Source organism: Vibrio sp. MA40-2 (assembly GCF_047302445.1).
Classification (GTDB): Bacteria; Pseudomonadota; Gammaproteobacteria; order Enterobacterales; family Vibrionaceae; genus Vibrio.
Window position 1 is genome coordinate 2,190,994 of record NZ_CP178628.1, and the last position, 57,671, is coordinate 2,248,664.

Below are 57,671 nucleotides of genomic sequence, written 5' to 3' on the forward strand. Positions count from 1 at the left end.
TACCGGTATACCCACAATCTTCATGCCTTCAAAGATACTGAAATCGATAGTTGAATATTGTGTTTCAGCGGAGATGGTTTTCTCACCAGCAGGATCCCAAATAACAATATCGGCATCTGAACCTACCGCAATTGCACCTTTCCTCGGATAAAGATTGAATATTTTCGCTGCATTAGTAGAGGTAATTGAAACGAATTCATTGGCAGTTATTTTGCCTTGATTCACCCCTTTGTCCCACAGAACCATCATGCGTTCTTCTACACCAGCAGTGCCGTTAGGGATCATGGTGAAATCGTCTTTACCCATGGCTTTTTGCTCAGCACAGAAAGCACAGTGGTCGGTAGCGGTTGTTTGAATAGCGTTACTTTGTAACCCTTTCCATAACGCATCTTGATGTTTTTTCGGTCTAAACGGTGGGCTCATGACATGTGCTGCAGCTTTACCCCAGTCACTATCTTGATACACACTATCGTCAACCACTAAATGACCGGCTAAACATTCACCAAAAACAATTTGTCCGTTCTGTTTAGCGTATTGAATTGCATCTACCGCTTCTTCTGTTGAAACGTGAACGAGATAAATCGGCGCTCCTAATGTTCCAGCGATATTGATTGCACGGCTTGCTGCTTCACCTTCAACAATCGGTGGGCGTGAAAGTGGATGAGCCTCTGGCCCAGTTATACCTTTTGCTAATAATTTTTGTTGTAGGTGATAAACCAATTCACCATTTTCAGCGTGGACAGTTGGCACAGCACCAAGTTCTAAACAACGGCTGAAACTTGAAACAAGAATATCATCGGTCGCCATGATGGCATTTTTGTAAGCCATAAAGTGCTTGAAGCTGTTAACACCGTGCTCGTCTACTAGCGTTTTCATATCTTGTTTAACACTTTCATCCCACCAGGTAATGGCAACATGAAAACTATAGTTACACTGGGATTGTGATCCCCAATCTTTCCATTGATGGTAGGCTTCTATTAGCGACTGCTGTGGCGACGGAATAACGAAGTCGATAACAGTGGTTGTGCCGCCAGCTAATGCTGCTGCGGTGCCTGATGCAAAATCATCTGATGCCACGGTTCCCATGAACGGTAGTTGCATGTGCGTATGTGGGTCGATACCTCCAGGCATAACAAGTTTGCCGGACGCATCAACAATTTCGGTATCGTCTGAAACGGAGAGGTTAGAACCGACTGCTTGTATTTTTCCATCGACACAATACACGTCAGCAGTGATAGTTCTCTCATGAGTGACAACATCGCCACCCTTAATCAATAGATTCATAAATTATCCTTTTCATGATGGTTAATGACGATAGCGACCTACCGCCATTAACTTATTAGCCTAGCGTTTTATTACGCCTTTTCTGGAGAGCGAGTGATTACTGGTTGTGCCATCATTGTTGATGTTAAGTAATACAATACCGCGCCAGATAACGCGCCAGTAAACCAGCCGTAGTTATAAAACCAAGTCATTACATTGAAGGTTACCGCCACGATAGTGAATATAACCGGCACGAAAAACGCAATGAAACCAGCGTAGTTAATAGAAGGGTAAAGATCTTTATCCGAGTATAGTGCTGGAATATCTAATGTTTGTTTTTTGATTAAGAAGTAGTCCACAATCATGATCCCTGCAATAGGGCCAAGAAGACTTGAGTAACCTAATAACCAATTTGAGTACATGGCTTCAACACTGACATCTGAGTCGATTAGATTGAGTTTTTTAAGCAGCTCCCAACTCATCAGAATTATCCCAACAAAACCAGTGAGCAATACACCACGGGTGTGGTTAATTTGTTTTGGAGCAATGTTTTGGAAATCGTTAGTTGGGGATACTACGTTAGCAGCAGTATTGGTAGAAAGTGTTGCAATGATAATAAGAATCATAGCGACAATAACCCAGAACGGACTTTCTACTTTACCAATCAGAGTAATTGGGTCAGAAATGGTTTCGCCAAATAGAGATTGTGACGCTGCAGTTAATACTACGCCTAGAGCCGCAAAGAAAAACATAGTAAGCGGTAAACCAATAATCTGGCCAACAATTTGGTCTTTCTGAGATTTTGCGTAACGGCTGAAATCAGGAATATTGAGTGACAGCGTTGCCCAGAAGCCAACCATTGCGGTTAAACCAGCAAAGAAATAACTTGCTACGCCATCTTCAGCAGGACGATTGGCTGGTGTCATTAATATTTCTGTAAACGATACTTTATCGCTTGCCCAAAACATTAAACCAAACCCTACCGCCAGTAATAGCGGAGCCGAAAGAGTTTCAAGCCACTTAATCGACTCAGATCCCTTAATTACCACGCCAATGTTAAGTGTCCAGAAAATGAAGAAACCAATTACCTCACCAATGCTACCGAGGCTTGCCCAGCCAGTTGATATTTCTGACAGCAGTAAATGTATCGCTAAACCACCAAACATGGTTTGGATACCGAACCACCCACAGGCAACCAGTCCTCGAATTAAACAAGGGACGTTCGAGCCGAAGATACCAAAAGATGAACGTAATAGAATAGGGAAAGGAATACCATATTTGGTGCCTGGAAACGCATTCAAAGTAAGAGGAAGTAGCACCACAATGTTAGCTAAAAATATGGTGAACAGCGCTTCAACCACTGACAAGCCAAAATAAGCGGTCAGTACTCCGCCAAGGGTATATGTAGGGACACAAATTGACATACCAACCCATAATGCGGCGATGTTCATTTTGTCCCAGGTACGCTCTGTTACTTTTGTTGGAGCAAGATCTTCATTAAAGTATTTACTGTCAGACAAATCTTTCTCAACATCCAGTTCGTAAAAATTACCAACCTTTTTAAGTGTAGATTTCATTATATTTTCCTCATCCAATTGAGATTAATGTAGTGACCAGTTTGTGGTTAATAGCGTTAACTATTAACTAACTGTTTCACTTAGCGTCGCTGCCGTTTCCTTGGCAATACGTGCGCTAGCTTCTAGCATGGTGTGTAACAGAACATTTGCGCCTGCTTCACATTCATGTGGTGCGGTGTTTTCTATTTCATTGTGACTAATTCCGTTTTCGCATGGCGTAAAAATCATGCCAGTTGGTACTAAGTCGGCCATATAACAAGCGTCATGTCCTGCGCCAGCGTAGATATCCATATGTGAATATCCCAACGCTTCTGCTGCTGATTTAACGTCATCCGATGCATTAAATTCGACAGGTGCGAAATACCAGAAAGGATCGACTTCTATGCTGATTTGGCGCTCTTCTGCTACTTTGGCGCAAAAATCGGTAAACTCTTTGTCCATTTGAGCCAAAACATCCGCATTAGGATTTCGTAAGTCAGCACTAAAGGTAATTTGGCCCGGAATAACGTTACGAGAATTTGGGAATACCTGCATAAAGCCGACGGTACCGAGTCCATTGTCATATCGGTTGGCTATTTCTTCGATTTCAGTAATGATCTTTGAACTAGCGACCATCGCATCATTTCTCAGGTACATTGGCGTTGTTCCTGAATGGGATTCACGACCAGTAATACTAACGTTATACCAGCGAATACCTTGGCCTAAGCGAACGACACCAATGGTTTTTTCTTGATCTTCTAGGATTGGGCCTTGCTCGATATGAGTTTCGAAGAATGCGCCGATGTGACGACTGCCTGGTTTTTCGTCACCGAGATAACCAATTTTTTCTAATTCGTCCTTGAGGCGAATTCCATCAACGTCGGTTTTGTTTAGTTCTGTTTCTAGATCAAAGCGACCTACATAAACACCAGAACCTTGCATCGCAGGTTGGAAGCGCGAACCTTCTTCGTTGGTCCAAACTGAAAACTCCATCGGAGTAGGAGTAACAATATTGTTTTCATGCAGAGTTCTTAATACTTCAACGCCTGCAAGAACACCAAATACACCGTCAAATTTACCTCCGGTAGGTTGAGTGTCTAAGTGACTGCCTGTTGCAACCGCAGGAAGTGAATTATCCGCTCCTTCACGGCGAGCAAAAACGTTGCCCATCTGATCGACACTGATGGTACAGCCACAAGCTTTACACCACTCAACGAAAAGATCGCGTGCTTTGCCGTCTAATTCCGTCGCTGCCAATCGTTTACAGCCCCCTTTTTCGGTTAAACCGAATTGCGCCATCTCCATTAAACTGTCCCAGAGACGGTCGCCGTTCACTCGTAAATCTTGCATACAAAATCCTTTTAAGTTGTTCTGGTCTGTCTATTTAATGATTTCAAATGTGTTTCGCTTGTTACAACAAACACATTCAATATCAAATAACATTCTCGTTTCGCTTTCCGTGCGATTTACCAAATGGTAAAAACAATAACTAAAATTTTGCAGGCGCTTAATTGGTAACCCGTTTTAATGGGCTTTAAGTCAGCCTGCTAATTGTTTCCTTGCCACTTAATCTACTGTAGCTCGGGTGTCGCTCATTTTATTTTTTGTAAACTTGACTATAAATTTGGTTATAAAGTTGGGAATGAAAATAGGGTCCCATCTTTTATTCCACCTGAAGGCCAACGCTGAGTAATTGCTTTTCGTCGTGTGTAAAAACGAACAGAGTCAGGGCCATAAGCATGTAAATCACCAAATAGTGAACGCTTCCATCCACCGAAGCTGTGGTAAGACACTGGAACAGGAAGAGGGACATTCACACCGACCATTCCAACCATAACCTTGTCTGAAAAATAACGACTTGCTTCACCATCTCTAGTGAATATGCATGTTCCGTTCCCATATTCATGATCGTTAATGAGCTCAACCGCCTCTTCTAGGGTTTTAACTCTTACTACTACTAGCACTGGGCCGAATACTTCTTGTTGATAAATTGTCATTTCTGGTGTGACTTTATCGAATAAAGTACCACCAAAAAAGTAACCTGACTCATGATCGGGCACCATGATGGTGCGTCCATCTACAACTAACTCTGCACCTTGTTCGACTGCTTCGCTAACAAAATTGGTGACTTTATCTTTTTGCGCAGCAGTAATAAGTGGACCCATTTCATTGCTATTGTCTGTACCTGGACCGACTTTTAACGTGCTGACTTTTGGAGCTAACTTCTCCACTAATGCATCGGCAATGGTGTCGCCAACGGTTACCGCAACCGAAATAGCCATACAACGTTGTCCACATGAACCAAATGCCGCGCCCATTAATGCATTAGTGACGTTTTCTAAATCGGCATCTGGCATGATGACCGCATGGTTTTTAGCACCACCCAGTGCTTGACAGCGTTTGCCATTATTAGCCGAACGTTGATAAATCGCTTCAGCAATAGGTGTCGAGCCAACAAAGCTGACCGCTTCAATTGCTGGCGAATCGATCAGTTGATTTACAACGTCAGCACCACCGTTAACCACATTCAGTATGCCCGGTGGTAAACCTGCTTCAAGAGCCAGTTGAGCCATGTATAAAACGCTACTTGGATCGCGTTCTGACGGTTTTAAGATAAAGGCATTTCCGCACATTACTGCACTTGGCCACATCCATAGCGGAACCATGGCCGGGAAGTTAAATGGGGTGATACCTGCAACAACACCAAGTGGTTGAAATTCACTCCAAGCATCAATATTTCGGCCAACATTTCGGCTGTGTTCACCTTTTAAAAGCTCCGGTATGCCGCAAGCAAACTCAACATTTTCTATTCCTCGTGCTAATTCGCCTTTTGCATCGCTAAGCACTTTTCCGTGTTCTTTTGTGATCAGTTCACAAATGGTGTCCGAATTGTCTTCTAATAACTGTTTAAACTTAAACATAACCTGTGCTCTAGCAGCAGGTGGGGTGTTGCGCCATTGTGGATACGCTTCTTTTGCTGATGCAATTGCTTGTTCAACGGTGGCCGCAGACGCCATGGCAAGCTCACCACATTGGCCGCCTGTGGCGGGGTTAAATACCGCTTGTGTTTCGCTACTGTCGTTATGAATTTCGCCGTGGATCAGGTGGCCGATTTGTTGTGACATGGTTGTTTCCTTAATTAATTTATTCTGTTGCGTTGATGGCTTCGCCCATCGCGTTAATTAGTCGGTCTATCTCGTGTTCTTCGGTGATAAATGGTAAACCTAATTGAATAGTGTCGCCGCCATATCGCACGTAAAAGCCTTTTTCCCATAGTGTTTTACCGATTTCATAAGGGCGGATAGCAGCATCGCCATCTCTTGCTTCTATTGTTAAACCGGCAGCAAAGCCAAAGTTACGGATGTCGGTGACGTGCTTACATCCGGCTAAGCTATGTATTGATTTTTCAAACATTGGCGCCATTTCTGCCACACGAGGAATTAATTGGTCTTTTTCCAGTAAATCCAATGTTGCTAGTGCTGCTGCACAAGATACTGGATGACCAGAATAGGTATAACCGTGAGGAAGTTCAATGTTGTGTTCTGCACCTCCTGCTTGCATAAAGGCATCGTAAATCCAGCCTTTACCTAATACCGCTCCCATTGGGATTGCGCCATTAGTGATCTGTTTGGCGACACAAAGTAAATCTGGAGTGACACCAAATGCTTGTGAGCCAAAATATTGGCCACAACGACCGAAACCAGTAATAACCTCATCAAATATTAATAAAATATCGTGTTGATCGCAGATCGCTCGAAGTCGTTGCAAATATCCTTCTGGTGGCACAATAACCCCCGCCGAACCAGAAAATGGTTCAACTATAACTGCGGCAATATTAGAGGCGTCATGGAGCGCGATTTTGTCCAGCAGCTCGTCGGCCATTTCTGCGCCTGTTTGCGCCATGCCACGGGTGAACTCTTTTCCTGCTTGCATCGTATGAGATAAATGGTCGGCTTCTACTGCCTGTCCCCATAATTTACGGTTTGCGCCAATACCCCCAAAACTAATGCCACCCCAGCTGGCTCCGTGATAGCCTTTTGCTCGGCCAATAATACGAGTTTTGGTTGCCTGTCCTTTTTGACGCCAGTATGCACGCGCAATTTTAGTTGCGGTGTCGGCGGCTTCAGACCCTGAGTTGACGAAAAAGACTTTATTAATATCGTCTGGAGCAAGATCTGAAATTCTTTCTGCCAGTTCAAAAGCTTTACTGTGGCCATATTGAAACGCTGGCGCGTAATCAAGTTCGGTTAACTGTTTTGCAACCGCCTGAGCAATTTCTGGTCGATTATGGCCTGCACCACAGGTCCATAATCCTGACAATCCATCGAATATCTTTCGTCCTTTATCATCAATGTAGTAAGCACCTTCCGCTCCAGCTACCATTCTCGGATCGGCTTTAAATTTACGATTTGATGTGTAAGGCATCCAATAAGCATCCATGGATTCTTTGTTCGATTGCATTCCCATTGCTGTTGTCTCCTGCTAAGCGGCTCCCATACGGTTTGGGATGCCAAGTGTATTTTTACTTTAAAGAGCAAAGTTAGTTTGATAAATTACAAGTTATCGAACTAAAGGTTCAGGTTTATGAAACAATGAAAGCATTATTAGGACAACTGTCCGATTTAGATATACGCTTACTGCGTGTATTTATGGCGGTAGTAGAAAGTGGCGGGTTAAGCGCTGCTGAAATGGAGTTGAATATTGGTCGTTCAACCATTAGCCGACACTTGAAAGATCTAGAAATAAGATTGGGTTTGGTATTGTGTCATCGAGGTCGAGCAGGGTTCTCTTTAACCAGCGAAGGCGAACATATTTATGAGTCGGCGCAGCGTTTAATATTATCTTTAGAAGATTTTCGTCATGAAGTGAACGATCTACATCATAGTTTAAAAGGCCATTTAGTCGTTGCGATGTTCGATACCACTGTGACTAATCCTGAGTGTCGAGTTCATCAAGCGATTGCCGATTTTATTGCTAAGGCTCCGGATGTTGCACTGGATATTCATGTCGTGCCGGTGAACGATATTGAAAAAGGTGTATTAGAGGGTCAATATCATGTGGGCGTGATCCCTCCACATCGGCGTTCTGCCAGTTTAGAATACCGACCACTTTTCGGTGAGCAAATGTACATGTATTGCGGAAAAGGGCATGCGTTTTTTAACCGGCGCACGACAGGTTACTCCGTCGTTGTGACCGATGAAGATATTATGGCTCAGAAGTATGCAGGATTAAGTTTTAGTAGCCCCAATATGGAAACGGGACGAGAACTTAATTTGCATAGAAGTGCCGCGGCAACCAACCAGGAAGGCATTTCTACCTTGATACAATCCGGTCAGTATATTGGATTTTTGCCTGAACATTTTGCCAAAATCATGTTGGCAGGCGGTTCTATGAAGCAAATTGACAACGATAAGTACTCTTATCATTGCGAATTTGCCGCAATTCACCGAAAATCACCTAAGCCGACACGATTAGTCACCGAGTTTTTAGACGCATTAGAGCGAACAAAAGTAATATAAACAAAATAACAAGGTTAAATACCATGAGTAGTGTATCGTCGGATATTGTTCTACGAGCGAAAAAAAATGCCATCCCTTCCTCTGCTCGCTTAGCAATGGAATCAAAAATTTTGCGAGGAGCAGAAATTGTTTTCGCTGAATTTGGTTATAAAGGCTCAACCATGGATCGTATTGCTAAGCAATGTGGTCTGTCAAAACAAAACTTGCTGTATTATTTCCCTTCAAAAGAATTGCTTTACCGAACTGCATTGCAAGACATTGTTGATATTTGGCTAGAAAAAATGGTGTTTGCAGAAGATCGTAATGCCTCCCCAGAAGATGTTATCGAAACCTATATTCGTGGCAAGCTTCAGCTTTCACATGATTTTCCAGAAGCTTCGAAAGTGTTTGCCCAAGAAGTGATTTCAGGCGCTCCGATTATTGGTGAATACCTTAAAAACCACTTAAAACCATTGTTTGATAGAGATGTTGCATTGGTAAGAAGTTGGGTTGATCAAGGACGATTGCGCGATATTGAACCAGAACATCTATTCTTCTCCATTTGGGCGATGACGCAAACTTACGCAGATTTTGCTGCACAAATAGAAGTGGTGTTAGATCAGAAAAAACTACAACAAGCCGATTTTGAACGTGCCACTCAATTTCTCACTCAAATGGTTATTCACGGTATTGTTAAACCAAAGCCTGCTACCGCCAAATTAGGTGAAGAACATCGAGTAACTGTAAAATAAGTTGCGCCACAACAGGGCAATTTAAATAATTTATCGGGGGATTTCTCCCCCTTGACCCTTCAAGTTTCTGTGTTATTTCCTGCTAGCTTTAATCAATTTTGTTGGTTAATTCACCCGTGTATTTTTTCAACAAGTCCTTATAAAAACTCATTTTTTATTGATTAGTTACTTATCGTCTTATCGGATTTTATTGTCGGAGATAAGTTGGTAACTCACTGATAAATTCACCAATTTAGGCCCTATTTGCACCAAAAAAAACATGCACATAATTACTTTACCATTTGGTAAAAACTGTGTTAATTCTAGATTATACCAAATGGTAAAACTATTAATTATTGCCACGGATTAGGCGATAAAACGATAAATCAGGGAGTTGATATGCTTAGTCAAGATGCTGCAAGACAAATGGGAAATGCTTCAGGAACTTTGCTTCAATCATTATGCCAACAAGCAAGTAATACACGAGATCGGTATTGGGGTAGTGAAGTAACCTATTCGCGTAAAGTGTTTATTCCTTTAACCAATATGTGTCGAGATAGTTGCAGTTATTGTACGTTTGTTAAAACACCAGAATCTGGTGAAGCACAACTGATGACACCCAACCAAGTTCTGACCGTTGCATTAAAAGGGCAGAATATGGGCTGTAAAGAAGCCTTATTTAGCTTGGGTGAACGCCCAGAAAAGCGCTACAAGTTTGCTAGAGAGAAGTTAGCCAGACAAGGTCATACGACGACGGTAGGTTATCTACGCGATATGGCAGAACTAGTTTTACAGAAAACCATGCTTGTTCCACATATTAACGCCGGGGCTTTATCACGAGAAGAGTTAGAACTTCTCAAGCCAGTCGCCGGTTCAATGGGAATGATGCTCGAAAGCACCAGCCCAATCTTAACCAAAAAGGGACAGGCACATTATGCTTGCCCTGATAAAATTCCAGAACGTCGTTTAGATACACTGGTTTGCGCGGGTGAATTAGGTATTCCTTTTACCACTGGTTTACTGATTGGGATTGGTGAATCATGGCAAGATCGTATTGATAGTTTGGTTGCGATTAACGAAATTCATCAGCGCTATGGGCATATTCAAGAAGTTATTATTCAGAACTTTCGTGCTAAACAAGGCACCAACATGGCTGGGTTCACCGAGCCAAGTAAAGATGACATGTTGCGTACCTTAGCTATCTCTCGTTTGATACTCGATCCAAGTATTAGCATTCAAGCTCCACCCAATCTCGAACAAGATTACAAAGATTACTTAAGCGCCGGAATTAATGATTGGGGTGGAATATCACCAGTAACAAAAGACTTTATTAACCCAGAAAGAGCATGGCCACAAATTGAAACCTTATCAGACCGATGCCGTGAAATGGGTTATCGATTAAGAGAACGATTAACGGTTTATCCTACTTTTTTAGAACAATCAAAAACAATTCAGCAGCCAGATCAACCACCCGTTGCATTAGCTGTTAGCCGCATACACTCGCTAGCGTCTACCGATGGACTGGCGTTAGAGCAGTGCCTTTAAGGCGAATTTAAGGAGAAGCATTATGTTGTCAAGGACAGACACCAATCAAAATAGACCAATTTCATTGAATCGCCTCAACCCAGAAGTGAAACAGGCATTGAAACAAGCTCTAGACGGCAAAGAAATATCAACTAAACAAGCGATATCTTTATTCGCTGCAGAAGGTAATGAATACCAAGCGCTATTAAATGTAGCCGACAAAGTAAGGCAAAACCTGTGTGGCGATACCGGTAGCTTTGTTATTACTCGTAATATTAATTTTACCAATGTTTGTTATATGGGTTGTAAGTTCTGTAATTTTGCTAAACCGGTAAAACATGAAGAAGCGGAGTTCCTTTCCCTTGATGAAATCGCCAATCGAGCACAACAAGCATGGGATAGAGGCGCAACTGAAGTCTGTATTCAAGGTGGATTACATCCGCAGATGAGCGCCGATTTCTACCGAAATATTTTACTTACTATTAAATCGCGCTTACCTAAAATGCACATTCATGCCTTTTCACCGTTCGAAATATGGTATGGATCTCGTAAAGCGAAAATGGAACCAAAAGAGTTTCTACGCGATTTGAAACTGTGTGGACTTGATTCTATGCCGGGGACTGCAGCCGAAATTTTGGATGTAGAGATCCGTGAACAATTAACTAAAAATAAACTTAGTACTGAAGATTGGGTCACGATAATCAAAGCCGCGCATGAAGTGGGTATTAGGACAACTTCGACTATTATGTATGGTCATATTGATCAACCATACCATTGGGCAAATCATCTAGAAACCTTAAGAAACATTCAAAAAGAAACCGGTGGTTTTACTGAATTTGTGCCATTAGGTTTCGTACATTACAAAACCAAACTATATAACGATAATCCTACGTTTGTTCGTCCTGGACCAACTCGAGGAGAGCATTTCAAAATGCATGCTGTTGCCCGATTAATGCTGCAAGGACAGATCAATAATATTCAAGCTTCATGGGTGAAAATGGGCTCGGATGTTGCGTCGCAAATGTTAAGGTCGGGTGCCAATGATTTAGGCGGCACGCTAATGAATGAAAGTATTTCTAGAGCCGCTGGTGGTGAACATGGCCAAGAGATTGAGCCTCAAGATATGGTTAATTTTATTCATGATGCAGGATTAAATGCGGTTCAACGTTCTACACTTTATTCTGAATTAAAAGCCTATCCGCTCCAAAATGAAGACGCAAAACATTTGGTACTTCCATCTCAAGAAATCGCCCGTTTCGGAGCGACAGCATGAGCAAAATCAATATAATTTTATTGGCAGGTGGAGTGGGTGGAGCAAAGGCTGCATTAGGGCTTTCGCTGAGTGAGTATGCTGAAGGGTTAAAGATTATTGGTAATATTGGCGACGATCAAGCGTTTCATGGCTTATGGATTTCACCCGATATAGACACGTTAGTTTATACCCTTTCTGGGCGCATTAATCGTCAACAAGGGTGGGGCTTACAAGGTGACGATCAAAAGGTGTTGAAAGGTTTGTCTGATCTTGGAGTTGATACATGGATGCAGCTTGGCGACATGGATTTTGCCACCCATATTTATAGAACGGAACGCCGACGATTAGGCCACAGAGCACAAGTTATCGCCCAAGATATAGCCAAGGCGAATGGGGTAGAAGTGCCCATTTTGCTACCAACGAATGATGTTATTCAAACCAAATTAAAATCAGGTAAAAGGTGGTTAAATTTTCAAGATTATTTTGTTCGTTTGAAGTGCCAACCTGTAATTGACGAAATTGAATACATCGATAGTAACAAAGCAACCGCCACTCCAGAGGCGATTAATGCCCTTCGAGAAGCTGATATGGTTGTGATTGCTCCGAGTAACCCGTTACTTAGTATTGGCGCAATCCTGTCTGTTGAGCAAATTCGAGCTAAGTTAACTAAAGTGACCGCACCTGTGGTGGCCATTTCACCGCTTATTGGTGGCGAGGCAATTAAAGGGCCTGCGGTGCAATTAATGCAAAGCTTAGGGCACTCTGCCAATGTGTTCGGGATTGCTCAATACTATCAAGGGTTAATTGATGTCTTAGTGATTGATCCGGTTGATGCCGAATTTACTGCGCAAATTGAAGCATTGGGTATTCAGGTACTAATCCAGAATATTTGGATGCGTGACGATGAAGAGAAGCAAGCGGTAATGAGTTCGGTAGTAAAATCCTGCGCCAACTTGCCATTACAGGACAAAACTTTGAGGGAGGCAAGCTAATGAGCAACAACCTTAATATCGTTATACCTATGAAATCACCGGTGCGATCTAAACAAAGGCTGATGAGTGTATTAACTTTGGCGCAACGAGAAACATTGGCAACCACTTTGTTTCGAAAGACGTTAGCTTTTTTTGCCGAACATTACTCTCAGGTTAACCGCTTGGTGGTTACCGATTCCGATCAGATAGCAAGAATCGCCAAAATATATGGTGCACAAGTATTAATAGAACAACAAAGCAAAGGGTTAAACAGTGCGCTTGAGTCGGCAACCAATTGGAGTGTAGCTAACGGATTTGACCAACAAATGGTCATTCCGGCTGATATTGCTCATTTAGAGATTGAAGAAATAGAGCCGATATTGGAAGCAGCTAAAAACAATGCGGTTGTGATTGCCCGAGCGAAAGACAACGGCACCAATGCGTTGTTGACTACACCGCCTAATGCGATTGAATTTTGTTATGGAAACCAATCTTCTTTAGCGCATGTGCAAGAAGCGCATAAAAAAAAGCTGACGGTAGAAATTTTGAACCTAGCTAATTTAAGCCAAGATATTGATGTGCCCGATGATCTTTTTCTCGTTTCGCCGAGTTATCAAGCGGAGCTTTCTGCGAAAGGAGTGTTGTTATGAATCATATGACAAAAATAGCCACGACGGCAGAATCAAAAGTAGACGAAGTCACTTTGACGGACAGCGAAAGCCAAGCGGTTAATTTTGATTCTATGCAGATGTTGACGGTGGGCGGGTTACCAGATTTTAAACCAGGAATGAATTTAGCGAATTGCTTAATTGATGCGTTAAAACTGCAAGGTGAAACGCTACAGCAAGGTGATATTTTAGTGGTTGCTCATAAAGTGGTCTCTAAATGTGAAGGTGCAGTTGTCAATATTGAAGAGGTTACCGCAAGCGAAGAGGCGATTACACTAGCAAAAACTGTCAATAAAGATCCGAGAAAAGTACAAGTTGTATTAGATCAGTCGGAAAAAATTGTTCGTAGCGTAAAACGGCCAGAACAAGAAGAGGGCGTGCTGATTGCCCAGCATAAATTAGGCTTTATCTGTGCCAATGCCGCGGTAGATGAATCGAATGCCGATCAACCTGGACAGTTAATTACCTTACCAGATGACCCAGATAAAAGTGCGAATCAATTGTGTACTGAATTAGAAGAGCATTTTTCTTGCCAATTAGGTGTCGTGATCAGTGACACGTTCGGTAGACCGTGGCGTCTTGGGCAGACTAACGTAGCGATAGGTTTAGCTCGAGTTCCTGCAATTCAACAGATGTTAGGTGAAGACGATGCTTGGGGGCGAGAGCTCAAAGTGACGGCTCCTGCTTTTGCTGATGAACTCGCGGCAGCATCGGGGCTATTGATGAGCAAGAGTGGAAAATTCCCAGTGATTATTTTTAGAGGGCTGGCGTGGACAGCCAGCTCTAGTAAAGCAAGCGATATTTTAAGACCAATTAGAGAGGATCTATTCCGATGAGTAACGTAAACAAAGTGGCTATTTTAGGCGGTACAGGCCCTCAAGGCCGTGGCGTAGCACTGAGGCTTGCTATGGCGGGTGTCCCTGTAGTGATCGGGTCACGCGATGGCGAAAGAGCAGCACAAAGTGCCAAAGAAATGAGTGCGTTATTACCGGCAGGAAGCGCAGTTATTGAAGGTATGGATAACGTCAGTGCTAGCGAATCTGCGGCTGAAATGGTCATTCTTTCGGTACCTTATTCTGCTCATAATGCGACCTTAACTGAGTTGAAGCCGATATTAGCCGACAAAATACTAATCGATATTGTGGTTCCACTTGCGCCTAAAAACCCGAAAGCGGTGGTTATGCCGGAAGAAGGCTCCGCTACAGAAGAAGCTCAAGCGCTGCTGGGCGAAGATATTGCAGTAGTGGGGGCGTTACATAACGTTTCTGCCATTACTTTGAATAACCTCGAGCAAGCGATTAACTGTGATGTATTAGTTTGCGGCAATCAATTGGCGGCAAAAAAGAAAGTTATGTCTTTGATCGAAAAAATGGGCGTGAAAGCATATAACGCCGGCCTGGCAGAAAGTGCTCGTTGTATTGAAGCTCTTACGCCAATTTTAATTAGATTAAATATTTCTAAAGACGTCCCATTTAGTCATGCAGGGGTGGTTATCGCACCTCCTGCTCACTAGTTTAAACAGAAAAGTTGAATATAAAAGGAAAATAGAAATGGAATTTGGTATTACGTTTAAAGGGTTTGTTAGCCCTAATCGAGCAAGAAATTTAGTTCGCCAAGCAGAAGAAGCGGGATTCTCTTATTGTTGGTTCTACGATTCTCATATCTTATGGCGTGAATCATTTGTCGCGATGGCAATGTGTATGGAACATACCACTAACATGCGTTTTGGCCCTTGTGTAACCAACCCTAATATTCGTGATTGGTCTCTAGCGGCGAGTTTGTACGGTAGCCTTGCCGCGCAGAGTGAAGGTCGTATTGATATTGGTTTAGGGCGTGGTGATTCGTCTATGCGTGTTATGGGTAAAAAACCCGCACCTTTAGCGAGAGTTGCTGAGTTTACCCAAAAAGTTAAAGCGATGGTTAAAGGGGAAGAAGTGATATATGGAGAATGTGAAAATCCGGTTAAATTCCCTTGGGCTGATGGCTATGATTTACCAGTATGGATTGCAGCATATGGGCCCAAAGCATTGGCGACAGCAGGCGAGCACGGTGATGGGCTAATATTACAAATCGCTGAGCCTCAATTAGTAAAATGGTTTGCTGACCAAGCATTAATAGCTGGTGAGAAAGCCGGCAAAGATATGAGCAACTTTAAGATTCAAGCCGCTGCTCCAGCCTATTTCGGTTCTAAAGAAGAGTGTTTAGAAAAAACGCGTTGGTTCCCAGCTATGGTGGGTAATCATGTGGCTGATATTGTTGAAAAATATGGTACTGATTCTGGCCTTGTTCCAAAAAGTTTAACTGATTATATTGAACAAAGAAAAGGTTATGATTATTCAAAACATGGTCAAAGTGATAACCCATATTTAGATTTCATTTCTGATGATATTATTGAAAGCTTTTCTGTATTAGGTACACCAGATGAACATATTGCCAAGATTAAGCAATTAGAAGAAGCTGGAGTTACTCAATTCAATATCTATTTAGATAATGGCGACGAAGAAAATATCATCGCTAAATATGGCGAGTTTATTATCCCTACTTTTAAAGAGGATGAATAAACGAGTTGTAAGTTTTCATTTTTTAACCGTTTATTAAATATTCAAGCTAACAAATTATTTAACCTTGCTAATTATATGTGAATTTAAAGGTATGATTAGTAGGGTTATTATTAAATTGATATCAGTTGTTTTTACTTTTTCTACGATAACTATTTTATTCTTGTAGCTATAGCATTTGTTACGCTATGGCATTTTATTCGCTCTAACATCTCTTTAACTCTAACAGTTTTATTGCTATATCACTTCTATCGTTATACTGGTTTTGGAATGGTGTATTGTCGTTCAACGTATTCTCCCCTTAGGACAATGGCGCAATTAGCTTGGGATAACAGCTATTATTCATTTGCGATTTTTTTGTTAATTTTGTGATACTGCTAATATACAAGAGAGCTTATTAAGTTCAGGGTTTTATTAAAATTACCAGCATATAAGGATTAATACCGAGTCAATTTCTACTTTTTAGTAATAAACAGTTAATAAATGAACATTTGCTTGCTATAGTATTCTGGACCGCACTTAAAAAGAAAAATTATAATCAGCTTGAATTTATAAAAATAAAAATTTGCTGAAAATTACGCAGTTATATCTAAATCATTTCGAGATGCAGGTAGGCGGCAAGCGTAAAAAACTCTGGATATAGATGTACTTGTAATGAGGTTTGAAATAGCACTAACACTGTATCTTCAAGTGGAAAAGTTATAGAACAACCTCTAAAAACGACTACTTTATTAGTTGGTGAGTAATGAGATTTTTATTAACATTAATTTTTATATGTTATTTTTCAACGGTTAACGCAAAAACAAATAACTTGCCTACTTCAGTGGATATCGGTGAGGAGCTCTCCTATGTAGAGCTTTTAAATAAAAGTAAAAACTTAAGCGATTTAGATAGAATAACCAGTCTCAAGTTAGCTGAACAAGCGTTGGCGTTATCGGTAAAAAATAACCAGTATAGTGACATGGCTGAAGCGAATGTTTTGCTTGGCGATTTGGCGCTAAAATCAAATGATATTGTCCAATCAATGGAATATTATTCTAGTGCTTCTATTATCTACCATCAATTGAACGACGATCGTTCTGTCGAGATAGACAAAACAATAGATGAATTACTTCCTCTAGCGATACAACTTAATAAAACCTCCGAGGTTGCCTCTGTACTACTGGCCGTATCAGAACATAAATACCAACAAAAACGTTACGATGTTGCGATTGTTTTTTATCTTCATTCCGTTAATTACCTGATCAACGCTGATGAAAGCGCGCAAAAAAAGCTGGGTAGAACTTATACTGGCCTTGCTCAATCGTATAAACGTTTAAATGATAAAGAAAAGACCGTTTGGTATTATCAGAAAGCACTGGCTGTTTTTAAGCAATTACAAAATAAAAAATACATTGCTCGTACACTGAATACGCTTGCAGAAGCTGAGCGTAAGTTAGAAGATTATTTATCTTCGCTTGACCATTCTGTTGAATCAATGGAGTTACACAAACAAATAAATGATCCTGTTGGGCATGCGAAGGCGTTAACTGGCGCGGGTATTATTTACCGGTACATTGAGCGTTATGAAAAATCGCTACATTATATGTACGAAGCGCATCAGTTTTATAAAAAAGCCAATATGCTTAGTGATGTTGGTAAAACATCTAACCAAATGGGGCTGATATATACCCGCCTGAAAGAATTTGAACAAGCTCGTTCGTTTTATCAGTTAACTATTGATTTACCAGAAGAAAAGGTTGATCCTTCAACACTTGCGTCTGCATTAAGAGAAATGGCTGTTATAGAAACTAAAGCGCGCAACTTTCAAGTAGCGAATGAATTGGCGCTTAAAGCCTCTAAGATTTATCAAGATACGGATGACAGAAAGAATCAAGCCCTTATTGCACGCATAATTGGCAATATTTACCGTGATAAAGTTATGTATCCTCAAGCAATTGAGCATTATCGTGAATCTTTATCTATAGCAACGGAAATCGGCAATAAATTATACCAAGCGAAAGCGCAAACTCCTTTGGCGGCAATGCTATTTAGCACTGATATAGATGAATCTATGCGGTTGTTACAAAAAGCCGTTATGTTAGCAACCGAAATTAACGATAATGCCCAGAAGTTATACGCCTATCGCGAATTGAGGAAAGCTGAAAAGTTACGCGGAAATTATGCCGAATCTTTACGTTATGCTGAACTAGAAATTATTTACACTGGAATTCTACAAAAAGAGAGAGAAAATAAACAACTTGATAAATTGAAGGCAACGCTTTATTCACAGAAAATTGAAATGGAGTTGGAATCATTAAAAGAGAAAACTGAGCGTGATAGCCTTGAACTTGCAAAGCAAAATAGCGAAATGGAATTAGTAAAACAAGCTAAGACAATAGCGGAGCTAGAATTGGAGAACAACAAATATTCTAGCATGGCGTTGAGTTTACTATTGGTCGCTTCATTAATGCTGATCGTTATGGTTTGTTTTAAGTTTATTGCTTCTAAAAAACGTAACTTAGAATTAGGTTACTTAGCCGCCAGAGACCCTTTAACCAACTGTTATAACCGACGTACTTTACTCAGCCATATGGAAATGGATTTCGCAAGATTAGAAGAAATAGGAGAGTATAGTATTCTTATGGCAGATATCGACCACTTTAAAAAGGTCAATGATACTTATGGGCACATTGCTGGCGATAAAGTGCTTTGCAGAGTAGTTGAAACCTTACAAAATTGTGTGCGTGCAGAAGATATTGTTGCTCGCTTTGGTGGAGAAGAGTTCTGTATTGTTTTACAAGGACTCGATGAGACGAAAGCCGTACAGATTGCCGAACAAATGCGTAACAATATTGAGCATACCAGCTATGAAGGTATATCCGTTACTTGTAGCTTTGGAGTGACTTCGGTCCGGTTTAACGCCAATGATCCGAATGAGCTTATTGCACAAGCCGATTCTGCTTTGTATAAAGCTAAGTCTTTAGGCCGAAATAGTGTGGCACTGTGGAGTGAATAGGTGGTCGATTAGATTTAATTATAGCCACAAAATATAGCAATCAATTTAGTTGCGACCACCAACCTAACACTAGAGTAGTTTATGTATCAATATTCATTTTGTTCAGATACAAAAAACGCGACCTATTGAGTAATAGGTCGCGCTCGGTTTAATCTATTTAACTTTAACTTTAACTTTAACTGGTAGCGAGATAAACCAATTGATTAACAGTTAAATAGAGGAAAGCTCTTGCTTGAGAATGTCCTTGTTTACCTGATTTTTATCGTTCTGCAAAAGCGGCATAAATTTCTTATGTACCACTTTACTAGGGATCATATACGAGGCTAAGTGTTTGTTTAGTTCGAACAGTATTTCAGTTTCGCTAATAGGCGTAGCTGAGGTGTACACTAAAACAATCTCTTCTTCGATCAGTTCGTTTTCTAGGCCAAACACCGCGCAACGCTCTATACTAGGAAAGGCTTTTTCAACAACAGACTCAACTTCATAAGGTGAAACACGGTAACCGCGTGTTTTAATCATATCGTCATTACGCGAGACGAAGTAAAAATACCCTTCTTCATCTTTGTAGACATAATCTCCGGTTGCCACAACTATTTCATCGACCAGTTGACCTTCTAAGTCGATGACATCTTTTAAAATAGAGACCGACTTAAAACGCTCAGCGGTTTCTTCAGGCGCATTCCAGTAGCCTTTATAAATGTAGCCACCGCGATGGATAAGTTCACCCACTTCTCGTGGCGCACATTCTTTGCCGTCTTCATTTATGACATAAAGTTCCACATCCGGTATCGCTTTTCCTATAGAGTTTGGTCGTATTTGAACTTGCGACGGGTCTAAATAGGTAGAACGAAAAGCTTCTGTTAAACCATGCATCGAGTAAAAATCTGCCTTGCGAAAGGTTCGTTTACAATCGTCTATCATTCTAGCGGTTACATTTCCTCCAGAAGAGGTAATGGTTTTAACGCGATCAAACAGGTCAGCACTTGGAATACGTGACGTTTCTTGATCGAACATTTGTGTAATATAAACAGGCATTACTGGCAGTACTGTTACTTTATCGTCGATTAGATGATTGAAGAAATCTTCTGGAAGAATAAAGCGATGCATCGCTAATGTTGCTTTTTTATATAGAGTACAAAATAGTTGATTGAGACCGTAATCGAGGTTGAAAAACAACACACCAGAAATAACATCATCTGTGTCCAGTTTCAGGTACTGAGAGACCACTCGTGCCGAATCAATCAAGTTTCGGTGAGAAATCACGATGCCTTTAGGGGTACCGGATAAACCAAAAGAGTAGGTGATTAATGCGGAATCATGGCCACTTATGTCACATTCATAAGGTTTGTTATAGTATTTATAAATCTCTTCAAATGAGGCGATATCTTTGCTTGCGGTATCATAAGAAATAATATGCCCATCAAAATCGATCTCTTCTATATTCTCAAGTTTTAAATTATCGGTAATGATGCATTTGATATCACAATCTTTGATAATGTACTTTATCTGATCCGGCTTAAGCATTTTGCTCATTGGTACCAGAATACAGTCGGTTGAAAGTACCGCTAGGTCGGCTACCATTTGCTCAATACGTTTGTTTGAATAGATACCAATACGTGTATTTTTAGGTAAGCCTAACTCTTTGATATATAAAGCCACTTGATTGACTTTTTTAAATAAATCGGCGTAGGTTAGTTTGTCTTCGTCTAATACAATTGCAGTTTTGTCTGCGTGTGTATCAACAGCATTTTCTAGTAGACTTCGAATACAGTTTATTGACATTCTAATTTTCCTTTTGCCCCTAGCGTCCAAATATCATAGTTGTTGTCGAGGATAGTGACGGGATTATGATCAGACGTCATGATTTTTTTATAAAAGAAAGCGACGATGTCTTCCACTTCCTCTTTCGAGAGTACCTTTGTTATTCCGCCAGTAATAACGATCGAGTTAATGGCCAATAACTTTAGATTAATATACGCTTTGCGGTAGTGTGATATTTTGCACAAGACTAAGAAGATTGATAATTGCATTAAGATTTTTGTCGCTTTTTCACTTTGTTCTTCAAAGATGTTTTCGGTGACTTTTAAATGCATTAATAATTCGTAGACGAATTCATTATTCTTTGCGGCAAAAATTAAAGACTGCTTCGATTTATATACGCCGAGCTTTTTGAATACCAAACGATCATATTCATTTTCCGTCACGATGTTGCCATCAAACACCAGATCTTTGGAGTAATGAATATCGGTTGTTGCACCACCAATATCAAGTAAAATAAACGGGTCGACCACGGAGTAACTGGCATCCACATAAGGTAATGCTTGATTGACAACATAAGGCGTTGAGAAAATCTGGTTAGAGGTTATGGCATAAAGACTTTTTATATCTTCTTTACCTTCAATATCAAGTTGATACAGATTAGTGAGATATTCTTTTAGCGGATCTTCAACAATGTGTAAGCGACCATCAATAATGTTAGGCAAACTAACTAGGTTAGTGATTTCTTGGGCTAACGAGTCTCCATCTGGTTTATTGCCTACATAAACAATATTCGAATAGTTTAGTTGATTTAAGTAGTTAAGTAGCGGTTGGCCAAACATTTTACTATTGCTATCAATCCCACCTACCACAATAACCACATCGACCAAATCACTTGGTATCGAATATTCGGCAATATTTTGGTATAGGATAGTATCGATAATATTAATACCGGAATTGAAGGCAATATTGGTAGCGTATTTTAGAGAGAACGATTTGGTGGCACCGATGATTAAAGTGCTTAATCCGCCATTAGCAGAAGAACAAATATGAATGTCTTCCTTTTTATATTGGCTAACTTTTGAACCGCATTTGTGCATTAAATCATCCAGAATATCTTTATTAAAGTCTCTGAAATGTTGTTCGATATGCTCTAAATCGGACACTTTAAAATAGGTACTTCCGATGTCGATGAACAAGGGTTTTTTATCTGATGGCTCTGTTATATTCTGGCTCATTGCATAATACCTATATCGTGAATTATGTCGTTAACTATGCTCGTTGTGTCCTTATTGAGATCACATTGTGACCGCTCAAATTCAAAACAGCGATCAGGAATAGGCACGCCGCCTCGGTCAATTATGCGGATATTTTTATTGGCATCACGAATCGTAATCATCTTGTTGTGGTTAATGATATGAGGTGAGAATGGCACATCAATAATGCCGCACTTAATGCAATTAAACACTTTGCGCCAAAGTGTGTCAGCTGGGTCATTGAATACCGCTTCCATAATAGCCATCACTTCAGCGGTTAAAATTTCTTCTTCTTGTTCATCAACAATATTGGGTAAGCCATTAAGAATACGCAGTGTGTACTGAGTATCGGCGACTGTTTTAGCATTTGCTTCTTTGGTTGGAATACCTGCGGCTTCTTCGCGTGTTTTAGTGATGATTTTGTCTGCGCCAACCATAGAGGCGATAACGGTCGACATATTAATCAATTGTTCTGCATAGCTTTTGTTGGTCGGGAAGGCTCCCATCCATTGATGGTAAACAAGATGGATACTTGCATCACCACAACCTATCGCATTGGCATAATGTTTGGCTAATTTTTTAATTACCGCTCCGGTAACGATATCTTGATTCATTGAACCTTGTTGAGAAAATGATACCGAGAACGACTTAACGCCTTCTTCTAATGAAAGCAGCATTTCAAGTAGCTGGATAACAATAGTGATTGAAGGTGGAACCAGTGTTGCGGTAAGTGGACCAAATGACTCGCGGTTAATAGGTTCGTTCAACTGGGAATAATTGGCACACACTCGCTCAACGTACTTCCAATACATGAAGGCTTTATCTAATGGGAAATTTTTAGAGTAAGGAAGTAGGTAAGTAATAGGGCCGCCTTCTATTTCAAAAATGCCTGAGGCGATAGCGGTTTCGATAAGTAAACGTGCATCTGGTGTACCATGTCGCAAGCTAACTGGCTTATTGAAATGGGTGATCATTTTGCGTGTGGTTCGGTAGCCATGATTAACCAATGGATAACCGTTTAACATATCCACATCGTTCTCTTCACTAAGGCGTAGCATTTTCTTCGCCGTACCATAGTCGTTTAAGCGGGTATTCGAGTCGATGGTGAGCGGTAATACGTCAACGTTAGCGTTAACAAAAAATTCGTTTAAGGCGAATTGCTTTTTATAAGTAGGGAAGCCGCCGCGAGGTTGCACCAACATCTTGTCTTTTTTGTTAAAATGATGAGAAATGAACAGTTCTTTACTGGCGTTGGTTACAAATTCTTTTACTTCATCAAAATCAAAAGTATCAACATATTCGTTACTAAGAATTATTTCTCGTTCTTCTTGAAGTAGGCTCATGCAAGACCTCTCTCTTGTATTAATTCATCTAAAAGGTCGAGGCCTGTATTTAAATCGACTTGATGACAAACGATGTCAAAACCATATTTTTTATATTTTTTAACGATTTCGTCTGCATCACCGCTACCTACCACTAAATTGCCGCCTATCATCATTATTACTTCATCCAGTCCTTTATATTGCGACTTAAGAGCTCTAACTTCACGGCTCCAACCTTCTGCTTCACCATTGAGTGAAGAGATAAGTAGTACTTCGGCACCGGTTTCCACTACCGCGTCGAAAAATTCTTCTAAGTGTGTGTTCACACCCAAGTTAAAAACTTCATACCCTCTGGCATTGAGGGAGAGTTCGATGAGCCTATTGGCTACAACGTGGATATCGTTGCCAACTACTCCAGTCACTACTTTCATATAATTATATTTACCTAATATCCCTATTTAGGGTTTTTTGTCTGTCTAAACGGTAGTTGGTTTACTCGAACGGTGAGTACGCCATCTATTATTGTTGTTTTTCGTGTGTGTCTGTTTATTTTTAATATTGCTGTGTTTAGCTGCCTGTCACTGTTAACTTCATCACAGATTAGATTACTGAAATTTAGGCGTCCAGACATCTTTTTTATCTCGTTTCTTGCAGCATACCACAACAAAAAAAGATGTAAAAAGCGCTAATTGGAGTGCTAGAATGAGAAATCAGTTATAAAGCCTAAAACAAATAGCAAACAAGGATGATGTATGGAATTTTTTACCGCAGATATCTGTGATGAGTACCCAGAAAAAGTAACCGTTCTCGGCGCAGGGTTTCAAAATTTTGGCGGCTCAGATAAATGCCAAGGCGAAGTAGTGACGATTAAGTTGGATAAAAATAACGCCGACCTTATTACTTTGCTGAGAGACGAAGACGGTTCAGGTAAAGTGGTGGTGGTAGATGTTGACCAAGATTATTTCGCGGTGGTAGGTGAGAACTTAATGAAGTTTGCACACAATAATAATTACGCCGGTATTATTGTTAATGGTTATATTCGTGATACTTTCCAAATTAAAGATATTCCAGTGGTACTGTATGCGCTGGGTACTTGCCCGAGAAAATCGATCCCAGTGACTCAAGGACAAAGAGATGTATCATTGTCTTTTGCCGGTATCGAAGTGAAAAGTGGTGATTATCTTTATGCTGATACCGATGGTGTTATTGTTACCGCTGAAAAAATAGTGTAATTGTCTGATTTATGTAAGTAAATACATTTTTATGCAACAGATGTTACTTATAGAAAAACGTTATTTCACTGCGATTTGGTTATCCTTATTTAATTTTTAAGGATAACCGCGCTTTACCTATAGGCAATGATCACCTACTTAACAATAATTATTATCTAGTCATATTCACTTTCTAGCCATACTCAATACCTTACGATAATCCTATATCTGTTAATAATCCGTATTACGACCAGTTTACTGGTTCTAGTTTAGCAATATTTGAATGGGTTACTTTGATTCTGTAGCGTTCAATTTTATTGTTATTGAGGCGAAAAATAAGATTTATATCATGCAGCATTGAGAATTTATTTTTAATCAGTTTTCCCTGCTCATAACTAGTGTGTCTTAAGGTCGTGTCGGGCAGTAAGCCTAATAACGAATGCAAATTGATGTCCATGGTGTCTCTAACTTGAGTGAAACCATTCATGAACTTGTCATTCATTTCATATTTCTTTTTGTAATATATTACCGCTTCTCCCGCTTCTTTCTTGGTATATTTACCTTTACCTCGAACAGCAATTATCTCTTCATCGGGGACTTTAAATTCCGCTAAATCATAGCATTGGCCAACCGCTTTATCATGAATGTCATAAAGAATCGTTTTTATGCGATATTTACCTTTGCTTAGTTTTTTGGCGATATAAGTTCTAAATAGTTCTTTAAATCTATCCTTAAATATATAGCTAAAACAGATGGTCATTAATAACGCTAACGACAGTGTTCCGTAACCTAATTGGACGTAAAACACCACTAAAGTGGTTAATAGCATGGATAAAAAAGCGCTTATACTAAAAGCAATTTGTTGTCTAACTAAGCCTAGCGTGTTGTTTTTTTGGTTGATATTGATCGATTTACAGAAGTAGTTTTCTTTTCTACGGATATACTGCGCTTCTTTTGAACGCAAACCGTAGTGCTCTCGTCTATATTCCCGTTCTGCACAGGCAAATTTAATTAATTCATCGTAAATGGCAGTGTTTTGGTTGCCTTTTTTAACCGAATGACAGTAAGCCAGAGTGATTTGTTCCGCATAATAGGCACAAATTTCATCGGCACTTTTAAAGTCTTTTATGGTTTCCTCGGTAGTGGGGGTATTACGTAAATCATTTAATAGTGAGCGTGCGACTTTTAAATAGTCTGATAAATCGGTTTTGTTTTTTCTTACCTCTTGAAGCAGTCGTGATAGTTTTAATTTAAATGTTTTTAGAAAAATAGGGAAATCGATTGTACTGTCAGAACGTGTTTTGGTCTGCTTTAGGAGTGGGAACTTGGCTTTAGAGATCGAGTAATGATAACGCGATGCTTTTAAATCCAGTAAAATATTTGCATTAATGTCACGCTCGAGAATGCCCATGTCATTGGGTAAAAACATGTACATTTCTAGAATCGAAACCTTATTTTTATTGACAGTTGTCCTTATTTCCATTGAGGTATCAAGGACTTCAAGATCGATCTTCACGTAGTAAATACCTAAAAAATTGTTGCTGTGTACATCATTGTTATGCGGTTTTAACGGTGTTTTTGAGTTGTAAAAGTTGCTTAGTAAATTGAGCGAATCCATAGCCACCTGGTTCGGTCATTAGAATCGAAGGATGGGCGATTAATTGATTCCAATAGTGACTTAGATTGGCTACGCCTACGCTGTTTGGTAGCGTTGAGAACATCTGTTGATCGTTGAGTGAATCACCCACATAACAACATTGTGTCAGTATTTCTGATTCGCTTAGTCCTTTTTGCTGTAAGAAGCGAAGTGACGTAATCTTTTTGGAGTGCTCACCATACCAAGCATTGATATGGATTGAACTTGCCGTTGCATTGGCACCCAGTTTTTTAATTTTACTTAAAATGGCTTCAACGATAGAACGGTCAACTTGCGGACAGTTTTGGCCAATATCAATTGACACTTCGCACAATCGGTAAGATTGATCTAAGGTTAAATTTAACTGTGGGTAATCTTGTAAAATATCCAGCACTTGGGCTTTAAGCCGTGCTTGTTGTTGCTTCAATTGCTGTCGATCTACATCGGCTTGTAGAGTCAATTGGCCTTGTTTTTTTTCTAGGATAAATGCGCCATTTTCTCCGATCACGGCATCTACAGGCCAAAGTTGAGCAATATGGTCGCACCAACCGGCGCAAGCACCGGTAACCGCGACTACTTTAATACCTGCCGATTGTAAGTGACTCAAGGCAATTAACGTTTCCGGGGGAAGTTTACCTTCCCATGTCAGTGTATCGTCGACATCGGTTAGAACCCAGCCGATGTCTTGCCAATTTTTATCCAGTTGATTAGGTACCAAATGCATAGTCTATTCCTCAGTTAATTACAGTAAGTTAGGCAAAAACATCACTAAACTTTCTGAGTAAGTGAGAATCATGAGTACCGTTAATAATGCGATGAGTAATGGTGTAATTTCACGGACAAAATCAACCACTCGAACTTTAAGAATGGAACATACTGTAAACATCATCGATCCAAATGGTGGTGTTACGCCTCCAATCATAATATTAACGATAACGATGATACCAAAATGGACTGGATTGACTCCAAGATTGAGCACTGCAGGCAGCAATAAAGGCGTTAAAATAATCATTGCCGCGCCACCTTCGATAAACATACCAACAACAAGTAACAGTAAATTTATCAGTAGTAACAGTATCAATTTATTATCGGTAAGTTGAATTAGAGCTGAAGCCACATTTTGTGGTATTTGCTCTAATGTCATGTAATAGCCAAACACCATGGCACCAATGATAATAAACATGACACTACTTGTGCCTTGAATGGTTTCTTTAAGGATCACGGGAATATGTTTAGGTTTTAGCTCTCGGTAAATGGCCGCGCCAATAATTACGCAGAGTAAAACAGCAATTGCACCCGCTTCTGTTGGGGTGAATAAACCAAATCGCATACCAAGAATAATGCCAAATGGAATTAATAATGCAGGGACAGCTTTAGAAAAGAAACTGAAACGTTCTTTAGCCGACGCAGGTTGCGAGCGAGAAGGCTTGTAGTTTCTTTTCTTTGAAATAATGGCGATAGTAAAAATCAGTGAACCAGCCATCATTAGAGCAGGGACGTAACCTGCGATAAACATGGAATGGACTGAAACATTGGCCAGTAAAGCGAAAATAATCAGGTTAATACCTGGTGGAATAACCGGTGCAATACTTGAAGACGCAGCAGTAACGGCAGCAGTAAAAGGGAGATCGTAGCCACGCTTGGTCATTTCAGGGGCCAAGATTTTAGATTGCATTGCTGCATCAGCATTCGCTGAGCCTGAGATCCCACCCATCAGGGTACTCAGTAGTACGTTTACGTGCGCTAAGCCACCCACTTTATGGCCAATTAGTGAATCAGCAAAAGCTAATAGACTTCGGCTGATACCGGCATAATTCATTACCGAACCGACCATAATAAAAAATGGAATGGCTAATAATGGAAATGATGATGCAGACGAAATAAATCGTTGCATGACCAGACTGACAGGAATAGATGTGTTGATAAAAAGAAAGTACACCAAAGAAGACGCAATTAACGAGAACGCGATAGGTATATTCAGCAAGAACAGGACAAAAAGTAAAATGATTGGTAAATAGATATCCACTTAGACCACCTAGTGCGTATGTGATGATGAGTTATCGCCAGAATTGGTCAAATCATCTTTAATAAACTTGAGCGTATGAATTGCCATCAAAGAAAAGCAGACCACAAGTACGCTATTAATCGTAAAGTAAGACATCCCCATTACTGGTGTTACTTTGGTTGATAACATGGTGTAGTCATAACTAAGGTAAGCAAGGATCACATTGAGTATTAATAAAAACGTTGAAATCATTAGACGAAAGGCTTTCTTGGCGCTGTCAGGTAGAATTGCCAAGATAACGTCAACCCCCATGTGCAGCCTGTGCTTGTAACATGAGCTAATTCCGAAATACACAGCCCAGATAAAACAGATAACCGATAACTCTTCACTCCACGGTATGACAAATCCTAAGCCATAGCGCAGGAAAACGTTAATGATTACCATCAATACGGTGATTGAAATGGCTATTGAAGCGAAAATCTCTTCAAAATTAGTTATAAAACGCATTTTTACTCCAGATCGTTAAGCAAACGAATAATAAATGGCGTCTTATTTGGGGAGTAAATAAGACGCCAGCTTCGTTTAATTAATTATTTATTTGCGCGGATTTTCTCTAATTCACCATTAATTGTCGCATGTACATCTTTGCTCCAAGTTGGGAATTGGTTATAGACTTCAGCAGTTAGTCTACCGAACTCTGCATTGTCAACTTCATTGAAAGTAACGCCTAAGTCTTTCAGTTTCTGCATATATTCAGCGTCCAATTTAACCAGCTCATTGGTATTTGAAACGGCACCTGCTTCTAACTCTTCCATTACGATAGCTTGTTGTTCTGCATTTAATTTATCCCATACTTTTGGTGAGATGTATAAACCAACAGTGCCCAAGAAGTGCTTAGTGAAAGACATGTTTTTTGCTACTTCATAAATTTTGGTCGAGTACATGGTTAAGATTGAACCTTCTAAACCATCAACCACGCCTTGTTGAACACCAGCATAAGTTTCAGGGAAAGGTAGAGAGGCTGGTGATGCACCCATTGCGCTTAGTGTGCTAATAAATAGTTGGCTACCCGGTACGCGAATACGCATGCCTTTCATGTCAGCTGAATTTTTGATCTCTTTATTAGTGATCATATGGCGGAAGCCAAACATATAGTCAGCAGTTAGAATTTTGATGCCTTTTTTCTCAACTTGAGCCGTCAGGTCAGCAACAAAATCAGTTTTCATCATGGCCAGATACTCATCATAAGAGTTGTATAGACCAGGACCTGCTAATGCAGCAAAATCAGGTACGAAATCACCGAGGTAACTTAAATCTTCTACTGCTATCCAATCCGCGCCATTAACCACTTGCTCTAGGTTATCTTTATAGACTGGTAACTGGCCACCAGGGAAAACTTTAATGTTTACTCCGCCATCAGTACGGGTGCGAATTTTGTCAGTTACTTTAATGAGTTCTTGTGTCAGCAATTCATTTTGCGTAAACACTAAGCTCATATTAATGTTCACTGGTTTCTGCGAAGCAGCCATGGCAGTTTCACTTCCAGCTAATCCATATCCAAATAGTGTGGCTGCTGTTAATACTGTTCCCAGTAGTAGCTTTTTCATCGTTGTTACCCTCAGTAGTTAAGTAAGGTGTTACTCTTGTTCACGTTTGTTTTGTCTTTGTTAGGGTTCGTAACATATAATATTCATATGAAAATTCATATCGTCTTATTGATATTCATATGAACATTGTGATCGTGTTATCAAAATGTTGCGATATGTTACTTATTCTGTGTTGTGAAGTTGAATTTAGCCAATGAATTTGTAACAGTACGATTCGTCGTTAACAAATTCATATGAACATTCGGAGAAGGTAAATGATTGTTGGTCATCGTGGTGCAGCGGCACTGGCTCCAGAAAATACACTCGCTGGAATGAAGAAAGCGTCCGAAGTAGGTATTCATTGGGTAGAAATAGATACTCAGTTAACCGCAGATGGTGTTCCGGTTGTATTTCATGATGAAACTTTACAGCGTTGTACTAATGGGACCGGTAAGTTAGCAGGCCATACATACGATGAAATTAAAACGTTAGATGCAGGCAGTTGGTTTGGAGATGAGTTTGTTGCAGAATCTATTCCTTCACTGGAAGAGGCGTTGCAAACTTGTTTGGAGGAAAACTTATCGATTAACCTTGAGATAAAAGTGCACCATGATGAGCAAGCTTTTCCCCTAGTTAAAAATGTCGCTGCGGTCATTCATGCATCCGGTTTTCCTATTGAAAAATTATTGCTTTCGAGTTTCTGCATAAAAGCAGTAGAAGCCTGCATGCTTCATATGCCTGAAATACGCAGAGGTTATATTACCGAGCAAAAGTCTAGCGATTATTTGCCAGAATTAGAACATCTTGGCTTGTTTAGTATTCATGTCAATCAAGAAGTGTTAACCAGTGAAATGGCCAAATCTATTACTGATAAAGGTTATACCCTTAATATCTGGACACTAAATGAGCCAAATAAAGTTGATGATTTTACCCAAATGAAGGTGACGAATATTATCACTGATAATCCGCTGCTGTTTTCGTAGGAGTAAATGAATATGGAGCTGACCGATAGACAAGCGGAAATTCTTAGTTATTTAAAACAGCACAATGACGTTCAAATAGATGAATTGTCGGTGATGTTTTCAGTAACGACGCAAACTATCCGTCGGGATGTTAATGTGTTGTGCGAGCAAGGATTGGCTCGAAGGGTTCATGGTGGATTAAGTTTACCGGCCAATTTGACTAACACTACCTATCAATTTCGACGAGAGGTTGAGTCGGATATAAAAGCAGCCATTGCTCGACAAGTCGCGCAACAAATTCCGGAAGGCTCCACGATTATTATGGGTATCGGTACTTCTGTAACCTATGTTGCTGAGTTTTTGATCAATGTTAAAGCATTGCGCGTGATCACCAATAATTTACAAGTTGCTCGAATTTTTGAGAAAAACCCCAATGTAGAAGTCTATTTGTGTGGTGGTTTAATGCGCTGTGAACATCAAGATGTGGTGGGGCATAGTGTCTTGAAATTTTTTGGTGATTTTGAGGCCGATATTGGTATTGTTGGCTGTGGTTCGATCACACCCGATTTTTTCGCCATGGAACATGAACCGCAAGAAGCGGACATTACTAAGGCCATCTTGGCTAATTCACGTCAGAGTTGGTTATTAGCTGATGCCAGTAAATGGGGGCGCTTTGCTTCTGTCAAAGTTGCCGATTTAACGAGCTTTTCGCGAATTTATACCAATAAGGTTGGGTTGCCTGCCGAGCTTTCTGTCTATTCTGTACAGGCAAATGATTATGAGAGAGAAGTTAATATTTAATTGACGGATATTTGAATCGACTAGTGGCTTAACTGGCTAGTATTCTCACTGATTAATATCCTACCTAACTAGTCTCCTAATGAACTAAAGTTTAAATGGGTTCTTTAAGTACGACCCAAATACATTGATCAATGCGCCTGCCACAATAAATGCTCCGCCTATATACGTCCACATCGAAGGTATTTCAGCAAAAAAGATCATTCCTAATAAGGCAGAAAATAATATTTGCACGTATGAATAAGCAGAAGCCTTTCCTGCGGCTTGGGTTTGCATCGCTTTAGTTAAACCTAATTGTCCCACCTGAGTAAAAACTCCTAATAAAACTAGCATCAAGGTGATGTGTAGATTGGGCACAATAAAATCATCACCGATCAGCAGCATTGAGATAGGTAAAGCAACCAATGGGAAGTAAAATATAATCACCGAACTGTCTTCGGTCTGGCTGAGTTTTCTAACAATTACGTAGGCGATAGAACTAAATAAGGCTCCCATAAGTGCAATTGAGATACTAAATAGAGGTAAATCTGTTGTAGGATCGCTGCCGTTTATATTTGGTTTGACTATTAAAAATAAACCGAATAAACACAAAGAAATACAGAATATAGTTGAGGCTTGAATACGTTCTTTTAAAAATAATACGCCTAATAAGGCCGTAAATAATGGATTTAAATATTGTAAAATCGTTGCTTCCGCTAATGGGAGTGTGGTTATCGCATAATAGACACACATTAACGCGGAAGTGCCAACGATACCTCTAGATAGCAAAAGTACTTTATTGTGACCCCATAATGAAATTCTTTTCCGTTTCACATCCAAATAGCTAATCACCCAAGAAACTAAAGCTCTTGCCGCTACTATTTCAAATAATGGAATACCGTGGTTGCTTACGTATTTCACACAAGCCGACATTAGCGAAAAACCAAGCGCGGAAAGCAGCATAAAGCGCACGCCTGCGGGGATAAGTGATTGAGATTGATTTTGCATAGTCGGTTCAAATAATGATGGAGGAGGGTACTTTATCATATCAAGTTATTATCTGGTGTTAATATTCTATGAGGTTGTCAATTATTAATAAGGTTACTTAACTGGAGAGTAGAAAGTTTGTCGTTATAGCACAGCAATAATCATATCAATATGAATATGCTAATGTTTTGCTTGTTATCTGTGATGTTTACCCTATCAAATTGAGTTCAGTTAAAAATAAATTTTTTTCTACTTTTAGTGTGATAAATTTCGCTTAAATTACCTCAAAGAATCTATTCACTATGGATATAGAGTTTGCCATCATTATGATCGTCACAATAGGAGCTGTATTCCTTCCTCTTGTGCTATCTATTATTGCCTTAGCAAAAGCCAAAAAGTCACAAATTATGGTTGAGGCGCTCAATGCAAAACTCGCTGCCTTGGTACTAGAAAAGCAGGTGAATAGTACTGATGAGCACCAAACTGAACTTCAGACTGAGATATCGAATTGTGAAGTCAACGATTTTGAACCTACAGAATCACCTTTGAAATCGGGTTCTGAAGCATCAGCCTTCACATCAGATACAGCCGAATATACCGAACAAGATGACAATGAACAACACGTTGAATATCAACGAGTGGAGTTGGCCAGTAATGTTGATTTTGACAAGAAAACATCTGATTTATCGACAAAACTATTGGCTAGCCTTAGTAAGATAAGGAATGCATTGCCAGACTCAGTATCGGCTTTTATTGACAAAATTAGTCCTATCGCGTTTGTTGGTTTAGCGATTGTTTTTGTTGGTTTGTCGTTTTTGATTAAGCTCACTTATGATGCATTTAGTGTCCCTTTGTGGGCTAAATTGTCGGCTATTTCCTTCGTTGGTATTGCGTGTGTGGCGCTTGGTTGGCGGTTGAGGAATAAACCAAATTATATTGGTATGGGATTGCAAGGTTCGGGAATGGCCGTACTCTATTTAGTCGCAATCGCAGCGGGACGCTATTTTTCCTTTATATCGATTGAAGTAACGTTCTTTATTGTCAGTATGCTAGTTATTTTCACTACATTGCTAGCTTTGCTGCAAAATAGCCAGTTATTGGCTATTGTTGCGGTATTGGCAGGATTTGCCGTGCCGGTTCTGTTATCAACCGATGGTGCTGGAAGTCACCTAATTCTTCTCGGTTATTACTTATTATTAAATATCGGTTTAGTGTATCTAGCCTATAAGAAACAATGGTATTTTTTAGAGAAATGTGGCGCGGTTGCTACTTTTGTGTTGGTTGAGTTTTGGTTGATCTTCTCTTATCAACCGGCAATTATGTTCGAGACATTGCCATTTTTAGGCAGTTATTTTTTATTGTATTTTCTGTTAACACATTCTCATGCTTGCCAAGACTTCGTAAACAAAAAACAGATTATCTCTAGTAGTTTGGTTTTCTCTCTACCATTAACCTCTTATGCATTATTTTATACCGCCACAGAAACCGTTGCTGATTATACGGCGTACTGTTCTCTATTCTTATCTTTATGCTATGCAATTGCGGCATGGGTGAGTTTTAAATATCAAAAAAACAATCCGTTAACCAGTGTTTATACCACTTTTGCGTTGCTATTTGTTGCTATCGCCATTCCTGTGTTCTTTAGCGCGACATTTAGTGCCGCTATTTATGCACTAAAATCGGTCACGGTGCTGTGGGTAAGCAATAAACAGCAGCGGAATCGGTTTGCGTTGGTTGGCGTAGGTATGTTATTGGCGAGTTTTTATCAGTTGTTTCAATTGTTTGATAACGTGTTTTTGCATGCGAATGTGCTTCTTGAACCGATGTCATTCTGGTCGTGGATAACACCAGTGCTGTTTGTGTGTACGGCTTTGGCATTTTATGCGGCCGAATGGCGTTTCGATTATCATGTTAGCTTTGAATCGAAAAACATCAATGTTTCCATTGTCAAAAAAGAAATCAAAAGCGTTTCGATGTTCGCTCTTGGTTTTATCAGCTTAAGTTGTTGGACTTTGTTAAATACCGGCGAAGCGATGGCGTTGATGTTAGTTCAGATGTTGTTTGTTGCCTTATTGTTGTTGGTTAATTGGCGCTTTTCTCGGCCAATTCTAACTTGGGCTATGCTATTGGTTCCGCTTATTATTTACCTTTATTTATTAGACTCGCAGTTAGACGACTTGCGCATATCACTGTTGGCTATTTTGCTTGCAATTGGCATGCTATACAAAACGCATTTCCCAATCTATTCCAACCGAATCGTCCATCTAGTGATGGCAAGTTTACATCTTTTACTTGGTATCGTGGTTGTCACTGCCGCTGAACGCGCTTTTTGGCATTCAAGCGTTGATGTCGTCCTTTATAGCTATTTATTGGCGATCCTGTTGCTCAGTTTGATTTTGTATCGATTGAGTCAGTGGGCTCCGATTACTCAGTTACTTTTACTTTCTCCCATTTGGGCAATCAGTTTGCCATTCTGGACGATAAGTTATCCAATAGACATAGAGTGGCTGGAACGCGGAAGTTTGATTGTAGGTTTCTTTGCTCTGTTCTATCTGTTTTTGAGATTCGATTTAATCCGAGTTTTAGTCAGTTTGAGCAAGAAAAAATCACTTATAGATACTGTTATATATAGTAATCATGCTATTTATTTTTGGGCGTTAGCACTGTGTACGCTCGGTTATTTATATCGAATTTTCTCTTTAACTGATGATGAGTTACTCCTAATACTACCGTGGTTATGTGCGTTGTTTATCGCGGTTTGTTATTTGCCTGTCTGCAAAGACAAATGGCCGTTAATGCGTTACTTGTCTTTTTATCGACAAACTCTAGTGGCTCCGATGGTGTTGGTGATAGCTTGTTTCATTGGGTATAGCCTACCGTTGTTTGATGTGCAGATAATGAATGTTATTTGGCTACCTATTTTCAATGCAATTGAATTAACCTCTATTGCCGCGATTATGTTGGTTGCAATAGGTTTAAAAAATGACAATGCACAAATTGTTTTAAACAAAATGTTTAAGTGGCGAGCAAACTACAAGACGCAACAGATTATTTGGTTAGCATTTTCAGGTGTTTTGTTTACCCATGCGGCTTTGGCTCGAGGGGTGAGTTATTACACAATGGCTGATTATGAGCTGTATTCTTTGTGGAGTTCGGCTCTCTTTCAGGCAGGTTTAGCCATTCTTTGGAGTTTGTCAGCGACAATGGCTACTGCCATCGGCTCACGATTCAATATGCTTATATTATGGTGCAGTGGGGCGCTGGTTTTTGCCCTGACGATAATTAAATTATTTGTTTTAGATTTAGCAAACCGAGATACTGTTGTGATGGTGGTGGCGGTTATATTTGTTGGTGTAGTGATGGTTTTAGTTGGTTATTTCGCGCCAATGCCGAAGAAAGAACACTCGTTGAAACACTCAGACATTAATTAACGGTGTAATAAAACATAAAAGAAAGGCTCACATCGATTATTACCAATGTGAGCCTTTTTGTTTGTTTATCGAACCTGTTAATAAAACCGATTGACACAACCAAGCTATAAAACTTACTTATAAGCGCTAATGTATCGGCAGTCTCTAATCAATTTCGCCTGAATAGTTGTGCAATACAATTACTATTATTGGCTTAGAATTTGTTTAAGTTGCTGCCTTTCTAGATCCGTCATTCCGGTTTTGTTTAAAAAGGGCATATCAGCGGTTTCTACTGAACGAGCAATAATACGCGGAGCCCAACGTTGAATATCTTGCCATTCATCAAATATGACACCAGATGGGGCGACAACGAAAACATCATCGGTTGCGTTGCTGCTGTGGCAAGTAGAACAACGTTGCTGAATGATCGCTTTGGCGGTAGTTTGCTCTGCTGTCATGGTTTCTGCGTTCGCTAGTTGAGAATCTACGGCTGAACTAATAACCGTTTGCTTGGGTTTATTTGAAGGTATGCTTACCACAATCGCTAATAACAACATTGCGGCTAAACCAGAAAATAAGACGCTCGGTTTATTTTGGCCAGTATGCTTTAGATTAAAATAATGTCGTATCCATGCACTGATTACACAAATCATTAGCGCCAATAACCAACTGAGTTCATGTTGATAAATCATTGGGTAGTGATTGCTGATCATCAAAAAGATAACTGGCAAGGTAAAGTAGTTATTGTGAATAGATCGTCTTTTACCTTCCAAACCCGGAGCAGGATCTACCGCTTCACCCGCTGCTACTTGCGCGACCATTTTACGTTGGCCTGGAATGATTTTATGCCAAACGTTGTTCACCATAATAGAGCCAATTAATGCGCCCATATGGATAAATGCACCGCGACCACTAAAGAAATGCGAAAATGCAAAAAAGAAGATTGCGCCAGAGATACCAATCGAGGCTAAAAACAAGGTTCGGTTTTTAGCTAATGGCGAACGTAATAGAGCTTCGTAACAGATTACACCTGCGACTATTGTGCCTATACCTAAGCTAATCGCCACAGGCGTGGAAAGTTGCATCACTCTTGGGTCAATCAGATACGCTTGTGCATTGAGGTAATACATCCAAATCATCAATGCTGATCCAGTTATCCAAGTGGCATATGCTTCCCATTTAAACCAGTGCAGATTATCGGGCATTTTTTCTGGGCCGACTTGGTATTTAGCAACTTCGTAAAATCCACCGCCGTGTACTGCCCATAAATCACCTTTGATGCCTTTGTCTTTTTTCCATTTTGGTGGCGTTTCTAGGCTATTATCTAGCCAAGTGAAATAGAAACTCGCTCCGATCCAAGCAATCCCACAGATTACATGAAACCATTTGATAAATAGCGCAATCCATTCGTAGAGTTGTGGCCACATAGTTTACTTCCTTTTTTGTAGACGAGTTTTCCATTCAGATAAGTCGCAGCGATGACTCTTTCATCGCTTAATGTTGAGATAGCAAAAAGTTGTTCTGCTAGGTCGTTGCAGCGCAATAGACGCTGATGAAGAATCGGAGATGCTTTAATATCCAGTTCTATAAAATCGGCTTCAGTGCCAGGGTTCAGGTTACCAACTAAGTGCGATATTCCCATTGCATCAGCTGCTCCTTGGGTACAGCGATAAAGCGATTCAAATGGGTCGAGACTAATGCCTTGTAACTGACAAATTTTGTAAGCGTCCGATTGATTGGCAAATAGACTTAGACTGGTTCCTGCACCAATATCGCTGGCAATGGAAATTGGTATGTTGTGATCTTTTGCCCGTTGGTAATCGAACAAGCCACTACCAAGAAATAGATTAGACGATGGACAAAATGTGATGGTTGAGCCTGATTCACTAAGCGCTTTATATTCGCGATCTTGTAAGTGTACACAGTGGCCAAACAATGAACGATCACGAGCTAAATCGAACTGCTGATAAACATCTAGATAGTCACGACTGTCAGGAAACAGGGATTTAATCCAATCTATTTCGGATAAGTTTTCGCTTAAATGGGTTTGAATAAACGTATCTGGGTGTTCATTGGCGAGTTGTCCCGCCTTTTTCAACTGTTCTGGTGAACTGGTTGGTGCGAATCTTGGGGTAATGGCGTACATAGCGCGGCCATTACCATGCCAACGTTCGATTAACGCTTTACTATCGTTATAAGCGCTTTCAGCGGTGTCTTGTAGATAAGTTGGGCAGTTGCGATCCATCAAGACTTTTCCGCAAATCATACGTGCGCCTAGTTGTTCGGCGGCAACAAAAAAGGCATCAACTGAATGTGAATGCACCGAGGCAAAAACGCTAGCGGTTGTGGTACCGTTAGAGATAAGTTGGTCTAAGAAAAACTGTGATTGTCTATAACAGTATTCGATGTCAGCAAACTTTTTCTCAGTTGGAAAGGTGTAGTCATTCAACCAGTCGAGTAACTGTTTACCGTAGCTCGCTATCATTTCTATTTGCGGTAGATGGACATGACCATCGATCATTCCAGGAATGATTAGTCCTTGGTGTAATTCTACTCCGCCATAATTTAGCAGCTGTTGGTTGTCTGCCAATTTAAAAAACTCGTCAGCCTCACCAATGTGAGTAATCTTTCCTGCTTCTGTTACCAATACACCGTCATTGAAGTATTGGTAGTTATTGGCTGGATCTATACTGCTTTTGGGAAAGTGTAATATGCTGCCTCTGTGTACTTGTCTTCGCATAATCAACTTCCTCTATAAGTTGAATAAGAGTAAGGAGAAAGCAGCAAAGGAACGTGATAATGGCGCTGTTCGTTAACGATAAAATGCACCTCTACCGTTGGAAAAAAACAATCGTCAAACTGTTTCTGGCAATAGGGTTCGGTGTAAAACTTGAGAGTGTAACGGCCTTTCTCCAAACTGATATTGTCAAATTTGAAACGACCATCCTGATCGGTCACGCCACTTTGTAGGCTTTGTTGTTGTTCAAATACGGTTAATTCGACATCAATACCTGACGCTGGAATTCCGTGTGTAGTATTAAGCACATGACAACTTAAACTGCTCATAATAGCGCCTCCATGCGAATATGGCTGATTTTCCTTTGTTCTACAGACGCGTTTAATAATTCATCTGTACGGCTGTTGTTGATTCGACCTTGTAAACTAATAAGCATTTCTTGTGCCGATTTTTCGCTAGCACAGATAATAAAAATAAAACCGAATTTATCTAGATAAGCGTGATTTAATTCTAATAGCGATTGTAGGACCGCTTCTGGCGCGCTGGAAACCTGGCTTTGCTCATTTTCACTCAAATTTTTACCTTGAGCGTATTTTTTACGAAGGCTAGAAATGTCACCAATCATCGGGTGGCCTGCAAACGCTTCTAACCAATCATCTTCTTCCAGTTGGCAAAATGCTTTATCTGCCATTTGTATTATTGCTGCTTTGCTGGCGGTAATTTGTGTCTCTGTTGAGAGTGGTTTTGATACGGCCGCGAAAGATTTCAATAATAGTGTTTGCCAACGTTGGCTAGAACAGATTTTTTCCAGTAAGGAGCGGTCTATTAAAACGGTCTTTTCTTTAGTGGGTTCAGTCATAGTAAGCATCCTTGCTTGTTTGTTGCTTGGGCATGCTTTCTAACGTTTTTTTGGCGTTATTCGCTTGCTGCCACTGTTGTTCGTTGTATTTCTGCGTGTGATCAGTTGCTTTACTATTCTGTTGGCCGTTTTGTTGCGTGACTGTTTCCTCGCTTAAATGGTCAAACCGATCCATTAGTTGCGCCGAAACAGAAACCGCAACCTGCATTGGTAGTTTTCCTTTAATGTCGGAATGACCAATAGGGCAGGTAAGACCTTCAAGCAACTTAATATCAGATAATTGTTCGCGTAAACGAAATTCAAAACGTTGCTTTTTACCTTCCGAACCAATAAGCCCAACGTAAGTAAAGCAGTTTCTTTGTAAGGCATTTTTGGTTAGTTCGAAATCGAGCGCATGGTCATGCGTCATAATTAATATCAGTGCGTTTGAATCTAAATTGGCTAAGGTTTCCACTGGTTCGTTATGTTGAATGGTGTGGATACCTGAGGCAGATATTTGCTCTAACCATTCAGGTCGACTATCAATCACTGTTACATGGCATGGCAATTGGTTTAGTATGCCGCATAAAGCCTGACTAACGTGACCTGCACCATAAATGACCACTTTCGGTCGTTGACAGTTCATGGTTTCGAACATCACTTGTACCGAACCACCACAACATTGATTTAAATCTGCCGCCAAAGAAAAACGCTCAATTGCTACGCCTTGCTGTTTTGTTGTTAGCTGTTGTCTGGCTTTTTGAATCACTTGGTGTTCGAGATTTCCGCCCCCGAGCGTATCAAATTGGCCACTGTTAGAGATCACCATTTTGCTGCCATTGGCTCGGGGGACTGAGCCGACTTCTGCAATAATGGTGGCAATACAATAACTCTCGCCATTTTGCTCGAGCCATTGGCAAGCTTGTAACCAGTCCATTTTGGTGTGTTGGGTTAATTGCGTAAACAAACGGGATGTGTGACTCTGGTTATTAGCAAGCATAGGTTGACTCCCGACCAGATTTTTCGAACTGCTTTGTACAGGCATTTAAAATGGCTTCACCGGTGGCTGGTGCATTTAAATCGACCGCTAAGGTGTGATTAGTAATTGATCCAACTGCGTCGTATATGGCACACCAAACACTGATGGCATGCATAAATGGCGGTTCGCCTACGGCCTTAGAACGATAAATACTATGCTCTGGATTGGCTTTATCATATAAGTCGATATTCATCTGTTTTGGATAGTCGCCAATGGTGGGGATTTTGTAATTCATTGGACTATTACTTAGTAACGCTCCGCTGGTGTTCCAGACTAATTCTTCGGTGGTTAGCCATCCTAGACCTTGAATGAATCCGCCTTCAATTTGACCAAGATCGATAGCCGGGTTTAAACTGTTGCCGACATCGTGCAAAATATCAACCCGATCAACGCGCATTTCGCCAGTGAGCGTATCAATGGTCACTTCTGAACAAGACGCGCCCAAAGAAAAATAAAAGAAAGGCCTACCAACGGATTTTTCTTGGTCATACCATATTTTAGGGGTTTTGTAGAAGCCACTAGCCGAGAGAGAAACGCGATTGAGATAGGCTTGTTGTACTAGAGTGTGCCAGTCAATTTGCTGATCACCCACTTCAAGCATTCCGTTAATGAATTCTGCTTCCATCTGACCTTGGCTGACGGTTTGTTCGTCAGCTTGAGGTGTTGCATATTGCTTTAAGGCAAATTCAATCAGACGAGTTTTTATCTCTTTAGCTGCGTTATGTGCGGCCATTCCATTTAAATCAGCACCTGACGACGCCGCGGTAGGAGAGGTATTGGGTACTTTGTCGGTTCGAGTTGAAGTGACTAGTACTAATTCGAATGGGATGCCGAGCGTTTGAGCGACAATTTGTTGGATTTTGGTGTGTAAACCTTGTCCCATTTCAGTGCCACCATGGGATACTTGCACACTGCCATCGGTATAAACGTGAATAAGCGCACCAGCTTGATTTAAATGGGTAGCAGTAAAGGCGATGCCAAACTTTACCGGGGTTAATGCTAAGCCTTTTTTAAGAATCGGACTGGTTTTGTTCCATGCGTCGATTTCTTCACGCCGCTTTCGGTAGTCACTGCGAGTTTCTAGTTCGGTGATGACGTGTTTCAGTTCTTGGTGCTGTTCAACCTGCATTCCATAATGAGTGGTATTTTTGCCTTCTCGATATAAGTTTTTTAAACGGATATCTAACGCGTCTTCTCCTACGGCGATACTGATATCTTGCATGGCTTTTTCAATCACCATCATACCTTGTGGTCCACCGAAACCACGAAATGCAGTGTGGGAGACGGTATCAGTTTTCAATCGCTTTCCAGTAACACATGCATCTGCGAGGAAATAGGCGTTATCACTATGAAACATTGCACGGTCGACAATTGCGCCAGATAGATCGGCAGAATGACCACATAAACCGTTTACTTCGATTTGCGCTGTTTCTATTAGTCCTTGCTGATTTACTCCAATTTTGTACTGATTAAAGAAAGGATGACGTTTGCCCGTTACCGACATATCAATTGAACGAGGTAAGCGAATTTTTACGGCTTTCCCCGTTAAAAAAGCACCCATACTGGCTAAACAAGCCCATTGTGCTGCTTGAGTTTCTTTACCGCCAAAGCCGCCACCCATTCTACGCATGTCGACCGTAACTTTGTTAAAGGATATACCCAATACTTCTGCGACTAAGGTTTGTACTTCGGTCGGGTGTTGGCTAGACGTGCGTAAAAATATGCCACCATCTTCGGTCAGTTCAGCCAAGCTAATTTGTCCTTCTAGATAAAAATGCTCTTGTCCGCCAACATGTTGTTGACCAGTAATAACCATGTCACTTTTATCGAATTGTTCGTCTGTGATTGCTGTTCCCATCGTGTTGGTTGGCAAAACTTCATCTTGTTTGCCATCTTGGATGCAATCTAAAACTGCGTTCGGATCAATGTCATATTCAATTTTGGCTTGTTTGGCGGCTTGTAAGGCTTGAGTATGAGTACGGGCTAAAACTAGCGCGATTGGCTGTTGGTAAAACTTAATTTCATGGTCGCTTAATAGTGGATCGCCTTTAACAATCGCACCAATATCTTTCTCGCCAGGAATGTCGTTGTAATCGTAAACGGCAACCACACCCGGCATGGTTTTAACTGGGTTAAGGTCAAGTGAAGTTATGCTGCCTTTGGCAATCGTTGCACTGACAATTGCTGCATGTAAACAGCCTTTTGGTGTCGGGTAATCGTCCAAAAACATGGCGTCACCGGTGACTTGTTTAATAGCGCTTTCGTGTTTGTATGACCGACCAACAATGTTGCTGGTCGATGGCAGTTTAGGTTCTGCACTATTTATCTGGGTTAATTTACGCATGATTAGTTGACCTCCATCGTGGGGATGAGGTTTGCATCTGTCGAATTCAGACGGGTTGGAATTTGGTTATGTTCAAGGTAAAAACGTTGGATTAAGTTTTGTACTAATTGAATACGGTATTCTGCGCTGCCTCGTACGTCTCCGATAGGCGAGATATAATTCGCCACTTGTTTTTGTACTTTTCTAACCAGTTCTGCGCTGAAATGACGACCGATAAATAGGCTTTCTAATTCAGTTAAGCGTACGGATTTTGCAGCGATACCACCAGCGGATAAAATGCAGCTCTTAATACGATTGTCGTTGCCAAAAGTCAGATTGATCGCTAACACAACTGTTGCGATATCATCTTCAAATCGTTTGCTTATTTTATAAATTGCGTGTTTTTGATTGGGTGCCAGCAATGGGATATGAATGGCACTAATCCATTCATCTTGTTTAATGGCGGTTTCTCGGTAACCTGTAATGTAATCTTCTGGTGCATATAGGCTTTTTTCTTTACCGTTATCAATTTCAATTCGAGCGTTCAAGCTAATAAGAAGTGGGGCAATATCACCAATAGGGGAAGCGTGGCCTAGACTTCCGCCTAGCGTACCTCGATTGCGTATAGTTAAACTTCCGAGGCGTTCTATTAATTCATCGGTGCTTGGATAGTGTTGGCGCATAAAACTGTGTAATTTAGATAGCAGCACAGCAGAGCCAATACGCCACCCCAATTTTGTTTTTCGAATCGCTTGCAGGTCTGTAACATCTGAAACATCGATCATTTTTTCGATGCGTTGTAAATGTTGTGTCACTTCGAGTGCAAGGTCTGTTCCTCCTGCAATCAACTTAGCATCGGGATGAGCCGTTTTTAACTCTCCCAGTTGTTCTCGACTGGTTGGTTTCCAATAGTTGATGGTGTTTTGTGGTTCTCGTGAGTCCATCCATTGTATTAATCCGGTTTCATCTTTACTCAATGGATCGTCAATTTGGCTATCGGCAATTGTGTTGGCTGCGGTAATTAAAGGCCCGTATCCTGTGCAGCGACATAGGTTTCCTGATAAGAAATCGGCTGGGTTTTCAGGACGTTGTTTTTGTTTGGATAGTGCATACAAGGACATAATAATACCCGGTGTACAAAAACCACATTGGCTGCCGTGATTGTCGACTACTGCTTGTTGAACCGGGTGTAACTTGTCTTGTTGTTGTAAGTGCTCTACTGTCACGATTTTTTTACCGTGTAATGCATGTATAGGCGTGATGCATGCATTTATCTGGCGATATCGTAACAGCTTATCTTCATCTAAATCTGCCATAACTACGGTGCAAGCGCCACAATCACCGCTAGCACACCCTTCTTTGGAGCCGGTCAATCCTTGCTGCTCTCTTAAGTAGGTTAGCAGCATACTATCAACGGCAGCGTGCTCTACTTGAACGATTTCATCGTTGATCATGATCTCTAGCATAACGTCCTCTGTTGCTAAAAGTTGTCCAATTGGTCAAGTTAATGGCTAAAAAAAGACTCACATGCTTTAGGTTCGCTGATAGGCGAGCAAGTGAGTCGTATAAGTATTAGTTTGGTATTTTCGCTTCAATACCTTCTACGTACCAGTTAATGCCGGCAAGTTCAGTGTCAGTCAATGTGTGACCTGCTGGAATAACTTCTTTACCAGTATTGTCTTTCATTGGGCCTGTGAATGGGTGGAATTCACCTGATTTGATTTTATCGTGAGTGGCGCTGATCGCCTGTTTAATATCTTCAGGCAATGTAGGGTTTACAGAGGCGATATGTAAAATATCGTCGGCAAATCCACCCCAGTAATCTTCAGATTTCCATGTGCCATCCATGACTTCTTGAACGGTACGAATGTAATGAGGTGCCCATACATCTCTTACTGAGAACATATGCGCGATAGGTGCAAAGTGACTCATGTCAGATGCTTGGCCGATACCCATAACACCACGTTTTTCCGCGGCGATTAATGGAGCAGGGCTATCAGTGTGCTGAATCATAATATCAACGCCTTGGTCAATCAGAGCATTTGCTGCATCAGATTCTTTGCCTGGATCATACCAAGTGTTTACCCATACAATTTTCAGTTTAACGTCAGGGTTAACACTTTTTGCGCCAAGGTAAACGGCGTTGATGTCACGAATAACTTCTGGAATTGGGAAAGAGGCGATATAACCTAACGTATTTGTTTTAGTTGCCAAACCTGCAGCAACACCAGATACATAACGACCTTCGTAAGTTCTTAATGCGTAGTTTGAAACGTTTTTAGAGCGCTTATAACCCGTCGCATGTTCAAACTTAACGTTAGGGAATCGTTTAGCAACTTTAAGCGTTGGGTTCATGTAACCGAAAGAGGTGGTAAAAATAATTTCATGACCAGACTTTGCTAACTGAGTAATAACACGCTCAGCATCTGCACCTTCAGGAACACTTTCGACGTAAGTTGTTGTCACTTTGCCATCAAAGTATTTTTCCATTTCTTTGCGGCCTTGATCGTGCTCATAACTCCAACCATGGTCGCCTACTGGACCAACATAAACGAATCCTACTTTCATTGGATCTTCTGCTAACACTGCAGAAGAAAACACAGTTGTAAGTGATAAGGCCGCTGCACTCATCCATCGGTTTAATTTCATGAAATACTCCATTTCAATAGTTTGTAAAAATAGTTTGTAAAAATTTCTAATTTATAGACAACACTAGTTTGTAAACAGTATGTAAAAATAAAATGCGTGTGTAGCTAATGTTGCTGATTCTTTACTTGGGTATTTAACCCAGTCATCAATCTATTTAGATTGAATTTTTTTGCTTTTTCCGCGACTAGTTAGGTTATTAGCAAAAACCTGACCACATGGTGATATTTTGTAAAAATAAATCGGCAACTATTGTTAACGCCTTGTAAATAAGGGTGTTAGTGGTTTTGGAACGGTATTGTTTACATTGGATTTTTTACTGACAATTGGTGTAAGCATTAAGTTTTGTTCTTTAATGGTGCAATACCAATGCTAACCTGCACCAAATCGGTACCATGTTAATAGTTTGTTCTTAAATTGTTTAAGCCACGTTGAACTCAATATGGTTCAAACGTGGCTTAATCTAGGCGTGTTTTATTACGTGATTAATGCAGTTTGGGATCAAAAGGTTTCGCCAGACTCATTGGAGTGGCGAGTTTTTGTTTGAGTGAATTAGAGCTGATCATCACCATAACAATAATGGTAGCAAGATACGGTGTCATCGCTAATAAATTCGGTGAAATATCAAAACCAAACCCTTGCATAACGAGGTGAAGAATTGAAGCAAAGCCGAACAAATAGGCACCAAGCATTAAGTAACCAACACGCCAAGAGGCAAAAACGACCAATGATAAGGCTATCCAACCTCGTCCAGCGGTCATGTTTTCCATCCACATTGGCGTGTAAACCAATGACATGTAAGAGCCAGCGAAACCAGCCATAGCGCCGCCAAATAATACCGATAAATATCGCACTTTTAATACTTTTATGCCCAGTGCATTGGCCGAGTGAGGGTTTTCACCCACCGCGCGAATGGTCAAACCAATGCGCGTTTTTTGTAACACCCACCAAGTTAAAGCCACAATGGCAAAACTGGCGTAAACGATGATGTCCTGATTAAACAATATTTGACCGATAAACGGTATTTTACTCAGTACTGGTATTTCTATTTGCTTGAAGCCTTCTATCGTTGTACCAACAAGATCGCCACCTAAGAATGAACTTAAACCGGTACCGAAAATAGTGAGGGCTAGACCAGTTGCTACTTGGTTGGTATTCAAACTAATGGTTAACGTGGCGAAAATAAGCGACATGCTCATTCCGGCGACAATAGATAAAGCAATGCCAAACCCAAGATTGCCAGTGTAATAAGCACCAGCAAATCCAGCCATTGCGCCCATTAGCATCATGCCTTCTTGACCAAGATTAAGTACCCCTGATTTTTCACACACTAATTCGCCTAATGCGATAAGTAATAGAGGCGTGCCAGTTTTCAGGGCTGCGATTAATATTTGTTGCAGTAAGTCCATATCCATTAGACAACTCCTGACGGTTGTTTGCTTTCTGCTTTGGAAGCAATGTTATGTTTTGGGTTGCGTTTTGTTATTACCACGCGATAAAAGATAAGAAAATCGCAAGCGAGAACAAAAAACAACAATGTACCTTGGAATAAACCGGTAATAGCGGTAGGTAGGCCTAACTCTATTTGGGCTAAATCACTTCCCATGTACAGTGTGCCCATAAATAGTGACGAAATAATAATGCCGATAGGGTTCAATCGACCAAGATAAGCAACAATAATCGCTGCATATCCATAGCCTGGTGATACCGATGGAATAAGTTGTCCTATCGGACCGGTGACTTCAGATGCTCCGGCAAAACCAGCCAATGCGCCAGCAAATAACATCACACCCCAAACTACTTTGTTGCTGCTAAACCCTGCATATTTAGCAGCGGATTTATCTTCACCAAACACACGTAACTTAAAGCCAGGGAGTGTTTTATAAAGCATCAGTCCAGATAAGAGTGCGACAATAATGGCGATAATAATTGAAATTGAGGCTCGGCCGTCTTGTTGAATAACCGGTAACAGCACACCATCAACAAAGATCACTGATTCGGGAAATCCGAATCCTTGTGGATCGGCTAATGGACCATGCACCGCCCATAGTAAAGTGTATAAGCCAACGTAGTTAAGCATGATAGTGGTTAAAATAAGATTGGTGCTAAATACGCGCTCTAATAATGTTGGAATGGCGGCCCAAAGCATGCCACTAATAATGCCGACAACCAGTACTAATACTAGTGAGCCGACACCTGCATCGTCCCCCATTTGCACTGCTATGGCACTACTGGCCACTGCGCCAATAAGTAATTGTCCCTCTGCGCCAATGTTCCAGATATTAGCGCGATAACATAATGCCAAACCAACCGCACATAACATGAGCGGAGTGGATTTAACCATTAATTCACCTAAATTATAGCTATCGCTTAACGGTGAAATAACAAAAACGTTAAATGCCTTGGCTGGGTTCACGTCTAGCGAAACAAACATTAATCCTGAAACAATCATAGTTAGCAAGATAGCAATGATTGGCGAAAGCCATGCCATGAGTTTAGAGCTTTCAATTCTTGGTTCCACTTTAAGCATTGGAACTCTCCTGTGCTTGTGCTTGGTCATGATGGATAAAACTGCCCGCAATCCATTGTCCTATCTGTTCTATGTTGGTTTTGCTTGTTTCGACGGTTGGGGCGAGTGCACCTTCATATAAGGCGGTGATTCGGTCACAAATAACAAACAATTCATCGATGTCTTCCGACACAACTAAAATTGCGGCACCTTGATCTCTTAAAGCAATTAATTGTCGATGGATGGCACTGGCCGCGCCAATATCTACACCCCAAGTAGGATGGGCGCAGATAAGTATGCTTGGGCTTTGATCGACTTCGCGACCAATAATGAATTTTTGCAGATTACCACCCGATAAACTTTTCGCTTGTGCATGCCTATCACGACATTTCACTTTATTTACGCTGATGATTTTATCCGCCAGTTCGGTCAGTTTTTGTTTTAGGATAAAACCATTTTTCACCAATTTTTCGCTGTTTGTTAATAAGGTATTATCCGTTAAACTCATTTCAGGTACAGCGCCTTGCCCTAGTCGATCGGTCGGCACATATGCCATACCTAACTTACGTCGTTCACCTGCATCCGCACGGCCAACGGCTTTGTTTGATAACAAAATACTGGCGCTATCGGCACGGCAATCTTCACCACTAATCGCTTCCAGTAGGTCTTCTTGGCCGTTACCAGCAACGCCAGCAACACCCAGAATTTCACCTGCTCTTAGTTTTAAATTAACCTTATTTAACCCGCAACCAAACGGATGCAGTGGTGGCAATGTAAGGTCGACGGTTTGGAATATTACGTTCTCGGTTAGGTTTTTCGGATAACTTTCTGATAACTCTGCTTCACTGCCAACCATCATTCTGGCAATGGTCTCTGGCGTTTCATTGGCAGGAATACATTCGCCGCTGACTTCGCCACCACGTAGAATAATGGCTCTATCGCACAGTTCGGTCACTTCTTTTAATTTGTGACTAATAAAGAGAATGCTACAACCTTCGCTTGTTAGTTTTTTAAGTACCCTAAAAAGACCGGCAACTTCTTGTGGCGTTAATACCGATGTTGGCTCATCTAGAATCAGTAACTCGACGTCTTGGATGAGGCAGCGCAATATTTCTAAACGTTGTCTCTCCCCAATACTTAAGCTGTGCACATAACGATCGGGTTCTACATGTAGATCATATTTTTCGCTAATTTCGATCACCCGTTGTTTTAGGTTATCAAGCGTAGCTAAAAATTCTTTATCTAAACCCAGCTCTATATTTTCTAATACGGTGAGTGTTTCGAACACTGAAAAATGCTGAAAAACCATGCCAATACCCATGGATCTCGCTTGGTTTGGTGAGCGAATGTCAACTTCATGGTTTTTCCACATAATCGACCCAGTGTCGGGCTTATTAACACCGTAAATCATTTTTACTAGTGTCGATTTTCCGGCTCCATTTTCTCCGAGAAGAGCAAGTATTTCGCCTTTTTCTAAGCTCATATTAACGTTATTGTTTGCTATTACCCCTGGAAAAAATTTACTAACATTCCAAAGTTCTAATAAATGTCCATTGGTCATGGTGAGATGGTTCCTTACCGATAATTGGAATGGTTCATGCAATAACCTGACCAATTGTTCAACTCATCAGTAATCTTAGTAATTGTTAAGGAATTGTAGAGAAAACGCACGATAATCGATGTCACTTTTGGTGCGAAAGCACCAAAATGAGGCATAAAATAAGTGAGTTGACGTGTCATTACATAACTAAGAGTCGATTTTTTGTAACTATTAATAACTTTAACGGCTAACGGAAAAAATATGTCTGATAGTAAAAGTGAATCAAATACACTAGTAAAAGGCGGATCTATTCGAGCGAAGAATAAACAGCGAATATTGCAGGCTGCTGAACAAGAATTTGCCAAACATGGTTACAAAGGAACCTCAGTTCAAGCCATTGCAGATAGCGTACAATTGCCCAAAGCAAATATTCTTTATTATTTCAAATCAAAAACAGGTCTGTATAAAGCGCTGCTTACTGATATTTTAGAAATGTGGAATGAAGGGTTTTCAGCAGACGGTGATGAAAAGCCGCCAAGTGATGTTATTCGGGATTATATTATCGAAAAAATGCGTTACAGCCGCAGTCATCCTCTACGTTCAAAGATTTTCGCAATGGAAATTATTCAAGGCGCACCAAACATTCGGGATGTGATAGAGCAGCCCATGATTGAGTGGTCAAAGCACAAATCGAATATTATTCAGGAATGGGTAGATGATGGGGTGATTGGCAAGATTAACCCGCTTTATTTACTGTTTCTTATTTGGGGAAGCACCCAGTTTTATGCCGATTTTGATCGAGAAATTGAACTGATCCAAGGAAGGCCATTAAGCGATGATGAATATTCAGAAGCGGAAAAATTCACCGTGGATATCGTATTAAAAGGTTTAGGTTTGAGTTGATTTTCTGTCACTAAAATAGAGTGTTTTTTATCCTAGCCGCAATGGCTTTATAAAAAACTGAACACTTGGTCAGAAAATTGCTTAACATTTATTATGTCTACCATTAACATCTTGTTTTCAGATTAAGCAGAAGTTTTACAAAGTAGGCCGTAAAGCTCATCAGGATGTGCGTTAAAGACAGGACAAGGAAAGGTTATGACTGACAATTATCCAAGGGATTTGATTGGGTATGGGGAATGTCCCCCTCATGCTAATTGGCCAAATAAGGCTAAGATCGCACTGCAATTCGTGATTAACTATGAAGAAGGTGCCGAAAACTGTGTGTTGCATGGTGATGAAGGGTCAGAACAGTTTCTTTCTGAAATAGTTGGTGCTGATTCTTATCGGGACAGGCACCTTAGTATGGAGTCGATTTACGAATATGGTAGCCGTGCCGGTTTCTGGCGTTTACATCGATTGTTCAATCAACATAATGTCCCTGTAACGGTTTTTGGTGTTGCCAAAGCGTTGGAAAAAAACCCTGATGCCGTTAAAGCAATGCAGCAATCTGGTTGGGAAATTGCGTGTCATGGCTTGCGTTGGATTCATTACCAAGATTTTACCGTAGAACAAGAAAAAGCTCATATCGAGGAAGCCATTGCAATTCATCAAAAAGTGACCGGTAGCAAGCCTAAAGGGTGGTACACAGGAAGAACCAGTCCACACACGTTGGCTCTTATCGCTGAGCGAGATGATATTCTTTATTGTGCCGATAGCTACGCGGATGATTTACCTTATTGGGACAATAATTATAGTAAGCCGTTGTTAGTCGTGCCTTATACTTTAGACACTAATGATATGCGTTTTGCTACCCCACAAGGCTTTAATAGTGGTGACCAGTTTTATCAATACCTTAAAGATGCGTTCGATGAGCTCTATTTAGAAGGTGATTGTACGCCTAAAATGCTCAGTATTGGCTTGCATTGTCGCATTGTCGGTCGACCTGCTCGTCTTGCTGCATTGAGACGTTTTCTCAATTATACCAAGCAATTTTCCGATGTGTGGTACGCCACTCGTGAACAAATAGCGGAACATTGGTTAACGAATAATCAGTCAGGTAATAAAGCGCTCGAACACCATGAAAAGCTAACAAATAGGCCCAGTGAGGCATGCTCAACTGTTGGTTCTAATTGTTATGTTCAGCAACATAATTTTACAGATATATCTGCGGCTAATTTAAGTACGCAAGATATCAGTGGTGATACGTTATCCTCATTACGTTTATCGGTAAAAGATTTATTTGCTATAAAAGGGTATAAAACAGGCGCTGGTTTGCCTGTTTGGCTATCTTCAGCACAAGAAGAAACCGATAATGCGCAAGCTGTTCAACTATTGTTAGAGCAGGGTGCTCAGTTAACTTATAAAACTCAGCTTGATGAACTGGCTTATTCTTTAGCCGGTAATAATAGCCATTATGGTGTTTCAATTAATCCTTACGATTCAAATAGAAGCAGCGGAGGCTCTAGCTCGGGGGCGGCGTTGTCAGTTGCCTTGAATGAAGCTGATTTAGGCTTAGCAACGGATACTGGTGGCTCTATTCGTGTGCCCGCGAGTTACTGTGGTTTATTTGGCATGCGACCAACTTACAATGCCGTGCCAGCACAAGGTTTAGTTCCATTGGCGCCTCGATTTGATACCGCTGGGTTGATGACGCAAGATTTGTCTACGTTAGAGTTAGGTATGCAAACTTTACTGGGACAAAAGAAAGTTGAACCAATTAATAGTATGGCCTGGTGTGAAGCGTTATGGGAAGGCGTGAATGAGCAACTCAAACACAAAGCGCTGCAAATTTTTGAGCAGTTTTCTGGCCATACCACTCGTTTAGATGAACCGCCGCTGAATGCTGAAGAAAGACGTTTTTGTTTTTCGGTACTGCAAGCCGATTCAATTTGGCAGCATCATGGTGATTGGCTAGCTAACCATTTAGACGACTTTGCTGCGGATATTCAACAGAGATTAATCTGGGGAAAAAGTTTAACCGTTGAAGACAAATTGCAAGCCGAGGCGTTATTGCAACAATGGCAGGATGGGAAATCAACTTGGTTACCTGATGGTTGTATTTTATTAATGCCAACGGTTCCTAGTGTTGCCCCTTTGATCACGTCGAAGGGCGAGCAAGTAGATAAAGAGCGACAAATTCTATTAGGTTTAACTTCTATTGCCGGATTAAGTGGTTGGCCGCAGTTACAAATCCCTTTATTTGAAATCGATAACCTACCCGTTGGAGTGAGTTTGTTAGGTAAAGAGAATACGGATTTATCGGTGATTTATTTTAGTAAGCAACATCTTATTAATCGGTAAGTCGATTTAGTAGATAGATAGGATGCTTTGCCAACAAAAAGGAATGAACAATGTCATATAAGGCCGCGGTTACCGCGCCACATTATCTTGCTGCACAAGCAGGTGAGCGCATTTTACAACAAGGTGGCAATGCGGTTGAAGCATGCGTTGCGATGGCGAGTTCCTTGACGGTGGTTTATCCACACATGACCAGTTTAGGTGGCGATGGGTTTTGGTTGATTCATAAACCGGGAGAAGATCCTATTGCCATAAATGCGGCAGGTCAGTGTGCAAACGACCTAACTCATGCCGAATTTGGTCACCATTCGCGAGGTGCGAAAGTTGCTTTAACTACCGCGGGCGCTGTGGCGGGTTGGGATAAGGCGTTGTCACTTTATCCGGGCAACCTGGGTTTAGATGATTTATTTCAATCCGCTATCGAATTTGCTCAAAACGGTATTGAAGTGACTCAAACACTGCATGATGCGCAGATAAAGTTGTTGCAAGAGATTGATGACGATGATTTTTCATCGGTGTTTTTGAAACAAGGTAAAGCTCATGCAGTAGGCGATACAATACGTTTACCTGCGTTAGCGCATACTTATCAACGCTTAGCGAAAGCGGGCCTACAAGATTGGTATCAAGGCACGTTAGCTGAACAGAATGCGCAATATTTACAAAAAAAGGGCAGCCCGATTTGTTTAGAGGATATCGCCAGTTCCATGGCCAAAGTGACCACGCCTTTAAAAGCCAGTACGCAATGGGGCGATTTCTATAACTTTGGGGTGCCAACACAAGGTGGGGCATCGTTGAATATTTTAGCCTTGCTGGATCATTATGTGAGTCAAAGAGCACAAGATGAGCAGTATTGGAACAGTGAACAGGGTGAAGAAGAGTTGCTCCACTATTTGGTGGAATCGGTAAAAGTAGCTTTCAATTGGCGTAATTGTCATTTGAGTGATCACGCTTCGCTTGATGCAGAAATGCAACAGCGTTTGACTGCAAGTGCAATAAAAGCGCAAAGCGAAACCATTTCTGATAAAGCTAAAGCTTGGCCGAATCCTGGACCAACAGGCGATACCGTTTGGATGGGTGTTGTCGATTCTGAAGGTTTGGCAGTGAGTTATATTCAAAGTATTTACTGGGAATTTGGCTCTGGCGTAGTGAACCCTGAGACTGGAGTGGTTTGGAACAATCGTTGTTTAGGTTTTAGTACCGATCCAACTCATGCGAATTATATTCGGCCTGGACAGCAACCAATGCATACACTTAATCCACCATTGGCGCTGCTAAAAGATGGCTCTCGATTTATTTATGGCACGATGGGAGGAGAAGGGCAACCTCAAACTCAAGCCGCTATAGTGTGGCGTTATCTAGTCCAAAAACAAACCATTAGTAACGCCATTCGCGCTCCTCGTTGGTTACTGGGTAAAACTTGGGGCAAAGCGAGCGAAAATTTGAAGTTAGAAGAAACCTTGTTTAATAAGTTCGCGATATCGTTACAAGACAGAGGACACGATGTTGTGTCTGCGGCAGATTTTGCTGAGTTTTTTGGCCATGCCGGTGCGATTCATGTTTCCAAATCAATAACCAGCGCTGCATCAGATCCACGCAGTGATGGTGAAGCCATCGTTAATGAAAGCGGTCGTTAATTACAATCATCGTTAATTACAATTGTCGTTAACTACAACCGTTGTTAATAGAAACGTTGTTAATAGAAAATAGAAAATAGAAAACAAAACAATCAGTTAAAAAGAAAATAATTAATTGGATCAATCGTATTCAAAAATAAATATTTAATTTTCAGTGAAGGAACGAAATAACAAATGAACGAATTTATGCAAGTGTTACCAGTAATTTTAGCACTTCTGGCAACAGGAGTGGTTGCTGGGTTGTTGGCAGGACTATTAGGCGTTGGCGGTGGGATTGTCATTGTTCCAGTACTTTATTATCTGTTTCAGAGTTTTGAGGTGAGTGCTACTTCCGCGATGTTGATTGCCACCGCAACATCACTCGCCACTATTGTTCCTACATCAGTTAGCTCAATCAGAGCGCATCATAAGAACGGCAATGTGGATTGGCAGCTGCTTAAATGGCTAGCACCATTTATTGTCATAGGCGTTATCGCGGGTAGTTTGTTTGCCACCAGCGTTGGTGGTCCATGGCTTACTGCGTTGTTTGGTATTGTGGCGACATTATCAGCTTTGAATATGCTGCTACGCGCCAATGCTGCACCTTTAGCACAATCGTTACCTAATAAAGCCGGTCAAGGCGTGATTGGCTCGTGCATCGGTTGTTTGAGTGTCATGGTTGGTATTGGTGGAGGAACACTTACCGTACCCACACTGTCTGCATTTAACTATCCAACCCACAGAGCCGTTGGTACTGCCGCCGCAGTTGGGTTATTAATTGCGCTACCGGGCGTAGCGACCATGTTATTAGTTGGCACAACACCAAGTGACGCCCCTTTTGGTAATTTTGGTTTGGTTAACTGGGCAGGATTTGTTTTTATTGTGCCATTAACGGTGTTCTTTTCACCAATAGGTGCAAGTTTAGGTAAGAAATTAGATAGTGTGAAGCTGAAGAAAGTATTTGCCTTGGTTTTAATCTTTACCGGACTTCGCATGTTGCTACAGAGCTTTTAGTCGTTCTGTATCCACTTTTAACGCTTTTAATCATCAGCATGATTTTAAAATGACAGCAACAATTTCAAGGAATGAACAAATGGATTTATTTGAAAGACTTTCGCCGCCGCCACGTATTTTAATGGGACCAGGACCGATTACGGTCTACCCACGTGTATTACAGGCGATGAGTAATCAATTGATTGGTCAATATGATCCGGTTATGACTGGATATATGAATCAAACCATGGCGCTATATCGAGAAATTTTTAAGACCAACAATCAAGCAACAGTGCTTATTGACGGTACGGCAAGAGCAGGGATAGAAGCGGTATTGGTGTCTTTGATTGAACCTGGTGATAAGGTTTTAGTCCCTGTTTTTGGACGATTCGGGCACCTGCTTGCAGAAATCTCCGAACGAGCTGGAGCAGAGGTAATTAAGTTTGAAGTAGAGTGGGGAACTGTAGTGACCGACTCTATGCTAGAGCAACAAATTATCCGCCATAAACCTAAAGTACTCGCTTTGGTTCAAGGTGATACATCGACTACCATGTTGCAACCGCTTGCAGGTGCTGGCGAATTGTGTAAAAAACATGGTGTACTTTTCTACAGTGATGGAACCGCTTCAATTGTAGGTAACGCCTTTGAAACAGATGAATGGCAATTAGATGCGGTATCGGTTGGCTTGCAAAAGTGCTTAGGCGGCCCGTCGGGAACGGCTCCGGTGACTCTAAGTGAAAAAGCGGTCGAGCGTATTCGACAACGTAAACATGTTGAAGCAGGCATTCGTACCGATAGTCATCAATCAGGGCAACTGAGTCGCATCCGTTCAAATTACTTTGATCTGGGTATGATTCTAGATTATTGGGGAGAAGAGCGTCTTAATCATCATACTGAAGCGACCAGTATGTTGTTTGCTGCTCGCGAATGTGCACAAATTAACCTACAAGAAGGGTTAGATAACGTTATCGCTAGACATAAAAAAGCAGGTGACGCTTTAGTCGCAGGGCTACGTGCAATGGGACTGACTTTATTTGGAGATCTCGCGCATAAAATGAATAACGTGGTCGGTGTTGTTATTCCTTCTTATGTCGATGGTGACGCGATTCGCACAGCAATGTTGGAGCAATTTAATATTGAAATAGGTACCTCTTTTGGGCCACTGCATGGCAAGGTCTGGCGCATAGGAACGATGGGCTACAACGCAAGATTGGATACAGTATTATTAACATTGGTCGCGCTAGAGGCATTGTTGGTTCAAGCTGGTGGTTCGATAAAACAAGGTGCTGCGTATTATTCTGCTATGGAACAGTACCAATCAGGGAACTAAATTATGGATACAAAGTTAGCTGATAAACTTGCCGACACAGTAATGCAACATTGTGAAACTTTGGCTGAATATACGCAAACTGCAGGGATTATGGACCGGCGCTATTTAACCGTTGAGCATAAGCAAGCTAATCAACAAATATTTGATTGGGCCAAACAGAGCGGTTTATTAAGTTGGCAAGATCAAGCCGGTAATCAATGGGTAAGATTGCCAGCCAACAAAGTCACTGACCAACGTGTTATTTTAGGCTCCCACACTGACACGGTTCCAAATGGAGGAAAATACGATGGTATTTTAGGCGTGGTAGCTCCATTGGTACTGATGAAATATTTTGCCGATAACGATATAAGCTTCGAGTTTAACCTTGATCTTGTTGGTTTTGGTGATGAAGAAGGTACGCGCTTTGGTGCCACGCTGCTTGGTAGCTCAGCAATTACTGGCAAATGGAATAGTCAGTGGCATGCGCTAACCGATGAAAATGGGATCAGTTTAGCGCAAGCGATGCGTGATTTTTCTCTGGATATATCCAAAGTAGCCGAAGCTAAAATAAACAGCAATGATGTGCTCGCGTATGTAGAGTTGCATATAGAACAAGGCCCAGTATTAGAAGAGAGAGGTTTAGCAATTTCGGCGGTAAATGGCATTTCTGGCGCGCGACGATTCGCTATTTCGATAGAAGGTAAAGCAGGACACGCCGGAACCGTTCCGATGAGATCGCGTCAAGATCCGTTAGTTATCGCTAGTGAGTGGATCGCTGAGTTAAACCGATCGGCAAAACTAACTACCGATTTAGATCATCTTGTACTTGCTACGGTAGGCAAGTTGGAAGTATTGCCTGGTGGCGTAAATGTGATTCCAGGACAAGTTAACTTGTCTCTTGATGTGAGAAGCTTAAATGATGACGCGCGAGATTTGCTGCTGGACGTTTCTTTTT

At 40.9% G+C, this 57,671-nt stretch carries 46 protein-coding genes and 1 pseudogene (2 of these 47 only partly in view); 21 read left to right on the forward strand and 26 right to left on the reverse strand.

Translation table 11 applies throughout. From position 1 onward, the window contains the following. The 5 genes from hydA to ACLKML_RS17655 all read right to left on the reverse strand — a co-directional run. Window positions 1-1,284, reverse strand: the 5' portion of a protein-coding gene (gene hydA, locus ACLKML_RS17635; protein ID WP_413284294.1) for a dihydropyrimidinase. Its footprint begins 156 nt before the window's first position; the window shows 1,284 of its 1,440 coding nt (coding positions 1-1,284); it begins with the start codon at window positions 1,282-1,284; the stop codon falls past the left edge of the window. Between the two features lie 71 nt (window positions 1,285-1,355). Beyond that, window positions 1,356-2,840, reverse strand: coding sequence for an NCS1 family nucleobase:cation symporter-1 (locus tag ACLKML_RS17640; protein WP_413284295.1), 1,485 nt, complete (start codon window positions 2,838-2,840; stop codon window positions 1,356-1,358). A 63-nt stretch (window positions 2,841-2,903) separates the two neighbouring features. After that, window positions 2,904-4,169: a Zn-dependent hydrolase gene (locus ACLKML_RS17645; RefSeq protein WP_413284296.1), complete on the reverse strand. Its 1,266-nt coding sequence runs from the start codon at window positions 4,167-4,169 to the stop codon at window positions 2,904-2,906. A gap of 278 nt (window positions 4,170-4,447) precedes the next feature. Continuing rightward, window positions 4,448-5,944 carry a CoA-acylating methylmalonate-semialdehyde dehydrogenase gene (locus ACLKML_RS17650; protein ID WP_413284297.1) on the reverse strand — a complete coding sequence of 499 codons (1,497 nt, stop codon included), beginning with the start codon at window positions 5,942-5,944 and terminating at the stop codon, window positions 4,448-4,450. A gap of 19 nt (window positions 5,945-5,963) precedes the next feature. Then, window positions 5,964-7,286 (reverse strand): aspartate aminotransferase family protein, encoded by a 1,323-nt coding sequence (locus ACLKML_RS17655; protein ID WP_413284298.1) that lies wholly within the window; start codon window positions 7,284-7,286, stop codon window positions 5,964-5,966. A 125-nt stretch (window positions 7,287-7,411) separates the two neighbouring features. On the opposite strand from ACLKML_RS17655, the gene ACLKML_RS17660 reads away from it, so the two are divergent. From ACLKML_RS17660 to ACLKML_RS17705, 10 genes are all read left to right on the forward strand, one after another. Beyond that, window positions 7,412-8,338 (forward strand): LysR family transcriptional regulator, encoded by a 927-nt coding sequence (locus tag ACLKML_RS17660; protein ID WP_413284299.1) that lies wholly within the window; start codon window positions 7,412-7,414, stop codon window positions 8,336-8,338. 23 nt (window positions 8,339-8,361) lie between these two features. Further along, window positions 8,362-9,069, forward strand: a complete 708-nt coding sequence (locus ACLKML_RS17665; protein WP_413284300.1) for a TetR family transcriptional regulator C-terminal domain-containing protein — start codon at window positions 8,362-8,364, stop codon at window positions 9,067-9,069. A gap of 378 nt (window positions 9,070-9,447) precedes the next feature. After that, window positions 9,448-10,593: a 7,8-didemethyl-8-hydroxy-5-deazariboflavin synthase CofG gene (gene cofG, locus ACLKML_RS17670; protein WP_413284301.1), complete on the forward strand. Its 1,146-nt coding sequence runs from the start codon at window positions 9,448-9,450 to the stop codon at window positions 10,591-10,593. Window positions 10,594-10,615: 22 nt separating this feature from the next. After that, window positions 10,616-11,845 (forward strand): 5-amino-6-(D-ribitylamino)uracil--L-tyrosine 4-hydroxyphenyl transferase CofH, encoded by a 1,230-nt coding sequence (gene cofH, locus ACLKML_RS17675; RefSeq protein WP_413284302.1) that lies wholly within the window; start codon window positions 10,616-10,618, stop codon window positions 11,843-11,845. Then, complete coding sequence (locus ACLKML_RS17680; RefSeq protein WP_413284303.1) at window positions 11,842-12,816, forward strand: 2-phospho-L-lactate transferase CofD family protein; 975 nt, start codon at window positions 11,842-11,844, stop codon at window positions 12,814-12,816. Before cofH ends, ACLKML_RS17680 begins: the two co-directional genes overlap by 4 nt. Next, window positions 12,816-13,445, forward strand: coding sequence for a 2-phospho-L-lactate guanylyltransferase (cofC, locus tag ACLKML_RS17685; RefSeq protein WP_413284304.1), 630 nt, complete (start codon window positions 12,816-12,818; stop codon window positions 13,443-13,445). Before ACLKML_RS17680 ends, cofC begins: the two co-directional genes overlap by 1 nt. Further along, window positions 13,442-14,299, forward strand: coding sequence for a coenzyme F420-0:L-glutamate ligase (gene cofE, locus ACLKML_RS17690; RefSeq protein ID WP_413284305.1), 858 nt, complete (start codon window positions 13,442-13,444; stop codon window positions 14,297-14,299). Before cofC ends, cofE begins: the two co-directional genes overlap by 4 nt. Beyond that, window positions 14,296-14,976: an NADPH-dependent F420 reductase gene (gene npdG / locus ACLKML_RS17695; protein WP_413284306.1), complete on the forward strand. Its 681-nt coding sequence runs from the start codon at window positions 14,296-14,298 to the stop codon at window positions 14,974-14,976. The genes cofE and npdG overlap by 4 nt, the downstream gene beginning before the upstream one ends. Before the next feature lie 37 nt (window positions 14,977-15,013). After that, the gene (locus ACLKML_RS17700) at window positions 15,014-16,024 is read left to right on the forward strand and encodes a TIGR03842 family LLM class F420-dependent oxidoreductase (RefSeq protein ID WP_413284307.1); all 1,011 of its coding nucleotides are present in this window, start codon (window positions 15,014-15,016) and stop codon (window positions 16,022-16,024) included. 742 nt (window positions 16,025-16,766) lie between these two features. Further along, window positions 16,767-19,019: a diguanylate cyclase gene (locus tag ACLKML_RS17705; protein WP_413284308.1), complete on the forward strand. Its 2,253-nt coding sequence runs from the start codon at window positions 16,767-16,769 to the stop codon at window positions 19,017-19,019. Between the two features lie 210 nt (window positions 19,020-19,229). Here ACLKML_RS17705 and ACLKML_RS17710 read toward each other — a convergent pair whose 3' ends face one another. The 4 genes from ACLKML_RS17710 to glmS are packed head-to-tail and all read right to left on the reverse strand — an operon-like array spanning window position 19,230 to window position 23,786. Beyond that, complete coding sequence (locus ACLKML_RS17710) at window positions 19,230-20,801, reverse strand: AMP-binding protein (protein WP_413284309.1); 1,572 nt, start codon at window positions 20,799-20,801, stop codon at window positions 19,230-19,232. Further along, window positions 20,792-22,015 carry a glutamate mutase L gene (locus ACLKML_RS17715; RefSeq protein ID WP_413284310.1) on the reverse strand — a complete coding sequence of 408 codons (1,224 nt, stop codon included), beginning with the start codon at window positions 22,013-22,015 and terminating at the stop codon, window positions 20,792-20,794. Before ACLKML_RS17715 ends, ACLKML_RS17710 begins: the two co-directional genes overlap by 10 nt. Next, window positions 22,012-23,376, reverse strand: a complete 1,365-nt coding sequence (locus tag ACLKML_RS17720; protein ID WP_413284311.1) for a hypothetical protein — start codon at window positions 23,374-23,376, stop codon at window positions 22,012-22,014. Before ACLKML_RS17720 ends, ACLKML_RS17715 begins: the two co-directional genes overlap by 4 nt. Further along, window positions 23,373-23,786 (reverse strand): methylaspartate mutase subunit S, encoded by a 414-nt coding sequence (gene glmS / locus ACLKML_RS17725; RefSeq protein WP_413284312.1) that lies wholly within the window; start codon window positions 23,784-23,786, stop codon window positions 23,373-23,375. Before glmS ends, ACLKML_RS17720 begins: the two co-directional genes overlap by 4 nt. A gap of 321 nt (window positions 23,787-24,107) precedes the next feature. Here glmS and rraA point away from each other — a divergent pair, with 321 nt between their 5' ends. Continuing rightward, window positions 24,108-24,587, forward strand: a complete 480-nt coding sequence (gene rraA / locus ACLKML_RS17730; RefSeq protein ID WP_317717364.1) for a ribonuclease E activity regulator RraA — start codon at window positions 24,108-24,110, stop codon at window positions 24,585-24,587. Between the two features lie 223 nt (window positions 24,588-24,810). Here rraA and ACLKML_RS17735 read toward each other — a convergent pair whose 3' ends face one another. From ACLKML_RS17735 to ACLKML_RS17755, 5 genes are all read right to left on the reverse strand, one after another. Further along, the gene (locus ACLKML_RS17735; RefSeq protein ID WP_413284313.1) at window positions 24,811-26,082 is read right to left on the reverse strand and encodes a hypothetical protein; all 1,272 of its coding nucleotides are present in this window, start codon (window positions 26,080-26,082) and stop codon (window positions 24,811-24,813) included. 40 nt (window positions 26,083-26,122) lie between these two features. Next, a complete protein-coding gene (locus tag ACLKML_RS17740; RefSeq protein WP_413284314.1) occupies window positions 26,123-26,926 on the reverse strand; it encodes an HAD-IIB family hydrolase in 804 nt (267 codons plus the stop codon). An 18-nt stretch (window positions 26,927-26,944) separates the two neighbouring features. Continuing rightward, window positions 26,945-28,228: a TRAP transporter large permease gene (locus tag ACLKML_RS17745; RefSeq protein ID WP_317717367.1), complete on the reverse strand. Its 1,284-nt coding sequence runs from the start codon at window positions 28,226-28,228 to the stop codon at window positions 26,945-26,947. Between the two features lie 9 nt (window positions 28,229-28,237). After that, entirely contained in the window at window positions 28,238-28,714 is a 477-nt protein-coding gene (locus ACLKML_RS17750) for a TRAP transporter small permease (RefSeq protein WP_413284315.1), read from the reverse strand. A gap of 83 nt (window positions 28,715-28,797) precedes the next feature. Then, window positions 28,798-29,814, reverse strand: a complete 1,017-nt coding sequence (locus ACLKML_RS17755; RefSeq protein WP_413284316.1) for a C4-dicarboxylate TRAP transporter substrate-binding protein — start codon at window positions 29,812-29,814, stop codon at window positions 28,798-28,800. A gap of 254 nt (window positions 29,815-30,068) precedes the next feature. Here ACLKML_RS17755 and ACLKML_RS17760 point away from each other — a divergent pair, with 254 nt between their 5' ends. Further along, the gene (locus tag ACLKML_RS17760; protein ID WP_413284317.1) at window positions 30,069-30,776 is read left to right on the forward strand and encodes a glycerophosphodiester phosphodiesterase family protein; all 708 of its coding nucleotides are present in this window, start codon (window positions 30,069-30,071) and stop codon (window positions 30,774-30,776) included. A gap of 12 nt (window positions 30,777-30,788) precedes the next feature. Continuing rightward, window positions 30,789-31,556: a DeoR/GlpR family DNA-binding transcription regulator gene (locus ACLKML_RS17765; protein WP_413285922.1), complete on the forward strand. Its 768-nt coding sequence runs from the start codon at window positions 30,789-30,791 to the stop codon at window positions 31,554-31,556. A gap of 84 nt (window positions 31,557-31,640) precedes the next feature. Here ACLKML_RS17765 and ACLKML_RS17770 read toward each other — a convergent pair whose 3' ends face one another. Further along, entirely contained in the window at window positions 31,641-32,540 is a 900-nt protein-coding gene (locus ACLKML_RS17770) for a DMT family transporter (RefSeq protein ID WP_413284318.1), read from the reverse strand. Window positions 32,541-32,821: 281 nt separating this feature from the next. On the opposite strand from ACLKML_RS17770, the gene ACLKML_RS17775 reads away from it, so the two are divergent. Next, on the forward strand, window positions 32,822-35,950 hold the full coding sequence (locus ACLKML_RS17775) for a DUF2339 domain-containing protein (protein ID WP_413284319.1): 3,129 nt from the start codon (window positions 32,822-32,824) through the stop codon (window positions 35,948-35,950). Window positions 35,951-36,135: 185 nt separating this feature from the next. Here the strand turns inward: ACLKML_RS17775 and ACLKML_RS17780 are convergent, their stop codons facing one another. The 11 genes from ACLKML_RS17780 to ACLKML_RS17830 form a co-directional block, all read right to left on the reverse strand. After that, window positions 36,136-37,356 carry a urate hydroxylase PuuD gene (locus ACLKML_RS17780; RefSeq protein WP_413284320.1) on the reverse strand — a complete coding sequence of 407 codons (1,221 nt, stop codon included), beginning with the start codon at window positions 37,354-37,356 and terminating at the stop codon, window positions 36,136-36,138. After that, the gene (guaD, locus tag ACLKML_RS17785) at window positions 37,302-38,669 is read right to left on the reverse strand and encodes a guanine deaminase (protein ID WP_317717374.1); all 1,368 of its coding nucleotides are present in this window, start codon (window positions 38,667-38,669) and stop codon (window positions 37,302-37,304) included. Before guaD ends, ACLKML_RS17780 begins: the two co-directional genes overlap by 55 nt. A gap of 2 nt (window positions 38,670-38,671) precedes the next feature. Further along, window positions 38,672-38,995 carry a hydroxyisourate hydrolase gene (gene uraH / locus ACLKML_RS17790; RefSeq protein WP_317717375.1) on the reverse strand — a complete coding sequence of 108 codons (324 nt, stop codon included), beginning with the start codon at window positions 38,993-38,995 and terminating at the stop codon, window positions 38,672-38,674. Further along, window positions 38,992-39,525, reverse strand: a complete 534-nt coding sequence (locus ACLKML_RS17795) for a 2-oxo-4-hydroxy-4-carboxy-5-ureidoimidazoline decarboxylase (protein WP_413284321.1) — start codon at window positions 39,523-39,525, stop codon at window positions 38,992-38,994. Before ACLKML_RS17795 ends, uraH begins: the two co-directional genes overlap by 4 nt. Next, window positions 39,518-40,504, reverse strand: coding sequence for a xanthine dehydrogenase accessory protein XdhC (xdhC, locus tag ACLKML_RS17800; RefSeq protein WP_413284322.1), 987 nt, complete (start codon window positions 40,502-40,504; stop codon window positions 39,518-39,520). Before xdhC ends, ACLKML_RS17795 begins: the two co-directional genes overlap by 8 nt. After that, on the reverse strand, window positions 40,494-42,887 hold the full coding sequence (xdhB, locus tag ACLKML_RS17805) for a xanthine dehydrogenase molybdopterin binding subunit (protein WP_413284323.1): 2,394 nt from the start codon (window positions 42,885-42,887) through the stop codon (window positions 40,494-40,496). The genes xdhC and xdhB overlap by 11 nt, the downstream gene beginning before the upstream one ends. A gap of 2 nt (window positions 42,888-42,889) precedes the next feature. Next, window positions 42,890-44,332, reverse strand: a complete 1,443-nt coding sequence (gene xdhA, locus ACLKML_RS17810) for a xanthine dehydrogenase small subunit (RefSeq protein WP_413284324.1) — start codon at window positions 44,330-44,332, stop codon at window positions 42,890-42,892. A gap of 106 nt (window positions 44,333-44,438) precedes the next feature. After that, window positions 44,439-45,515, reverse strand: a complete 1,077-nt coding sequence (locus ACLKML_RS17815) for a BMP family ABC transporter substrate-binding protein (protein ID WP_413284325.1) — start codon at window positions 45,513-45,515, stop codon at window positions 44,439-44,441. Between the two features lie 482 nt (window positions 45,516-45,997). Next, on the reverse strand, window positions 45,998-46,927 hold the full coding sequence (locus ACLKML_RS17820) for an ABC transporter permease (RefSeq protein ID WP_413284326.1): 930 nt from the start codon (window positions 46,925-46,927) through the stop codon (window positions 45,998-46,000). Next, window positions 46,927-48,042, reverse strand: coding sequence for an ABC transporter permease (locus ACLKML_RS17825; RefSeq protein WP_413284327.1), 1,116 nt, complete (start codon window positions 48,040-48,042; stop codon window positions 46,927-46,929). Before ACLKML_RS17825 ends, ACLKML_RS17820 begins: the two co-directional genes overlap by 1 nt. Next, window positions 48,035-49,582 (reverse strand): ABC transporter ATP-binding protein, encoded by a 1,548-nt coding sequence (locus tag ACLKML_RS17830; protein WP_413284328.1) that lies wholly within the window; start codon window positions 49,580-49,582, stop codon window positions 48,035-48,037. Before ACLKML_RS17830 ends, ACLKML_RS17825 begins: the two co-directional genes overlap by 8 nt. 240 nt (window positions 49,583-49,822) lie before the next feature. On the opposite strand from ACLKML_RS17830, the gene ACLKML_RS17835 reads away from it, so the two are divergent. The 7 genes and pseudogenes from ACLKML_RS17835 to ACLKML_RS17865 form a co-directional block, all read left to right on the forward strand. Next, complete coding sequence (locus tag ACLKML_RS17835) at window positions 49,823-50,464, forward strand: TetR family transcriptional regulator C-terminal domain-containing protein (RefSeq protein WP_413284329.1); 642 nt, start codon at window positions 49,823-49,825, stop codon at window positions 50,462-50,464. 195 nt (window positions 50,465-50,659) lie between these two features. After that, window positions 50,660-51,541: pseudogene (gene puuE / locus ACLKML_RS17840) on the forward strand (allantoinase PuuE); the annotation flags it as partial. A gap of 153 nt (window positions 51,542-51,694) precedes the next feature. Continuing rightward, a complete protein-coding gene (locus ACLKML_RS17845) occupies window positions 51,695-52,804 on the forward strand; it encodes an amidase family protein (RefSeq protein ID WP_413285923.1) in 1,110 nt (369 codons plus the stop codon). Window positions 52,805-52,854: 50 nt separating this feature from the next. After that, the gene (locus ACLKML_RS17850; protein ID WP_413284330.1) at window positions 52,855-54,435 is read left to right on the forward strand and encodes a gamma-glutamyltransferase family protein; all 1,581 of its coding nucleotides are present in this window, start codon (window positions 52,855-52,857) and stop codon (window positions 54,433-54,435) included. A gap of 174 nt (window positions 54,436-54,609) precedes the next feature. Continuing rightward, window positions 54,610-55,428 carry a sulfite exporter TauE/SafE family protein gene (locus ACLKML_RS17855; RefSeq protein WP_413284331.1) on the forward strand — a complete coding sequence of 273 codons (819 nt, stop codon included), beginning with the start codon at window positions 54,610-54,612 and terminating at the stop codon, window positions 55,426-55,428. Window positions 55,429-55,507: 79 nt separating this feature from the next. Continuing rightward, complete coding sequence (locus ACLKML_RS17860; protein ID WP_413284332.1) at window positions 55,508-56,737, forward strand: pyridoxal-phosphate-dependent aminotransferase family protein; 1,230 nt, start codon at window positions 55,508-55,510, stop codon at window positions 56,735-56,737. 3 nt (window positions 56,738-56,740) lie between these two features. Then, window positions 56,741-57,671, forward strand: the 5' portion of a protein-coding gene (locus ACLKML_RS17865) for an allantoate amidohydrolase (protein WP_413284333.1). The gene runs 323 nt beyond the window's last position; the window shows 931 of its 1,254 coding nt (coding positions 1-931); its start codon is at window positions 56,741-56,743; the stop codon falls past the right edge of the window.

Coding starts and splice junctions, on each gene's coding strand:
- ACLKML_RS17640 (WP_413284295.1), bottom strand. CDS start 2,840: ATGAAATCTACACTTAAAAAGGTTGGTAATTTTTACGAACTGGATGTT.
- ACLKML_RS17645 (WP_413284296.1), bottom strand. CDS start 4,169: ATGCAAGATTTACGAGTGAACGGCGACCGTCTCTGGGACAGTTTAATG.
- ACLKML_RS17650 (WP_413284297.1), bottom strand. CDS start 5,944: ATGTCACAACAAATCGGCCACCTGATCCACGGCGAAATTCATAACGAC.
- ACLKML_RS17655 (WP_413284298.1), bottom strand. CDS start 7,286: ATGGGAATGCAATCGAACAAAGAATCCATGGATGCTTATTGGATGCCT.
- ACLKML_RS17660 (WP_413284299.1), top strand. CDS start 7,412: ATGAAAGCATTATTAGGACAACTGTCCGATTTAGATATACGCTTACTG.
- ACLKML_RS17665 (WP_413284300.1), top strand. CDS start 8,362: ATGAGTAGTGTATCGTCGGATATTGTTCTACGAGCGAAAAAAAATGCC.
- cofG (WP_413284301.1), top strand. CDS start 9,448: ATGCTTAGTCAAGATGCTGCAAGACAAATGGGAAATGCTTCAGGAACT.
- cofH (WP_413284302.1), top strand. CDS start 10,616: ATGTTGTCAAGGACAGACACCAATCAAAATAGACCAATTTCATTGAAT.
- ACLKML_RS17680 (WP_413284303.1), top strand. CDS start 11,842: ATGAGCAAAATCAATATAATTTTATTGGCAGGTGGAGTGGGTGGAGCA.
- cofC (WP_413284304.1), top strand. CDS start 12,816: ATGAGCAACAACCTTAATATCGTTATACCTATGAAATCACCGGTGCGA.
- cofE (WP_413284305.1), top strand. CDS start 13,442: ATGAATCATATGACAAAAATAGCCACGACGGCAGAATCAAAAGTAGAC.
- npdG (WP_413284306.1), top strand. CDS start 14,296: ATGAGTAACGTAAACAAAGTGGCTATTTTAGGCGGTACAGGCCCTCAA.
- ACLKML_RS17700 (WP_413284307.1), top strand. CDS start 15,014: ATGGAATTTGGTATTACGTTTAAAGGGTTTGTTAGCCCTAATCGAGCA.
- ACLKML_RS17705 (WP_413284308.1), top strand. CDS start 16,767: ATGAGATTTTTATTAACATTAATTTTTATATGTTATTTTTCAACGGTT.
- ACLKML_RS17710 (WP_413284309.1), bottom strand. CDS start 20,801: ATGTCAATAAACTGTATTCGAAGTCTACTAGAAAATGCTGTTGATACA.
- ACLKML_RS17715 (WP_413284310.1), bottom strand. CDS start 22,015: ATGAGCCAGAATATAACAGAGCCATCAGATAAAAAACCCTTGTTCATC.
- ACLKML_RS17720 (WP_413284311.1), bottom strand. CDS start 23,376: ATGAGCCTACTTCAAGAAGAACGAGAAATAATTCTTAGTAACGAATAT.
- glmS (WP_413284312.1), bottom strand. CDS start 23,786: ATGAAAGTAGTGACTGGAGTAGTTGGCAACGATATCCACGTTGTAGCC.
- rraA (WP_317717364.1), top strand. CDS start 24,108: ATGGAATTTTTTACCGCAGATATCTGTGATGAGTACCCAGAAAAAGTA.
- ACLKML_RS17740 (WP_413284314.1), bottom strand. CDS start 26,926: ATGCATTTGGTACCTAATCAACTGGATAAAAATTGGCAAGACATCGGC.
- ACLKML_RS17750 (WP_413284315.1), bottom strand. CDS start 28,714: ATGCGTTTTATAACTAATTTTGAAGAGATTTTCGCTTCAATAGCCATT.
- ACLKML_RS17755 (WP_413284316.1), bottom strand. CDS start 29,814: ATGAAAAAGCTACTACTGGGAACAGTATTAACAGCAGCCACACTATTT.
- ACLKML_RS17760 (WP_413284317.1), top strand. CDS start 30,069: ATGATTGTTGGTCATCGTGGTGCAGCGGCACTGGCTCCAGAAAATACA.
- ACLKML_RS17765 (WP_413285922.1), top strand. CDS start 30,789: ATGGAGCTGACCGATAGACAAGCGGAAATTCTTAGTTATTTAAAACAG.
- ACLKML_RS17770 (WP_413284318.1), bottom strand. CDS start 32,540: ATGCAAAATCAATCTCAATCACTTATCCCCGCAGGCGTGCGCTTTATG.
- ACLKML_RS17775 (WP_413284319.1), top strand. CDS start 32,822: ATGGATATAGAGTTTGCCATCATTATGATCGTCACAATAGGAGCTGTA.
- ACLKML_RS17780 (WP_413284320.1), bottom strand. CDS start 37,356: ATGTGGCCACAACTCTACGAATGGATTGCGCTATTTATCAAATGGTTT.
- guaD (WP_317717374.1), bottom strand. CDS start 38,669: ATGCGAAGACAAGTACACAGAGGCAGCATATTACACTTTCCCAAAAGC.
- uraH (WP_317717375.1), bottom strand. CDS start 38,995: ATGAGCAGTTTAAGTTGTCATGTGCTTAATACTACACACGGAATTCCA.
- ACLKML_RS17795 (WP_413284321.1), bottom strand. CDS start 39,525: ATGACTGAACCCACTAAAGAAAAGACCGTTTTAATAGACCGCTCCTTA.
- xdhC (WP_413284322.1), bottom strand. CDS start 40,504: ATGCTTGCTAATAACCAGAGTCACACATCCCGTTTGTTTACGCAATTA.
- xdhB (WP_413284323.1), bottom strand. CDS start 42,887: ATGCGTAAATTAACCCAGATAAATAGTGCAGAACCTAAACTGCCATCG.
- xdhA (WP_413284324.1), bottom strand. CDS start 44,332: ATGCTAGAGATCATGATCAACGATGAAATCGTTCAAGTAGAGCACGCT.
- ACLKML_RS17815 (WP_413284325.1), bottom strand. CDS start 45,515: ATGAAATTAAACCGATGGATGAGTGCAGCGGCCTTATCACTTACAACT.
- ACLKML_RS17820 (WP_413284326.1), bottom strand. CDS start 46,927: ATGGATATGGACTTACTGCAACAAATATTAATCGCAGCCCTGAAAACT.
- ACLKML_RS17825 (WP_413284327.1), bottom strand. CDS start 48,042: ATGCTTAAAGTGGAACCAAGAATTGAAAGCTCTAAACTCATGGCATGG.
- ACLKML_RS17830 (WP_413284328.1), bottom strand. CDS start 49,582: ATGACCAATGGACATTTATTAGAACTTTGGAATGTTAGTAAATTTTTT.
- ACLKML_RS17835 (WP_413284329.1), top strand. CDS start 49,823: ATGTCTGATAGTAAAAGTGAATCAAATACACTAGTAAAAGGCGGATCT.
- ACLKML_RS17850 (WP_413284330.1), top strand. CDS start 52,855: ATGTCATATAAGGCCGCGGTTACCGCGCCACATTATCTTGCTGCACAA.
- ACLKML_RS17855 (WP_413284331.1), top strand. CDS start 54,610: ATGAACGAATTTATGCAAGTGTTACCAGTAATTTTAGCACTTCTGGCA.
- ACLKML_RS17860 (WP_413284332.1), top strand. CDS start 55,508: ATGGATTTATTTGAAAGACTTTCGCCGCCGCCACGTATTTTAATGGGA.